Origin of the sequence: Escherichia sp. MOD1-EC6162 (genome assembly GCF_002965125.1) — a bacterium.
Classification (GTDB): domain Bacteria; phylum Pseudomonadota; class Gammaproteobacteria; order Enterobacterales; family Enterobacteriaceae; genus Escherichia; species Escherichia marmotae.
Window position 1 is genome coordinate 1 of sequence record NZ_PTSB01000001.1, and the last position, 57,671, is coordinate 57,671.

General features: G+C 51.5%; 54 protein-coding genes, 1 tRNA gene and 1 pseudogene (1 of these 56 running past the window's edge). 24 read left to right on the forward strand and 32 right to left on the reverse strand.

The genetic code is table 11. The features are described 5' to 3' along the window. The coding region (gene fghA / locus A9587_RS00005; protein ID WP_098756130.1) for an S-formylglutathione hydrolase at positions 1-705 on the forward strand (705 nt) is incomplete at its 5' end. A 31-nt stretch (positions 706-736) separates the two neighbouring features. Here the strand turns inward: fghA and cirA are convergent. The 3 genes from cirA to yieE all read right to left on the reverse strand — a co-directional run bounded on the left by cirA (position 737) and on the right by yieE (position 5,576). Continuing rightward, the gene (gene cirA, locus A9587_RS00010; RefSeq protein WP_105263641.1) at positions 737-2,728 is read right to left on the reverse strand and encodes a catecholate siderophore receptor CirA; all 1,992 of its coding nucleotides are present in this window, start codon (positions 2,726-2,728) and stop codon (positions 737-739) included. A 291-nt stretch (positions 2,729-3,019) separates the two neighbouring features. After that, positions 3,020-4,489, reverse strand: a complete 1,470-nt coding sequence (lysP, locus tag A9587_RS00020; RefSeq protein ID WP_000253267.1) for a lysine-specific permease — start codon at positions 4,487-4,489, stop codon at positions 3,020-3,022. Between the two features lie 205 nt (positions 4,490-4,694). Beyond that, the gene (gene yieE / locus A9587_RS00030; protein ID WP_000548304.1) at positions 4,695-5,576 is read right to left on the reverse strand and encodes a DNA-binding transcriptional regulator YeiE; all 882 of its coding nucleotides are present in this window, start codon (positions 5,574-5,576) and stop codon (positions 4,695-4,697) included. 98 nt (positions 5,577-5,674) lie between these two features. Between yieE and A9587_RS00035 the strand changes: the two genes are divergently transcribed. From A9587_RS00035 to A9587_RS00045, 3 genes are all read left to right on the forward strand, one after another. Beyond that, positions 5,675-6,724, forward strand: coding sequence for a YeiH family protein (locus A9587_RS00035; RefSeq protein WP_105281893.1), 1,050 nt, complete (start codon positions 5,675-5,677; stop codon positions 6,722-6,724). Positions 6,725-6,797: 73 nt separating this feature from the next. Next, positions 6,798-7,655: a deoxyribonuclease IV gene (nfo, locus tag A9587_RS00040; RefSeq protein ID WP_059271203.1), complete on the forward strand. Its 858-nt coding sequence runs from the start codon at positions 6,798-6,800 to the stop codon at positions 7,653-7,655. 2 nt (positions 7,656-7,657) lie between these two features. Next, positions 7,658-8,746: a sugar kinase gene (locus tag A9587_RS00045; RefSeq protein ID WP_105263640.1), complete on the forward strand. Its 1,089-nt coding sequence runs from the start codon at positions 7,658-7,660 to the stop codon at positions 8,744-8,746. Positions 8,747-8,852: 106 nt separating this feature from the next. Here the strand turns inward: A9587_RS00045 and A9587_RS00050 are convergent, their stop codons facing one another. Both A9587_RS00050 and rihB read right to left on the reverse strand, forming a co-directional pair. Further along, positions 8,853-10,103 carry a NupC/NupG family nucleoside CNT transporter gene (locus A9587_RS00050; protein ID WP_001516712.1) on the reverse strand — a complete coding sequence of 417 codons (1,251 nt, stop codon included), beginning with the start codon at positions 10,101-10,103 and terminating at the stop codon, positions 8,853-8,855. Between the two features lie 99 nt (positions 10,104-10,202). Next, the gene (rihB, locus tag A9587_RS00055) at positions 10,203-11,144 is read right to left on the reverse strand and encodes a ribosylpyrimidine nucleosidase (RefSeq protein WP_001516713.1); all 942 of its coding nucleotides are present in this window, start codon (positions 11,142-11,144) and stop codon (positions 10,203-10,205) included. A 129-nt stretch (positions 11,145-11,273) separates the two neighbouring features. On the opposite strand from rihB, the gene A9587_RS00060 reads away from it, so the two are divergent. After that, complete coding sequence (locus A9587_RS00060) at positions 11,274-11,972, forward strand: transcriptional regulator YeiL (RefSeq protein ID WP_001516714.1); 699 nt, start codon at positions 11,274-11,276, stop codon at positions 11,970-11,972. 71 nt (positions 11,973-12,043) lie between these two features. Here the strand turns inward: A9587_RS00060 and A9587_RS00065 are convergent, their stop codons facing one another. From A9587_RS00065 to fruB, 6 genes are all read right to left on the reverse strand, one after another. Beyond that, complete coding sequence (locus A9587_RS00065; protein WP_016248968.1) at positions 12,044-13,294, reverse strand: NupC/NupG family nucleoside CNT transporter; 1,251 nt, start codon at positions 13,292-13,294, stop codon at positions 12,044-12,046. A gap of 92 nt (positions 13,295-13,386) precedes the next feature. Further along, positions 13,387-14,325: a pseudouridine-5'-phosphate glycosidase gene (gene psuG / locus A9587_RS00070; protein WP_001516716.1), complete on the reverse strand. Its 939-nt coding sequence runs from the start codon at positions 14,323-14,325 to the stop codon at positions 13,387-13,389. After that, positions 14,313-15,254: a pseudouridine kinase gene (locus A9587_RS00075; RefSeq protein WP_061090409.1), complete on the reverse strand. Its 942-nt coding sequence runs from the start codon at positions 15,252-15,254 to the stop codon at positions 14,313-14,315. The genes psuG and A9587_RS00075 overlap by 13 nt, the downstream gene beginning before the upstream one ends. Positions 15,255-15,677: 423 nt before the next feature. Beyond that, on the reverse strand, positions 15,678-17,369 hold the full coding sequence (gene fruA / locus A9587_RS00080; RefSeq protein WP_001516718.1) for a PTS fructose transporter subunit IIBC: 1,692 nt from the start codon (positions 17,367-17,369) through the stop codon (positions 15,678-15,680). A gap of 16 nt (positions 17,370-17,385) precedes the next feature. Beyond that, complete coding sequence (fruK, locus tag A9587_RS00085; protein ID WP_001516719.1) at positions 17,386-18,324, reverse strand: 1-phosphofructokinase; 939 nt, start codon at positions 18,322-18,324, stop codon at positions 17,386-17,388. After that, positions 18,324-19,454: a fused PTS fructose transporter subunit IIA/HPr protein gene (gene fruB, locus A9587_RS00090; protein ID WP_000487268.1), complete on the reverse strand. Its 1,131-nt coding sequence runs from the start codon at positions 19,452-19,454 to the stop codon at positions 18,324-18,326. Before fruB ends, fruK begins: the two co-directional genes overlap by 1 nt. A 367-nt stretch (positions 19,455-19,821) precedes the next feature. Here fruB and setB point away from each other — a divergent pair, with 367 nt between their 5' ends. Next, positions 19,822-21,003 carry a sugar efflux transporter SetB gene (gene setB / locus A9587_RS00095; protein ID WP_000551958.1) on the forward strand — a complete coding sequence of 394 codons (1,182 nt, stop codon included), beginning with the start codon at positions 19,822-19,824 and terminating at the stop codon, positions 21,001-21,003. Here setB and A9587_RS00100 read toward each other — a convergent pair. Then, positions 21,000-21,254, reverse strand: a complete 255-nt coding sequence (locus A9587_RS00100; RefSeq protein WP_016262150.1) for a YkgJ family cysteine cluster protein — start codon at positions 21,252-21,254, stop codon at positions 21,000-21,002. The genes setB and A9587_RS00100 overlap by 4 nt on opposite strands. A gap of 154 nt (positions 21,255-21,408) precedes the next feature. On the opposite strand from A9587_RS00100, the gene yeiP reads away from it, so the two are divergent. The 10 genes from yeiP (at position 21,409) to yejF (ending at position 33,851) form a co-directional block, all read left to right on the forward strand. Further along, positions 21,409-21,981 (forward strand): elongation factor P-like protein YeiP, encoded by a 573-nt coding sequence (gene yeiP, locus A9587_RS00105; RefSeq protein ID WP_001136827.1) that lies wholly within the window; start codon positions 21,409-21,411, stop codon positions 21,979-21,981. Between the two features lie 221 nt (positions 21,982-22,202). Next, positions 22,203-23,669 (forward strand): mannitol dehydrogenase family protein, encoded by a 1,467-nt coding sequence (locus tag A9587_RS00110; RefSeq protein ID WP_105263639.1) that lies wholly within the window; start codon positions 22,203-22,205, stop codon positions 23,667-23,669. Between the two features lie 118 nt (positions 23,670-23,787). After that, positions 23,788-24,774, forward strand: a complete 987-nt coding sequence (gene yeiR, locus A9587_RS00115) for a zinc-binding GTPase YeiR (protein WP_000198840.1) — start codon at positions 23,788-23,790, stop codon at positions 24,772-24,774. A gap of 38 nt (positions 24,775-24,812) precedes the next feature. Further along, positions 24,813-25,517, forward strand: coding sequence for a Kdo(2)-lipid A phosphotransferase (gene lpxT / locus A9587_RS00120; protein WP_001516724.1), 705 nt, complete (start codon positions 24,813-24,815; stop codon positions 25,515-25,517). Between the two features lie 421 nt (positions 25,518-25,938). Further along, positions 25,939-26,505, forward strand: coding sequence for a bifunctional murein DD-endopeptidase/murein LD-carboxypeptidase (gene mepS, locus A9587_RS00125; protein ID WP_000241011.1), 567 nt, complete (start codon positions 25,939-25,941; stop codon positions 26,503-26,505). Positions 26,506-26,687: 182 nt separating this feature from the next. Further along, positions 26,688-28,244, forward strand: coding sequence for a cyclic di-GMP phosphodiesterase (locus A9587_RS00130; protein ID WP_000470617.1), 1,557 nt, complete (start codon positions 26,688-26,690; stop codon positions 28,242-28,244). 81 nt (positions 28,245-28,325) lie between these two features. Then, positions 28,326-30,140, forward strand: coding sequence for an extracellular solute-binding protein (locus A9587_RS00135; protein WP_105263638.1), 1,815 nt, complete (start codon positions 28,326-28,328; stop codon positions 30,138-30,140). Continuing rightward, a complete protein-coding gene (locus A9587_RS00140) occupies positions 30,141-31,235 on the forward strand; it encodes a microcin C ABC transporter permease YejB (protein ID WP_000501591.1) in 1,095 nt (364 codons plus the stop codon). Further along, on the forward strand, positions 31,235-32,260 hold the full coding sequence (locus tag A9587_RS00145) for an ABC transporter permease (protein WP_001516726.1): 1,026 nt from the start codon (positions 31,235-31,237) through the stop codon (positions 32,258-32,260). The genes A9587_RS00140 and A9587_RS00145 overlap by 1 nt, the downstream gene beginning before the upstream one ends. A 1-nt stretch (position 32,261) precedes the next feature. Continuing rightward, positions 32,262-33,851, forward strand: a complete 1,590-nt coding sequence (gene yejF / locus A9587_RS00150) for a microcin C ABC transporter ATP-binding protein YejF (RefSeq protein ID WP_105263637.1) — start codon at positions 32,262-32,264, stop codon at positions 33,849-33,851. A 3-nt stretch (positions 33,852-33,854) separates the two neighbouring features. Here yejF and A9587_RS00155 read toward each other — a convergent pair whose 3' ends face one another. The 3 genes from A9587_RS00155 to rsuA form a co-directional block, all read right to left on the reverse strand. Continuing rightward, a complete protein-coding gene (locus tag A9587_RS00155; protein ID WP_000202798.1) occupies positions 33,855-34,199 on the reverse strand; it encodes a YejG family protein in 345 nt (114 codons plus the stop codon). A gap of 332 nt (positions 34,200-34,531) precedes the next feature. Beyond that, positions 34,532-35,722 (reverse strand): multidrug efflux MFS transporter Bcr, encoded by a 1,191-nt coding sequence (gene bcr, locus A9587_RS00165; RefSeq protein ID WP_000213385.1) that lies wholly within the window; start codon positions 35,720-35,722, stop codon positions 34,532-34,534. A gap of 27 nt (positions 35,723-35,749) precedes the next feature. Continuing rightward, on the reverse strand, positions 35,750-36,445 hold the full coding sequence (rsuA, locus tag A9587_RS00170; RefSeq protein ID WP_001234858.1) for a 16S rRNA pseudouridine(516) synthase RsuA: 696 nt from the start codon (positions 36,443-36,445) through the stop codon (positions 35,750-35,752). A gap of 148 nt (positions 36,446-36,593) precedes the next feature. Between rsuA and A9587_RS00180 the strand changes: the two genes are divergently transcribed. Together A9587_RS00180 and rplY are read left to right on the forward strand one after the other, a co-directional pair. Further along, a complete protein-coding gene (locus A9587_RS00180; protein ID WP_000578097.1) occupies positions 36,594-38,354 on the forward strand; it encodes a DEAD/DEAH box helicase in 1,761 nt (586 codons plus the stop codon). 124 nt (positions 38,355-38,478) lie between these two features. Next, positions 38,479-38,763 carry a 50S ribosomal protein L25 gene (rplY, locus tag A9587_RS00185; RefSeq protein ID WP_000494188.1) on the forward strand — a complete coding sequence of 95 codons (285 nt, stop codon included), beginning with the start codon at positions 38,479-38,481 and terminating at the stop codon, positions 38,761-38,763. A 163-nt stretch (positions 38,764-38,926) separates the two neighbouring features. Here the strand turns inward: rplY and yejK are convergent, their stop codons facing one another. Beyond that, on the reverse strand, positions 38,927-39,934 hold the full coding sequence (gene yejK / locus A9587_RS00190; RefSeq protein ID WP_000050774.1) for a nucleoid-associated protein YejK: 1,008 nt from the start codon (positions 39,932-39,934) through the stop codon (positions 38,927-38,929). Between the two features lie 181 nt (positions 39,935-40,115). On the opposite strand from yejK, the gene A9587_RS00195 reads away from it, so the two are divergent. From A9587_RS00195 to narP, 4 genes are all read left to right on the forward strand, one after another. Next, entirely contained in the window at positions 40,116-40,343 is a 228-nt protein-coding gene (locus tag A9587_RS00195) for a YejL family protein (protein WP_001135667.1), read from the forward strand. A gap of 19 nt (positions 40,344-40,362) precedes the next feature. Beyond that, positions 40,363-42,123, forward strand: a complete 1,761-nt coding sequence (yejM, locus tag A9587_RS00200; protein WP_000256124.1) for an LPS biosynthesis-modulating metalloenzyme YejM — start codon at positions 40,363-40,365, stop codon at positions 42,121-42,123. A gap of 74 nt (positions 42,124-42,197) precedes the next feature. Continuing rightward, positions 42,198-42,274 (forward strand) — tRNA-Pro (locus A9587_RS00205). A 182-nt stretch (positions 42,275-42,456) separates the two neighbouring features. Further along, positions 42,457-43,104: a nitrate/nitrite response regulator protein NarP gene (gene narP, locus A9587_RS00210; RefSeq protein ID WP_001516729.1), complete on the forward strand. Its 648-nt coding sequence runs from the start codon at positions 42,457-42,459 to the stop codon at positions 43,102-43,104. A gap of 34 nt (positions 43,105-43,138) precedes the next feature. Here narP and ccmH read toward each other — a convergent pair whose 3' ends face one another. From ccmH to napF, 15 genes are read right to left on the reverse strand one after another with little or no spacing between them, the layout of a single operon-like run. Beyond that, positions 43,139-44,191, reverse strand: a complete 1,053-nt coding sequence (ccmH, locus tag A9587_RS00215) for a cytochrome c-type biogenesis thiol:disulfide oxidoreductase CcmH (protein ID WP_001211603.1) — start codon at positions 44,189-44,191, stop codon at positions 43,139-43,141. Further along, on the reverse strand, positions 44,188-44,745 hold the full coding sequence (gene dsbE / locus A9587_RS00220; protein ID WP_000824445.1) for a thiol:disulfide interchange protein DsbE: 558 nt from the start codon (positions 44,743-44,745) through the stop codon (positions 44,188-44,190). Before dsbE ends, ccmH begins: the two co-directional genes overlap by 4 nt. After that, a complete protein-coding gene (gene ccmF, locus A9587_RS00225; protein WP_085449084.1) occupies positions 44,742-46,685 on the reverse strand; it encodes a cytochrome c-type biogenesis heme lyase CcmF in 1,944 nt (647 codons plus the stop codon). Before ccmF ends, dsbE begins: the two co-directional genes overlap by 4 nt. Further along, positions 46,682-47,161, reverse strand: coding sequence for a cytochrome c maturation protein CcmE (gene ccmE, locus A9587_RS00230; protein ID WP_001026411.1), 480 nt, complete (start codon positions 47,159-47,161; stop codon positions 46,682-46,684). The genes ccmF and ccmE overlap by 4 nt, the downstream gene beginning before the upstream one ends. Then, on the reverse strand, positions 47,158-47,367 hold the full coding sequence (gene ccmD, locus A9587_RS00235; protein WP_000186540.1) for a heme exporter protein CcmD: 210 nt from the start codon (positions 47,365-47,367) through the stop codon (positions 47,158-47,160). The genes ccmE and ccmD overlap by 4 nt, the downstream gene beginning before the upstream one ends. Continuing rightward, a complete protein-coding gene (gene ccmC / locus A9587_RS00240) occupies positions 47,364-48,101 on the reverse strand; it encodes a heme exporter protein CcmC (RefSeq protein ID WP_001295447.1) in 738 nt (245 codons plus the stop codon). Before ccmC ends, ccmD begins: the two co-directional genes overlap by 4 nt. A gap of 41 nt (positions 48,102-48,142) precedes the next feature. Continuing rightward, positions 48,143-48,805 carry a heme exporter protein CcmB gene (gene ccmB / locus A9587_RS00245; protein ID WP_000971724.1) on the reverse strand — a complete coding sequence of 221 codons (663 nt, stop codon included), beginning with the start codon at positions 48,803-48,805 and terminating at the stop codon, positions 48,143-48,145. Further along, entirely contained in the window at positions 48,802-49,425 is a 624-nt protein-coding gene (gene ccmA, locus A9587_RS00250) for a cytochrome c biogenesis heme-transporting ATPase CcmA (protein ID WP_077633357.1), read from the reverse strand. The genes ccmB and ccmA overlap by 4 nt, the downstream gene beginning before the upstream one ends. 12 nt (positions 49,426-49,437) lie before the next feature. Next, positions 49,438-50,040 carry a cytochrome c-type protein NapC gene (gene napC / locus A9587_RS00255; protein ID WP_000528371.1) on the reverse strand — a complete coding sequence of 201 codons (603 nt, stop codon included), beginning with the start codon at positions 50,038-50,040 and terminating at the stop codon, positions 49,438-49,440. A 9-nt stretch (positions 50,041-50,049) separates the two neighbouring features. After that, entirely contained in the window at positions 50,050-50,499 is a 450-nt protein-coding gene (napB, locus tag A9587_RS00260) for a nitrate reductase cytochrome c-type subunit (RefSeq protein WP_000835174.1), read from the reverse strand. Further along, positions 50,496-51,359 (reverse strand): quinol dehydrogenase ferredoxin subunit NapH, encoded by an 864-nt coding sequence (gene napH / locus A9587_RS00265; RefSeq protein ID WP_000013486.1) that lies wholly within the window; start codon positions 51,357-51,359, stop codon positions 50,496-50,498. Before napH ends, napB begins: the two co-directional genes overlap by 4 nt. Further along, complete coding sequence (napG, locus tag A9587_RS00270) at positions 51,346-52,041, reverse strand: ferredoxin-type protein NapG (RefSeq protein WP_000091299.1); 696 nt, start codon at positions 52,039-52,041, stop codon at positions 51,346-51,348. Before napG ends, napH begins: the two co-directional genes overlap by 14 nt. A 6-nt stretch (positions 52,042-52,047) precedes the next feature. After that, positions 52,048-54,534 (reverse strand): periplasmic nitrate reductase subunit alpha, encoded by a 2,487-nt coding sequence (napA, locus tag A9587_RS00275; protein ID WP_001516733.1) that lies wholly within the window; start codon positions 54,532-54,534, stop codon positions 52,048-52,050. Next, the gene (napD, locus tag A9587_RS00280; protein ID WP_000557372.1) at positions 54,531-54,794 is read right to left on the reverse strand and encodes a chaperone NapD; all 264 of its coding nucleotides are present in this window, start codon (positions 54,792-54,794) and stop codon (positions 54,531-54,533) included. The genes napA and napD overlap by 4 nt, the downstream gene beginning before the upstream one ends. Then, positions 54,784-55,278: a ferredoxin-type protein NapF gene (napF, locus tag A9587_RS00285; protein ID WP_000687310.1), complete on the reverse strand. Its 495-nt coding sequence runs from the start codon at positions 55,276-55,278 to the stop codon at positions 54,784-54,786. The genes napD and napF overlap by 11 nt, the downstream gene beginning before the upstream one ends. A 108-nt stretch (positions 55,279-55,386) precedes the next feature. On the opposite strand from napF, the pseudogene A9587_RS25380 reads away from it, so the two are divergent. Next, positions 55,387-55,485 (forward strand): annotated as a pseudogene (locus A9587_RS25380) (hypothetical protein); the annotation flags it as partial. A gap of 199 nt (positions 55,486-55,684) precedes the next feature. After that, positions 55,685-56,173, forward strand: a complete 489-nt coding sequence (gene eco, locus A9587_RS00290; protein ID WP_016248975.1) for a serine protease inhibitor ecotin — start codon at positions 55,685-55,687, stop codon at positions 56,171-56,173. Positions 56,174-57,051: 878 nt separating this feature from the next. Here eco and mqo read toward each other — a convergent pair. Continuing rightward, positions 57,052-57,671: the 3' end of a malate dehydrogenase (quinone) gene (mqo, locus tag A9587_RS00295; protein ID WP_000758095.1), read on the reverse strand. The gene runs 1,027 nt beyond the window's last position; 620 of the gene's 1,647 nt are visible here — the last part of the coding sequence; its start codon lies beyond the right edge, outside the window; the stop codon is at positions 57,052-57,054.

The following is a 57,671-nucleotide window of genomic DNA, read 5'->3' on the forward strand; positions in this document are numbered from 1 at the left end:
GTGCTGTACTGGCTTTCAGGCTTAACCTGTAATGATGAAAACTTCGCCACCAAAGCAGGTGCCCAGCGCATGGCGGCAGAACTGGGGATTGTACTGGTAATGCCAGACACCAGCCCGCGTGGCGAACATGTTGCCAATGACGACGGCTATGATTTAGGCCAGGGTGCCGGGTTTTATCTTAACGCCACGCAACCGCCGTGGGCGGCACATTACCGGATGTATGATTATCTGCGTGATGAATTACCAGCACTGATTCAGTCGCAATTTAACGTCAGCAATCGCTGCGCCATCAGCGGCCATTCGATGGGAGGTCATGGTGCTCTGATTATGGCGCTGAAAAATCCGGGCAAATATACCAGCGTTTCCGCCTTTGCGCCGATTGTGAATCCGTGCAGCGTTCCGTGGGGAATCAAAGCATTTAGCACCTATCTGGGTGAGGATAAAAATGACTGGGTGGCATGGGACAGTTGTGCGCTGATGTACGCCAGCAATGCGCAGGATGCGATCCCGACGCTGATTGATCAGGGTGATAACGATCAGTTTCTTGCCGACCAGTTACAACCCGCCGTGTTGGCAGAAGCCGCGCGCCAGAAAGCGTGGCCGATGACGCTGCGTATTCAGCCGGGTTATGATCACAGCTATTACTTCATTGCTTCTTTTATAGAGGATCATCTGCGCTTCCATGCGCAGTATTTACTGAAGTGACAGTCCGCCCGGTTCGCCGGGCATCTTCTCATCAGAAGCGATAATCCACCGCCATAAAGTAACGACGTCCGTCTTCGTTATAGCTGTAGTCATCACGGCTGAGATCTTTATCTGTCAGGTTCAGCACGCCCGCGCGCAGTTTGACGTCTTTGGTCACCTGCCATGCCGCACCGGTATTCCAGATCGTATAGCCACCCGGCGTTTTAGCCGTATCGCTATCGGCACGTTTCTGCCCGGTATAATGAGCAGAAACATAGAATGACCAGTCTTCCAGCACCAGTGGTTTCCAGTCCAGCGTACCGTTGGCGGTATGGAACGGCAGATCGGAAAGCGGTTTGTTTTCACCATTGCTGACATCACGACCATCGTTATAGGTGTAGTTGAGTGACAGTTTCCATTCGTCACTGAACGGGATTTTCAACTCGGTTTCCACGCCCTGAATGCGCGCTTTGTTAACGTTGTAGTAGCTGAATACCGGTACACGTCGACCATTAGCCCCGGTTTCAAAACCTACAAAGTTCTGGTAGCCCGGTGCAGCGTTGACGTCGGACGTGCGGCTGATACTGATGCGATCTTTCACATCGTTACGGAAAACAGTCACGCTGGATTCAACGCCTTCCAGCCAGCCTTCTTCCCCCATGTAGTAAAGCCCCAGCTCCCAACTTTCGCTGGTTTCTGGCTTCAGATCCGGGCTACCAACAATCTTACATGCGCCACGGCAGGAATTAGTCGTCCAGTCAGGGCTAAGTTGCAGTAAAGAAGGTGCTTTAAAAGCCGTCGCCCAGCCGCCTTTCACCGTTACGGTATCGGTGGCGTTATAGACCAGATAGGCACGCGGGCTCCAGTGATCGCCGTAGGTTTCGTGATCGTCCATACGCACGCCGGTCGTCAGCGCCAGCGGCTCGAAGATCCGCCATTCGTCTTCCACAAACAGTGCATACTGGCTGGCAGATGTTTTGGTGCTGGTGCCGCCGGTCAGGTTTACCGCATCGCTAAGTTTGTCGTGACGCCATTCACCGCCGACCGTGACAAACTGATTAATCACCGTCAGCGGTAACGTGTATTTGCCATCAACAGTATTACTTTCTGAGGTAATCGGGCTGCTGTTACCAGGGTTTTTGTTTTCGACTTTCTCGCCATAGTATTTCAGCTCACTGGTGCCATAATCCCAGCGACCATTATGGCTGACAGAGTAGTTCTGGCGTTCCAGGCGGTTTTTGTCCAGCGAGTCGGAATCACGATCCTGACGGTCGAAACCGTAACCAGCGGTAAAATCGTGATTTTGATTCGGCGTCCAGGCAAATTCGACATTGCCATCGCGGCTGGAGAATCCTTCAATGCGCGGCGTTTCTCCGCTATCGGTGGTGGTTGAGTTCTGCGGGTCATCCTTTTCACGTTTCGCCAGGCTGCCGTAGGCTTTCATTCCCAGCACGCCGTCAATTAGTGGCCCACTGGTAAAAAACTGACCGTTGTAGGTGTCGCCGCGATCGCGATGCTCCTGAATGGTGGTATCGACCGTAACGGTTCCTGACCATTTCTGGCCAATTTTTTTGGTGATAATGTTGACCACCCCGCCGAGCGCATCAGAACCATATAACGAGGACATCGGGCCACGTACCACTTCAATACGTTCGATGGAATCAACCGGGATCCAATTCAGATCGAAGTCATTATGACGGAAGACAGCATTGCGGGAGTTCACGCGTTTACCATCGACAAGAATCAGGGTATAGCTGCTGTCCAGACCACGAATGCTGACGCCCTTGCGATTGTCCCCTTCGTTAGTCAGTTGTACGCCTGGCACTTCTTTGAGGACATCTTTCAGGTTCTGTACCGGTTTACGCTGCAAGTCTTCCTGGGTAATGACGCTGATACTGGCAGGTGCGTCTTTGAGGTTTTGTTCAACGGAAGAGGCGGTGACAACCATCGTTTCGCCATCATCATCAACCGCTAACACAGGCCATGCACAAGAAATCGCGGACAAACACAGCCCGACCCGTACGAAGGGGTTCAACCTAAACATTCCATATCTCCATGAGGTAACTACGAAAATAAAATGGGTTATCGCTCACATCTTCTTCACGTCCTCTTGCGCACGGCAGCATCGCAGTGGACTTTTTTTGTATGCAGGTGATCATCCCAGAGCGCCTGAACAGCCTCTGATTTGTCAGCCTTTTTCATTTCGCGTAACAATAATGCAAACGATAACAATTATCAATTCAATTGTTAAATTTTATATACGTATGATTTATATGGGAAATAGAATTGAAAAAGCCCTCTCAGGTGAGAGGGCTTAATAAGGAAGAGATAACGCTTATTTATTGTCGTTCTGTGGGAACTTCATTTCGCTGTAACGCACGAAGTGAGTTCCTTTAATCAACTTGTAACCAAACCAGATGGCCAGGAATAGCGGGATACCGATATACGTTGCCGCTACGCCGCCCCAGTCGATGGTATCTTTCAGGAACGCTTCGTAGTTCTGGCCCAGAGTGATAATCAGGCACAGCACAAAGGCGAAGATCGGTCCCAGCGGGAAGAAGCCCGAACGATACGGCAGGTCGTTAATATCGTGTCCCTGCAATACATAGCCGCGACGGAAACGATAGTGACTGATAGCAATCCCCAGCCAGGCGATAAAGCCGGTCATCCCGGAGGTATTCAGCAGCCACAGATACACCGTCTGGTTACCAAACATGGAGGTCAGGAAGCACAGACCGGCAATCACCGTCGTGGCATATAGCGCATTACGTGGTACACCGCCGCGCGACAGTTTAGAGAAAATACGCGGCGCTTTGCCATCGCACGCCAGGGTGTACAGCATACGGGTAGACGCGTACATACCGGAGTTACCCGCTGACAGTACTGCTGTCAGAATAACCGCGTTCATCACCGCCGCCGCAGAAAGCAGTCCTGCGTGCTGGAACACCAGCGTGAACGGGCTGACGCTGATGTCTTTCACATCATTGCGTAACAGACTTGGATCGGTGTACGGAATGATCAAGCTGATGATCAGGATCGCGAATACATAGAACAGCAGAATTCGCCAGAACACCTGACGTACCGCACGCGGAATATTTTTCCCCGGCTCTTCAGATTCACCCGCCGCAATACCAATCAGTTCGGTTCCCTGGAAGGAGAAGCCGACAATCATCGCCACACCGATCATCGCCGCAAAACCACCGGCAAACGGTGCCTCGCCTATCGTCCAGTTACTCCAGCCAGCAGGCTGTGCACCTTTGAAGATACCGAAAATCATCATCACGCCAACGGCGATAAAGATAATCACGGTCGTAACTTTGATCAGTGAGAACCAGTACTCCGCTTCACCAAAGCCTCTGACCGAAATGTAATTCAGCAGGAAGATAACGCCGAGGAACAGCGCACTCCAGATCCAACCAGGGACATCCGGGAACCACCAGCTCATTACCAACTGCGCGGCCACCAGATCAACAGCGATAGTTACCGCCCAGTTGTACCAGTAGTTCCAGCCCAGCGCGAAGCCAAAGCCCTCTTCTACATAGTTCTGACCGTAAGTCGCAAACGAACCAGAAACTGGCATATACGCCGCCAGTTCGCCAAGACTGGTCATCAGGAAGTAGACCATCAGGCCAATCAAAATATACGAGAGCAGCGCCCCGCCCGGACCTGCCTGAGAAATCGTTGCACCAGAGGCAACAAAAAGACCCGTACCGATGGAGCCACCAATGGCAATCATCGTCAGGTGACGCGCCTTTAATTCACGGCGTAAGCCCGGCGCTTCTGTGGTTTTAGTTTCGGAAACCATACGAAAATGCTATCCATCATTAAAAATGAGGCGCGATTGTAGCAGACGATTTGCAATCCTTCCGATAGAAATGCGCTTTTATAAGAGACCTTCATGATCGCCCAGGAATTATAAGTAAAGCAGCCAATCTCTTTTCTGGCGAATGCCTGACGCTGGCGCTGCGTCACGAAATCGACACAGCGCCAGCATGTTCCTGTACAGCAACTTAACGCGGTAAATTGGCAGGATTGCAGTAGTCCAGAAAGCGCATTAACGCGTTGGAAAGGTGTTTTTGCCGATGATGAATACGCCACAGCGTGCGCATCAGGCGCGGCAGCGGGACAGCAACTTCACGTAAAGAGCCAGCCTGTAATTGCTCTTCAATCACCCGTCGCGACAGGCAGCTAATCCCCAGTCCGTGACGCACAGCATGTTTGATGGCCTCGGAGTTTCCCAACTCCATCGCCATCTCAAACTTCGGCAGATGCGACAGTAACAGATAGTCGACAATCTCCCGCGTACCAGAACCGCGTTCACGCAGGATCCACGGTGCGGCAGCAAGCTGTTCTAAGGTGACCGGACCATGAGCAAGCGGCGAGGTTGGCGAGGCGAAAACCACCAGTTCGTCTTCCAGCCAAGGTTCAGAAATGATTTCAGTGCTGTGGCACGGCCCTTCAATAAAGCCAATATCAACGCGGAAATCCAGCACCGCCTGCATCACGTCCTGGCTGTTACCAACGCTAAGTTCAATCGGCAACTGCGGGTAATCATGGCGATAACGGGCGATAACAGCGGGTAAAATGTAATTGCCGATGGTGCTACTGGCATAGACACGAATCGCGCCGTTGTCTTCGCGAAACAGTTGTTCAATTTCAACAGCCTGTTCCAGCAGCGCCAGCGCGCGCGGATAAAGCAGCCGTCCGTGTTCATTAACAACCAGTCTTTTCCCCACGCGATCAAACAGTTGCACGCCAAGCTGCCCTTCCAGGTCGGTCAAGGCTGCGCTCACTGCTGATTGCGACAACGCCAGCATCACCGACGCCTGGGTGGTGGATCCACTTTTCAATACTTCTGCAAAAACTTCCAACTGTCGGAGGGTGATGTGCATAGTCGCTTACCACTTATAAAGATTAATTATAAATATATAATCAATTTTATTTTTAAACCAGTTGGTCGTAACCTTATGCCCGGTTAAAGGAGAGGGTTATGACGAATATCACCTTACAGAAACAACATCGTACACTGTGGCATTTTATTCCGGGGTTAGCCCTGAGTGCAGTTATCACCGGGGTCGCCCTGTGGGGTGGTTCCATTCCCGCCGTTGCGGGTGCCGGGTTTAGTGCCCTCACCCTCGCAATCTTGTTGGGGATGGTTTTAGGCAACACCATCTATCCGCACATCTGGAAAAGCTGTGACGGTGGCGTGCTGTTTGCCAAGCAATATTTATTACGTCTGGGTATCATTCTTTATGGCTTCCGTCTGACGTTCTCGCAAATTGCCGATGTCGGTATCAGTGGGATCATCATTGACGTGCTGACGCTGTCCAGTACCTTCCTGCTGGCTTGCTTCCTGGGGCAGAAAGTGTTTGGCCTGGATAAGCACACCAGTTGGTTGATTGGTGCCGGTAGCAGTATTTGTGGTGCCGCTGCGGTACTGGCAACTGAGCCGGTAGTGAAAGCGGAAGCCAGTAAAGTAACCGTGGCTGTTGCAACCGTTGTTATCTTCGGGATCGTCGCGATTTTCCTCTACCCGGCGATATATCCGCTGATGTCTCAATGGTTTAGCCCGGAAACTTTCGGTATCTACATTGGTTCTACTGTGCACGAAGTGGCGCAGGTGGTGGCGGCAGGTCATGCCATCAGCCCGGATGCAGAAAACGCAGCAGTTATTTCCAAAATGCTGCGCGTGATGATGCTGGCTCCGTTCCTTATTCTGCTGGCTGCACGTGTTAAACAGCTATCTGGGGCGAACAGCGGCGAGAAAAGCAAAATCACCATTCCGTGGTTTGCCATCTTGTTCATCGTAGTTGCCATCTTTAACTCGTTCCACCTGTTACCGCAGAGCGTGGTGAACATGCTGGTAACGCTGGATACCTTCCTGCTGGCAATGGCGATGGCGGCGCTGGGTCTGACCACTCACGTCAGCGCGCTGAAAAAAGCTGGGGCGAAACCTCTGCTGATGGCACTGGTACTGTTTGCCTGGTTGATTGTTGGTGGTGGTGCAATTAACTATGTGATTCAAAGCGTCATCGCATAAACCACTACATCTTGCTCCTGTTAACCCGCTATGATTACCGTTTTCCTCCAGCGGGTTTAACAGGAGTCCTCGCATGAAATACATTGGAGCGCACGTTAGTGCTGCTGGCGGTCTGGCAAATGCCGCAATTCGCGCCGCCGAAATCGACGCAACCGCGTTTGCCTTGTTCACCAAAAATCAACGTCAGTGGCGTGCTGCACCGCTCACGACGCAAACCATCGATGAATTCAAAGCCGCCTGCGAAAAGTATCACTACACGTCGGCGCAAATTCTTCCCCACGACAGTTATCTGATTAACCTTGGCCATCCGGTCGCAGAAGCCCTGGAAAAGTCGCGCGATGCGTTTATAGATGAAATGCAGCGTTGCGAACAACTGGGTCTCTCTTTGCTCAACTTCCACCCCGGTAGTCACCTGATGCAAATTTCAGAAGAGGATTGCCTGGCGCGCATTGCCGAATCCATCAACATTGCGCTGGATAAAACACAAGGTGTGACGGCGGTGATTGAAAATACTGCCGGTCAGGGCAGCAACTTAGGATTTAAGTTCGAACATCTCGCGGCGATTATCGACGGCGTGGAAGATAAATCCCGCGTCGGCGTTTGCATTGATACCTGCCATGCTTTTGCTGCCGGATATGATTTGCGTACCCCTGCCGAATGCGAGAAAACGTTCGCAGATTTTGCCCGTATTGTCGGCTTTAAGTATCTGCGCGGGATGCACCTCAACGATGCGAAAAGCGCCTTTGGCAGCCGCGTTGACCGCCATCACAGTCTTGGTGAAGGTAATATTGGCCATGATGCTTTCCGCTGGATCATGCAGGATGATCGCTTCGACGGTATTCCGCTGATCCTCGAAACCATTAACCCGGATATCTGGGCGGAAGAAATCGCCTGGCTGAAAGCGCAACAAACTGAAAAAGCGGTAGCCTGAAAATGAATAACCGGGAGAAGGAGATCCTTGCAATTTTGCGGCGTAACCCGCTGATCCAGCAGAATGAAATTGCTGATATGCTGCAAATCAGCCGTTCGCGCGTAGCGGCGCATATTATGGATTTAATGCGCAAAGGCCTGATTAAAGGCAAAGGTTACATTCTCACCGAGCAGGAATACTGTGTGGTGGTGGGGACAATCAATATGGATATTCGCGGGATGGCGGATATCCGTTATCCGCAAGCGGCCTCTAATCCCGGTACAATTCATTGCTCGGCTGGCGGCGTCGGGCGCAATATCGCCCACAATCTGGCACTACTGGGCCGTGACGTGCATTTACTCTCGGTGATTGGCGATGACTTTTATGGCGAAATGCTCTTAGAAGAGACGCGCCGTGCCGGAGTGAATGTCTCAGGCTGCGTTCGTTTACACGGTCAAAGTACGTCAACGTATCTCGCGATTGCCAATCAAGACGATGAAACCGTGCTGGCGATAAACGATACCCATCTTCTGGAGCAATTGACGCCGCAATTACTGAACGGGTCGCGTGATTTACTTCGCCATGCGGGCGTGGTGCTGGCTGATTGTAACCTGACTGCTGAGGCGCTGGAGTGGGTCTTTACCCTTGCCGATGAAATTCCGGTGTTTGTCGATACCGTTTCGGAATTTAAAGCAGGAAAAATCAAACACTGGCTGGCACATATTCACACCCTGAAACCGACTTTGCAGGAACTGGAAATTTTATGGGGACAGGCGATCACCAGCGATGCTGACCGTAATGCCGCAGTGAATGCGTTGCATCAGCAAGGTGTTCAGAAACTGTTTGTTTATTTGCCCGATGAGTCAGTTTATTGCAGCGAAAAGGATGGCGAGCAATTTTTACTGACTGCACCAAAACATACGACGGTAGACAGTTTTGGCGCCGACGATGGTTTTATGGCGGGACTGGTGTATAGCTTTCTGGAAGGAAGCAGTTTTCGCAATAGCGCCCGTTTTGCGATGGCCTGCGCGGCAATTTCGCGCGCCAGCGGCAACATAAACAACCCTACTCTGTCTGCCGATAACGCGCTTTCATTGGTGCCAATGGTGTAACAATGTTGCCGGATGCGACGCTTGACGCGTCTTATCCGGCCTACAAATCAGGCAATTTCAGCAAGTAAATGTAGGCCTGATAAGCTTGCGCATCAGGCAATGACACTCAAGCTAAACCAATAAAGAACCCGGCAATGGTCGCACTCATCAGGTTGGAGAGCGTCGCCGCCGCCAGCGCCCGTAAACCAAGTTGGGCGATTTCCGGCGCACGGTGCGGCGCAACCGCAGAAAATGCCCCAACCACCACGCCGATAGAACCAAAGTTAGCGAAACCGCACAGCGCAAAAGAAATAATCGCTACGGTTTTAGCATCCAGAGTGCCTGCGGTTTGCAAATACGGTGAGAAACTCAGGTAAGCGACAAATTCGTTAATCGCCAGTTTCTGCCCAATCAAACTTCCCGCAAGGTTGGCATCACTCCAGTCAACCCCCATCACCCACGCCAGCGGAGCCAGCAGGTAACCTAAAATGGACTCCAGCGAGGCATTTTCAAAACCAAACCAACCGCTAACACCGCCGATAATACCGTTAATCAACGCAATGATGGCGACAAATGCCATCACCACAGTCGCTACACCTGCGGCGATTTTCAGCCCGGTCATTGCCCCTGTAGCAGCGGCTTCAATAATGCTTTTTGGCGGTGTTTCGGTGAAAGAGAGGTTATTAAAGGAAACTTGCGAAGATTCCGTAGCCGGGCTTAACAAGCGAGCAAACAAGATCCCGCCGGGGATCGCCATTAACGATGCCGCCAGCAGATATTCCACTGGCACGCCCAGTGCAGCGTACCCAATCATCGTCGAACCGGCAATTGAGGCCATGCCACTACAAATCGCCGTAAATAATTCATTGCGATTCAGACGATCAATAAATGGCTTCACGATCGCCGGAATTTCGTTTTGCCCGAGGAAAATGGTGGTGACAGCAACAAATGACTCAATCTTGCTGATATGTAAAGCTTTCTGGAATATACCGCCAAGAATACGAATTAAGATCCCCATCACGCCAATGTAGTAAAGAATACTCACCAGTGCAGTAACGAAGATAATTGCCGGTAATACCCTGAAACCAAAGATAAATCCTGCGCCATCAAACAGGGTGTCCATTTTCGGCCCAACCAGAGAACCGAAGATGAAGGCACTACCCGCATCGCTGTACGCCATCACTTTATGGACACCAAAAGCGACCTTTTCTGCAACCCAACGTCCAGGCGGAAGCCAAAGCATAATACCGCCAATCACGACCTGTAATACCAGCGCCGCGCCGACGGTTCTCAGGCTGATCTTCTTCTTATTCACCGACAGCAAAAACGCAATCGTCAGCAATACCACCATTCCCAGAACACTTCTCATGACATCCATAGTTATTATCTCTTCATGTCATTTTGGGCGACGGCTTTCTGCCCATTATAAATAGCCGGGCTTGCACCTTGCGATACAGGCCCGACTTGCTATCAACACTTAATGGGTTTTGATGTAGCCGCGAACGCATTCTTCGACTAATCCCCAGAACCAGTCGGTATCAATTGTGATGCCGACTTTGGTATTAGCGGGCTTGCCGAGAACACCCAGTTCGTCGCAGACGGTACGCCCGTAACAAGGGCCGCTGTTGACGTCTACTTCGACATACATTTCCTGGGTTTTAATGCCATCAGGGTTAATCAGATAGCCAATGCAGGTGGCGTCATGCACCGGGCCACCAGCCAGACCATAATTTTCGAACTGAGTTTTGAGGGTGAAATTCATGATGTCACTGAACAGTTCACCGGCAGGGCCACCTGCCCTTTCCATCCGCGCAATCACATCCGGGGTGCAAACAGTCTGGTTAGTGAGATCGAGGCCCATCATCACCAACGGAACGCCGGAGGTGAACACTACGCGTGCGGCTTCCGGATCAGCAAAGATGTTGAACTCGGCAGACGGCGTAAAGTTACCTGTACCGTAAGCGCCGCCCATTAGCACAATTTCACGGATTTTCGACAGAATTGCAGGCTGCATCCGCATTGCCACCGCGATGTTTGAAAGTGGACCAACCGGCACCAGAGTGATATCGCCATCGCTTGCCATCAGGGTATCGATGATGTATTTCACCGCATGGGTGCTTTCAGCTTTACGGGTCAGCGGCTCGAATACCGGGCCATCCAGTCCGGTTTCACCGTGAATATTATCGGCAACGATTTGTTTGCGCATAATCGGCTGCGGCATCCCCGCATAAACCGGAACATTAATCTCCAGTTTCTGACAAACATTCAGACCATTAATTAATGTCTTATTGAGGGTTTGATTACCGGCCACAATGGTAATACCTAATAAATCAATCGCCGGATGTTTCGCTGCCATCATTATTGCAATAGCGTCATCATGACCCGGATCACAATCCAGGATAATTTTTCTTTTTTCCATTGTTTATTCCCTCTGTTTCAAGTTGCGTTATTTTTTCTACAGCAAAGAAAATTCAATCGGGCCGATAATTGAATCTTAACAACAGCGTACGTATGCTAAATATGAGAAATCTCATAGCGGGTAAACATCGTGAAAGAAATCCACAATAATGATCTTAAGCAGCAATTAATTGACGAATCCGCATTTAAGGTGTGCTTTGCAACGGATGTTTCAGTGGACACTCGGCTGTTTCATTTTTTAGCGCGTGACTACATTGTGCAGGAAGGACAACAGCCGTCATGGCTGTTTTACCTGACGCGAGGCCGCGCCAGACTCTACGCCACGCTTGCTAATGGTCGGGTGTCGCTGATCGATTTCTTTGCCGCACCCTGTTTTATTGGCGAGATTGAGTTAATCGATAAAGACCATAAACCGCGCGCGGTGCAGGCTATTGAAGAGTGTTGGTGTATTGCGCTTCCCATGAAAAATTACCGTCCGCTGTTATTAAACGACACACTATTTTTACGAAAACTCTGCGTCAGCTTAAGCCATAAAAATTATCGTAATATTGTTTCTTTAACGCAGAATCAATCATTTCCGTTAGTGAATCGCCTGGCCGCATTTATATTACTCTCGCAGGAAGGTGATCTTTATCACGAAAAGCATACCCAGGCGGCAGAGTATCTGGGTGTTTCTTATCGACACCTGTTATATGTTCTCGCACAATTCATTCACGATGGTTTATTAATTAAAAATAAGAAAGGATATTTAATTAAAAACAGAAAGCAGTTGTTAGAGCTGGCGCGGGAGATGGACCCGGAGAATAAACTCTCCGGGATGATGCAGTAAAAATTATTTGAATGCTGCGCGATTGCCGGATGCGACGCTTGATGCGTATTATCCGGCCTACGAATCGAGCATTACGCCAGACCAATAAAGAACCCGGCAATTGTCGCACTCATCAGGTTGGAGAGCGTCGCGGCTGCCAGCGCCCGTAAACCAAGCTGAGCGATTTCGGGCGCACGTTTTGGCGAAATAGCCGAGAACGCCCCAACGACAACACCGATAGAGCCGAAGTTAGCAAAACCACAAAGCGCAAAGGAGATAATCGCCACGGTCTTCACGTCCAGCGTGCCGCCCGTTTGCAGATAGGGCGAGAAACTCAGGTAAGCGACAAATTCATTAATCGCCAGTTTCTGCCCAATCAAACTCCCCGCAAGGTTGGCATCACTCCAGTCAACCCCCATGATCCACGCCAGCGGTGCCAGCACATAGCCAAAAATACTTTCCAGAGAGGCATTGGCAAAACCAAACCAGCCGCCAATACCGCCGATAATGCCATTGATCAGCGCAATAATTGCGACAAATGCCATTACTACCGTCGCCACACCTGCGGCGATTTTCAACCCGGTCATCGCACCATTCGCCGCCGCTTCGATAAAGCTTTTTGGCGGCGTCTCGCTGAATGACAGGTTTTCAAATGTCACCTGCGAAGATTCCGTCGCCGGGCTAAGAATACGCGCAAACAAGATCCCGCCAGGGATAGCCATCAGCGATGCTGCTAACAGATAGTCAATCGGCACGCCCATTCCGGCATAACCAATCATCATCGAACCGGCAATAGATGCCATGCCGCTACAAATTGCGGTAAACAACTCGTTGCGATTCATGCGATCAATAAACGGTTTAACGATCGCCGGGATCTCATTTTGCCCGAGGAAAATGGTGGTGACCGCAACAAATGATTCGATTTTGCTGATGTTAAGGGCTTTCTGAAAGATACTACCAAGAATACGGATCAGCAGTCCCATCACACCAATGTAGTACAGCAAACTGATGAGTGCGGTAACGAAAATAATCGCCGGAAGTACGCGAAAGGCGAAAATAAAGCCTGCGCCATCAAACAGGACATCCATTTTCGGCCCCACCAGCGAGCCAAAAATGAAGGCGCTGCCGGCATCACTGTAGGACATGACTTTATGTACGCCTAACGCCGCCTGCTCTACCGCCCATTTTCCCGGCGGAAAATAGAGCATAACGCCGCCAATGGCGATTTGCAGCAGCAGCGCGGCACCTACGGTGCGTAAACTGATGCTTTTTTTATTCACTGACAACAAAAACGCGATTGCCAGCAATACCACCATCCCCACAACACTTCTCATTATATCCATAATGATTTCCCTTCATGCCAGTAAACCCGGCGTCAACGCCAGGTTTCGGTATGTATGATAAGTACGGGCGACGGCTTTCTGCCCGTCAGAAATTAACCCACGAGACGTTGATATTCTTTGGCAATTTCGCTCGCCAGAATGGCATTGTTAAACACCAACTGGATGTTAGATTTCAGGCTATCGCCGCCGGTCAGTTCAGCAACTCGCGCCAGCAGGAACGGCGTACTCTCTTTACCGATTACACCTTGCTCTTCAGCTTCGGCAACGGCCTGATCAATTGCAGCGTTAATACTTTCTTCCGGCATCGCAAACTGTTCCGGGATCGGGTTCGCCACCACCAGGCCACCGTTCAGACCACTTTGCCATTTCACCGCCATCGCACGGGCAATTTCGCTGGCGCTGTCGAGACGGATGCTGACCTCAAACGGACTGGTGCGGCAGAAAAATGCCGGTAATGCTTTGGTCTGATAACCAATTAACGGCACACCGAAGGTTTCTAAATATTCGGTGGTTAAACCTAAATCGAGAATAGATTTCGCTCCGGCACAAACCACGGTAACATTGGTATGCGCCAATTCCTGTAAATCGGCAGAAATATCGAATGTCTGTTCCGCGCCACGATGTACCCCACCAATACCGCCGGTGGCAAATACCTTAATTCCGGCAAGCGCCGCAATAATCATGGTTGAAGCAACAGTAGTAGCGCCATTTTTTCCGGCCGCAACAACAAAAGGTAAATCGCGACGGCTAACTTTGGTTACGTTATGTCCTTCACGCCCCAGTAATTCAATTTCTTCTTTGCTTAAGCCTACTTTCATCACACCGCCAATAATAGCGATAGTGGCTGGTACGGCTCCCTGTTGACGAATAGTTTCTTCTACTTCAATTGCAGTCTGGGCATTTTGTGGAAACGGCATACCGTGAGAAATAATGGTCGACTCCAGCGCCACAACCGGTTTTTTGTTTTTTAAAGCATCCTGCACTTCCGGGGAAATCTGTAATAACTCCGGGGAAATTTTTAATTCAGACATTCTGCGTTCTCCACTAACGATATAACGTTGGCAACCGATAAATCAGGGTTATTGGTGTATTCACAGGAGAGCGCCATTGACGAACATCCCTGTGCAAAACGAACGGATTCGGCAAACGGCATCCCGTCTACCCAGCACGAAGCAAGTCCCGCCATCATGGCATCGCCCGCTCCGGTAACATTGACGACATTGGTTTTAATCGGCGCAGACCAGCCGCTTTCACCGCGGATTTCGCTGTAATAAACACCGTCACCGCCCATGCTCAGAACCAGTCGGTTCAGGCCATTTTGATGGAACCAGGCGGCAACTTTCGCCACATCTTCACGCCCCGAAAGGGCAATACCGCTCAGGGTTTCCGCTTCCAGACGGTTTGGCTTCAGTGTATGGATCTGCTTTAACCGTTCGCGTACTTTGACGCATTTCCATGCTGAAACAGGATCGACAAATACAGGTGCGTCGGCGGCGTTATCCAGGAGCCAGATCAGCGCCTCTTCACTGATATTACAGTCTGCGACAATGACCTTTGCCCCTTGAATAAAATCACGGTGCTGTGAGAGGAACTCCGCTGAAATACAGTTGCTAATATTCATATCATTTATAGCAACCAGCATTTCGCCGGTATTATCGAGTAGAGATAAATAACTTGAGGTATTTTCCCCTGGCACAATAAGGCATTTATCGACATAAACACCGGACTGATTAGTTTGTGTCAGGAGCGATTGACCATAAAAATCACTTCCTACGGCGCTCAGTAGCCAGGATTTTTTCCCCAGCAACGCCAGGTTTTGTGAAATATTGCGCCCTACGCCACCGGGGGTAAATTTTATTTTCCCAGGATTTGAATCCGCATAATTTAATGATCCATGTGAATATCCGGCGACATCAATATTAGCCGAACCTATAATTACGACATATTCCTTTTCGCGCATAGCACGTCCTCTGGTAAAAAATTACCAACCCTGTCAATCCACAAGAATATAGGTACTGCAAAGACCGTTTAAACATATGTTCATATTTAAACATGTGCTCATAGTATGCTTGTTTTACTTAAAGTAAATTACTGCCAGAGGGGCAAAATGAGCAGATTTGAGCAGGCTCACAAAACTCTATTATTGGCGGTTTTAGAAAAAGCGAAGAAATTGTGAAGTAATGCACAGAACTGAAACAATAAAAAAGGGCAGAAATTAATCTGCCCTTGAGAAAATGACGTTGCTGTTTGATGAGAGGTTCAGGTTTCTATTTGAAGTAAAAACCATTTAAATTCATAGAATTAATTTCAAACACTTTTCACTTATCTTGCGGTCATCAACGGATACAGGGCAGAAAATTCCTGCCCTGCAGTTCACGTTTTATTATGCTGTTTTCGCTACAGCGTCCACTTCCGGACGTTTCAGGAAAGCATAGGCCAAACCTGCCACCAGCGTACCGGCAATGATTGCCACCAGGTATCCCAGAACCGGCGTAATTGCGCCAGGGATCAGCAGAACAAACAGACCACCGTGCGGTGCCATCAGTTTCGCACCAATCGCCATAGAGATTGCACCAGTCAGCGCCCCACCAACGATACAGCACGGCAGTACTCGCATCGGATCGCGGGCGGCAAACGGAATTGCACCTTCAGAAATAAAGCACAGTCCCAGAACCAGAGCCGCTTTACCGCCTTCCTGCTGCGCTTTGTCGAATTTGCGACGTGCCACCATCGTAGCCAGCCCCATTGCCAGCGGTGGCACCATACCTGCCGCCATAATCGCCGCCATCGGGCCATAGGTTTGAGTACTCAGCAGACCCACACCAAACGCGTACGCCGCTTTGTTTACCGGACCGCCCATGTCAGTACACATCATTCCACCGAGGATCGCCCCCAGCAGAACCGCATTCGCAGTCCCCATAGTTTGCAGCCAGTGGGTCAGGCCTTCGAGGATGCCAGCAACCGGTTTACCAATCAGGTAGATCATCGCCAGACCCACCACCAGGCTGGAAACTAGCGGAATGATCAGAATCGGTTTTAGCGCCTCCATACTCTGTGGCAGTTTCAGTTGCGTACTGATTAACTTCGCAATGTAACCGGCCAGGAAACCCGCAATAATACCGCCAATGAAGCCAGAACCGGTGCTGACCGCCAGCATACCGCCAATCAGACCCGGAGTAAGCCCCGGACGATCGGCAATAGAGAAAGCAATATAACCCGCCAGTACCGGAACCATCAGCGCAAAAGCTGAACCGCCGCCAATCTGCATCAGCGCCGCAGCAAGCGTCCCTTGCTCTTTAAATGCTTCAATACCAAAAGCAAAAGAAAGCGCGATACACAGACCGCCAGCAACCACCATCGGCAACATGTAAGAAACGCCCGTCAACAGGTGACGATACGCGCCTGCACTCTCTTTCTTAGCTTCAGAGCTTGCCGTTTGGGCTTTACCTGCTGGCTCATAAGGCGTCGCTTCAGCAACCGCTTTATCCAGCTCCTGCGCCGTTTTCTTCAGCGCCAGTCCGGTAGAAGTGCGGTACATGGGTTTACCGGCAAATTTTGCCAGATCGACTTCAATGTCTGCCGCCACAATCACCAAATCCGCTGCCGCCACTTCTTCAGGCGTGATGGCATTCCCCGCACCAACAGAGCCACGGGTTTCAACTTTCACCCACCAACCGCGTTTTTTCGCTTCAGTTTCAATGGCTTCAGCCGCCATAAAGGTGTGTGCCACGCCGGTTGGGCAAGCAGTAACCGCAACCACGCGTTTCGGGCCGCTGGCTGCAACCGGTGCTGTAGCAGCTACCGGCGCAGTGTAAGGTTTCGCATGGCCTTTGGCTTCGCTCAGGAACAGCTCCGGATGCGCGACGGCCCGGGAAATATCGCCCAGCCAGACATTTTTACCGTTCAGCGCGCTATCGTTCGGGATGGAATCACCAAGAACAATCGCCATTTCAGCGTCGTTAGGATTATCGATGATTTCCAGTTTTGCTTTTCGCGCCGCCGCGCCCAGCAGGGTCTTCGCCATATAGGCGCGTGCCTGACCGAGATTAGCGTCAATAATCAGCAGCGTTTTCATTATGCCTCTCCTGCTGTCAGTTAAAAGGTTGTAAGTCGACGCGCGCCATCATTGCGGCCAACTGCGGACGATCGGTAATACCTACATTACTTTGACTTACCGCCAGGGCTGCAACAGCCGTCGCCAGACGCAGTGTGTGTTCACTGGATTCACGCATTAGCAAGCCATAAATCAGGCCACCAACCATAGAATCCCCTGCGCCAACGGTGCTTACGACATCGACTGCCGGTGGTTTGGCGATCCATTCGCCGGAGGCATTAACCCAAAGCGCGCCTTCGGCACCCAGTGAAATTACAACATGCGCGATACCTTGTTCACGTAGCGCATGTGCAGCTTCAATGACATCTTTCATTTCAGGCAGTTTACGACCCGCCCAGATTTCCAACTCACGGCGGTTAGGTTTCACCAGCCATGGTGCCGCTTTCAAACCAGCCACTAACGCTTCACGGCTACTATCAAAGATAATGCAAGGACACTGACTACGCAGGCGAGTCATCCAGTCGGTGAATGCTTCCGGGCTGACACCTGACGGTAAACTACCGCTGACACAGACCATATCGAACTGACCAAGCCAGCTTAAAGAATCCGTCACAAAGCGTTCCCAGTCGGCTGGAGTAACTTCGAAACCAGAGAAGTTGAGATCGGTGACTTCACCGTCTTTTTCTGTCAGCTTGACGTTAATGCGGGTACGCCCCTGGACAACCTGGAAACGGTTGGCAATGCCCAGCTCGCTGAACAGTTGCTGAAAACCGTCCTGATTGTCTTTGCCGAGGAAGCCGCCAACGGTGACATCAATCCCCAGGTCTTTTAAAACTTTGGCCACGTTGATGCCTTTACCCGCTGCATGCAGACCGGTGGTTTTCACCAGGTTCACTTCGCCGCGTTCAATTTCCGGGCAGAAACCGACAAGGTCATAGGCCGGATTGAGGGTGATCGTAGCAACACGTCTGCTCATTACGCGCCCTCCCCAAGACCGGCGGCGATGGCGTCGCCAATGGCTTTCAGCGCCTGTTCAGCATCTGCTCCCTGGGCGGTAAAGCGTAGGCGATGACCTTTCTTAACGCCAAGTGCTACAACTTTCATTAGACTACGTCCATTTGCCGGTTTGCCGGTGCCATCAAGGTTTGTCACGGTAATATCACTGTTAAATTGTTTAATGGTATTGACCAGCATGGTGCCTGGGCGGGCATGCAGGCCGTGTTCATTGCGCACCACAAACTCCGCGCTTAACACGTCGTCGGTCGGCACATCATCGCTGGTCAGCAGCGCCAGCAACGTTGCTGCATCAGCTTTCAACAGACGTTCAGCCTTATTGTCGATCAGCAGGTCGCTCAGACGCTTAAGTACCGCGACTGGCTGATCGTCATTCATCGCCACACTCACCAGCATGGCTGCCGTTTCGCCTTCAACATCAAAAGCATTTGCCGCACGGCTTACCGCAATGGCGCTGCGCAGGTTGCCTTCGGCACTATCGTTCAGCCAGATCCCCTGCCCGAGGTTCAACGGCTGTTCATTGATGGCTTTGGTAACAAAAGCGGTATCAACCGCGCCCGCTTCTTTCAGACGAGCAGCATTCAGCGCCTGAAGAGTCAGCAAATCGCTGGCGACGATATCCAGCGTCAGCATTTCGTTATCAAGCTTCAACTGTTCACTCTGCTTTTCGCCCATCAGCAGTGCGCGCAGTTCTTCTGCAGTGGTGGCTGATTTCAGTTGTTCAGCAACGGAATCATCGCTCAGGACGTGCGTCAGTTGACGCAACAGCCCCAGATGTTCATCCGAGCTGGCGGCAATACCGATAGCAACATACGCCACCTGACCTTCGCCCCATGTCACGCCTTCCGGGAACTGAAACACCTGAACGCCGGTTTTCAGTACCTGATCGCGGGTGTCGGTGGTGCCGTGTGGAATAGCAATACCATTGCCGAGGAACGTTGAGGTTTGCTGTTCGCGCGCCAGCATGCCATTGACGTAACCTTCAGCGACATTACCGGCCTGCACCAGCGCCGCAGCGACCTGGCGAATCGCCTCTTCTTTGTCTCCGGCCTTTTCGCCCGGATGGATGTCCTGTACGGATAACTGGAACATAGTTCTCCTCTCTTGCTGAATTGAAACGATTCAGCTTCTATGAGAAAAAAAGCGCTAACCTGGCTTAGGGTTAAAGACAAGATCGCGCTGAAACGTTTCAAGAAAGCATAATACTTCTGTTTCAGCACGCAAGGGATGGCGCTAAATTATGTACAAAAGTTTGATGTGCTGCACATTTTTTTGCCGATAATCTGAATCGCTGATGGCGAAATTTGTTATCAACATGATCATTTCAGCAGCGTCAGCAAAGGTTCAACAAGAGTGAAATAGCATTTTGATTATTCATGGCGAGTTTGATTTCACTGACTGTTTATTTTCTGACAAGCGGCGTAAACTCCGCGTCTTCATCTTTCAGTGATCGACCAGCATGCATAATTCCCCCGCAGTCTCCAGCGCGAAATCGTTTGACCTGACATCAACGGCATTCTTAATTGTTGCCTTTCTCACCGGCATTGCAGGCGCTCTGCAAACCCCAACGCTCAGTATTTTTCTTACCGATGAGGTACACGCCCGCCCGGCAATGGTGGGATTCTTCTTTACCGGCAGCGCCGTCATCGGGATTCTGGTCAGCCAGTTTCTCGCCGGGCGCTCCGATAAGCGCGGCGATCGTAAATCACTGATTGTCTTTTGCTGCCTGTTAGGCGTGCTGGCCTGCACCCTTTTCGCCTGGAATCGCAACTACTTCATCTTGTTGTTTGTCGGCGTTTTTCTTAGCAGCTTTGGCTCTACCGCCAACCCGCAGATGTTTGCTCTTGCCCGTGAACATGCCGATAAAACCGGGCGTGAAGCAGTGATGTTCAGCTCTTTTTTGCGCGCCCAGGTTTCACTGGCATGGGTCATCGGCCCGCCGCTGGCTTATGCCTTAGCGATGGGTTTCAGCTTTACGGTGATGTATCTCAGCGCGGCGGTAGCGTTTATTGTTTGCGGCGTGATGGTGTGGCTGTTTTTACCGTCGATGCAAAAAGAGGTTCCGCTGGCGACCGGCACGGTTGAAGCACCGCGGCGTAACCGTCGCGATACGCTATTGCTGTTTGTCATTTGTACGTTGATGTGGGGTTCAAATAGCCTGTACATCATCAACATGCCGCTATTTATTATTAACGAACTACATCTTCCAGAAAAACTGGCGGGTGTGATGATGGGGACCGCCGCCGGGCTGGAAATCCCGACGATGTTAATTGCCGGTTATTTTGCCAAACGTCTGGGTAAGCGGTTCTTGATGCGCGTAGCAGCCGTGGGTGGCATCTGTTTTTACGCAGGTATGCTGATGGCACATTCACCTGTCATTCTGTTGGGCTTACAGATGCTGAATGCTATTTTTATCGGTATTCTTGGCGGTATTGGGATGCTCTATTTTCAGGATCTGATGCCCGGCCAGGCGGGTTCAGCAACCACGCTCTATACCAATACATCACGTGTGGGCTGGATTATCGCCGGTTCAGTAGCCGGAATAGTCGCAGAGATCTGGAATTATCATGCAGTGTTCTGGTTTGCGATGGTGATGATTATCGCCACCCTGTTCTGCTTACTGCGGATTAAAGATGTTTAAGGCGCGGTCAGTATTTCCAGATCGATAAGCCAGGTCATTGCCTGCTGACGCGTGTCGCCGCACATTTCTGCACTGGCTTGTAAGCCTGCGCAGACTCTCGGGCGCAGTGGCGAGGTAAAAATTTTACAGCGTTGCTGTTCATCGAGCTGAATGCAGGGTGTATTGGCGGGCTTGCCATCTGGCATACCCGGAATAGGGCTGGAGATTGAGGGGGCGGTACAACACGCCCCGCAATCCGGACGGCATTCCATACATTGTTCTCTTCAGGTTAACCACCGGATTGATGAGCGCGCACAGTACCACCTTTTTTGCACCAGCAAAAGTGCGAATACCTCTTGCCTGAAATGGCCGTCGCGAGTAGTTTGTCGCGATATTTTTGACATTTTCGACTACAGGAATTTTTCGATGCCAAGAGCGAACGAAATTAAAAAAGGTATGGTTCTGAATTACAACGGCAAATTGCTGCTGGTTAAGGATATTGATATTCAGTCCCCCACTGCCCGCGGTGCCGCTACGCTGTACAAAATGCGCTTTTCTGATGTCCGTACCGGGCTGAAAGTAGAAGAGCGTTTCAAAGGTGATGATATCGTTGACACCGTGACGCTGACCCGCCGCTATGTTGACTTCTCCTACGTTGATGGCAACGAATATGTCTTTATGGATAAAGAAGACTATACGCCGTATACCTTCACGAAAGATCAGATTGAAGAAGAACTGCTGTTTATGCCGGAAGGCGGTATGCCTGACATGCAGGTTTTGACCTGGGACGGCCAACTGCTGGCACTTGAACTGCCGCAGACCGTTGATCTGGAAATCGTTGAAACCGCACCAGGCATTAAAGGTGCTTCTGCCAGCGCACGTAACAAACCGGCAACATTAAGCACCGGTCTGGTGATTCAGGTGCCAGAATACTTAAGCCCGGGCGAAAAAATCCGTATCCATATCGAAGAACGCCGTTACATGGGGCGTGCTGACTAACTTCAGCCACATTCAAAAAGGGACTGCTCAGGCTGTCCCTTTTTTAATTTATTATACCAATCTGCTATTTTGTGCTTACTGAACGCCTTCCGCCCGTAAAATTTACTCGTTGATTGATCGCCCTCACACTTCATTGCATTAACAATCCAGACCAATTTCAATTGCTGTCATATAACTTTACACTGCCATTGTTAATTAATCGTTACTGAGACGTGACCTCTATGAATACTATTGCCTCCGTTACGCTCCCCCATCACGTACACACTCCATGCTACGATCGCCAGCAATTGAAATCCCGTATCGTTCATTTTGGCTTTGGAGCCTTTCACCGCGCACATCAGGCATTATTAACCGATCGTGTGCTGAATGCGCAGGGTGGCGACTGGGGAATTTGTGAAATCAGCCTGTTCAGCGGTGAGCAATTGATGAGCCAGCTTCGCGCACAAGACCATTTATACACTGTGTTAGAGAAAGGTGCAGACGGCAATCAGGCGATTATTGTCGGTGCCGTTCACGAATGCCTGAATGCAAAACTGGATTCATTAGCAGCGATTATTGAGAAATTTTGCGAACCGCAGGTGGCGATAGTTTCCCTGACGATTACCGAAAAGGGGTATTGCATCGACCCGGCCACCGGCACGCTCGACACCAGCAATTCGCGCATTATTCACGATCTACAAACGCCGGAAGAACCTCATTCCGCACCAGGCATTCTTGTCGAAGCACTGAAACGCCGCCGTGAACGCGGCCTTGCGCCATTTACCGTGCTCTCCTGCGACAATATTCCCGACAATGGCCATGTGGTGAAAAATGCGGTGTTGGGAATGGCAGAAAAACGCTCACCAGAACTCACCGAATGGATAAAAGAACACGTCAGCTTTCCGGGAACGATGGTTGATCGCATTGTTCCGGCAGCAACCGACGAATCGCTGGCGGAAATTAGCCAGCATCTGGCCGTGAATGATCCCTGTGCGATTAGCTGCGAACCGTTTATCCAGTGGATAGTGGAAGATCACTTCGTTGCAGGACGTCCAGCCTGGGAAGTCGCAGGTGTACAACTGGTGGATGATGTTTTGCCCTGGGAGGAGATGAAACTGCGCATGCTTAATGGCAGCCACTCTTTTCTCGCTTATCTGGGTTATCTCGCAGGGTTTGCCCATATCAGTGATTGCATGCATGACCGCGCATTTCGCCATGCCGCCAGAACGTTAATGCTGGATGAGCAAGCGCCGACGCTACGGATTAAAAATGTCGATTTGACGCAATATGCGGATAAGTTAATTGAACGTTTTGCCAATCCCGCACTGAAACATAAAACCTGGCAAATCGCGATGGATGGCAGTCAGAAATTACCGCAACGCATGCTGGCGAGCATTCGCATTCATCTGGCGCGCGAAACAAACTGGCCGTTACTGGCGTTAGGAGTCGCAGGCTGGATGCGCTATGTGAGCGGCGTTGATGATGCCGGAAATGCCATTGATGTTCGCGATCCGCTCAGCGATAAAATTCGCGATCTGGTTGCGGAAAGTAGCAGTGAACAACGCGTTAGCGCCCTGCTTTCTCTGCGTGAAGTTTTCGGTGATGACCTGCCCAATAACCCGCATTTTGTGCAGACAATCAAAAATGCCTGGCAACAAATAGCGCAGTTTGGAGCGCATCAGGCACTGTTAAATACCCTCAAAATTTAACGATTTCTGCGGTTAAGGTGGACGGAGGCATGCTTCGTCCGCTCCTTCTCTTCTCTTTTCCAGCTTTTTTAGCCAGGATTAACGCACAGTTAACTAATCTGATTATTGCGGAGCCGTTGTGACCAGGACCAACCTCATCACCGGTTTTCTCGGCAGCGGGAAAACGACGTCAATTCTTCATCTATTAGCCCACAAAGATCCGCAAGAAAAATGGGCGGTGCTGGTTAATGAATTTGGTGAAGTCGGGATAGATGGTGCTTTGCTCGCTGACAGCGGTGCATTACTAAAAGAGATCCCCGGCGGCTGCATGTGCTGCGTTAATGGCTTACCGATGCAGGTGGGGCTGAATACCTTACTGCGCCAGGGAAAACCAGACCGCTTGCTGATAGAGCCTACAGGGCTGGGCCATCCAAAACAGATCCTCGATCTGTTAACCGCTCCGGTTTATGAACCGTGGATCGATCTGCGCGCCACGTTATGTATTCTCGATCCTCGCCTGCTGCTGGATGAAAAAAGCGTCAATAATGAAAATTTCCGTGACCAGTTGGCTGCCGCAGACATTATTGTCGCCAATAAATCCGACCGAGCGACGTCCGAAAGCGAGCAAGCGTTGCAACGCTGGTGGCAACAAAATGGTGGCGATCGGCAATTAATTCACAGCGAACATGGGCAAATTGATGGTCATCTTCTGGATTTACCCCGTCGCAATTTAATCAAATTACCCGCCAGCGCCGCCCATTCACATCAGCATACCGTGAAAAAAGGGTTAGCCGCGTTAAGCCTGCCAGAGCATCAACGCTGGCGTCGCAGTCTCAACAGCGGACAAGGGCATCAGGCCTGCGGTTGGATATTCGATGCTGATACGGTGTTCGACACCGTTGGCATTCTGGAATGGGCGCGGCTTGCACCAGTGGAACGCGTGAAAGGCGTGATGCGTATTCCTGAAGGACTGGTGCGAATCAACCGTCAGGGCGATGACTTGCACATTGAAACGCAAAACGTGGCACCACCGGACAGTCGCGTTGAGCTGATTTCCAGCAGCGAAACTGACTGGAATGCCTTACAGAGCGCGCTGTTGAAGCTTCGTTTAGTGACCAACGCGTAAGGTTGCTTGCGTTTTTCAGTAAGATGATTAGAGAAAATATGATTAAAAATTTGCCGCAAATAGCGTTGTTAAACGTTGTCGGCCTCGCGCTGTTTCTTTCCTGGTACATTCCCGTCAATCATGGATTCTGGTTGCCGATTGACGCGGATATTTTCTATTTTTTTAATCAGAAACTGGTCGAAAGCAAGGCTTTTTTATGGCTGGTCGCATTGACCAATAATCGCGCTTTTGACGGCTGTTCACTGCTGGCAATGGGACTGCTGATGCTGAGTTTCTGGCTGAAAGAAAACGCCTCCGGCAGACGCCATATCATGATTATCGGTCTGGTCATGCTGTTAACCGCAGTGGTATTAAACCAGTTGGGCCAGGCATTAATTCCGGTAAAGCGAGCCAGCCCGACATTAACATTTGCGAATATTAACCGCGTCAGCGAACTGTTATCTGTGCCAACAAAAGATGCCTCGCGAGATAGTTTTCCTGGCGATCATGGCATGATGTTGCTTATTTTTTCTGCATTCATGTGGCGTTATTTCGGAAAAGTCGCAGGCGTCATCGCCCTTATTATTTTTGTGGTATTTGCATTTCCCAGAGTGATGATTGGCGCACACTGGTTTACCGATATCATTGTCGGTTCCCTGACTGTGATATTGATTGGTTTGCCCTGGTGGTTGATGACGCCATTAAGTGATCGATTAATCACCTTCTTTGACAAATCATTGCCAGGAAAAAGAAAACATTCCTAAAACAAATAACTCACAGTAATTAACATCATCAGGTTTATTTTCATAGACCGGATAATCCTGATGATGCACTGCGTTGCTTTCGTTCATCGAGTAAAATAGTCATTCTCTAACTAAATGAATGGATTGCATGCTTTTTGCTCAATCGTTCTTTAATTGACCAATCCCGGTTATTAACTTTCTGTATCACTTTTTCTTATAAAAAATCATGTAAAACCCCTCGCCAAGACCGCGCCAATCGGGTAATCTCGAACTCGTTTTGCCTCGGCGGTAAATTATCCTCACAGCATATAATTTTGTGCGTTAGTCCACAGATTTGGCCTTAGGGAATTGTTTCAACATGCCCAGGTAATTAGTCTCGTCTCGCTTGGCATTTTTTTATAACGATATTTGTCGTTAAGGACTTCAAGGGAAAACAAACAACATGGTCAAATCTCAACCGATTTTGAGATATATCTTGCGCGGCATTCCCGCGATTGCAGTAGCGGTTCTGCTTTCTGCATGTAGTGCAAACAACACCGCAAAGAATATGCATCCTGAGACACGTGCAGTGGGTAGTGAAACATCATCACTGCAAGCTTCTCAGGATGAATTTGAAAACCTGGTTCGTAATGTCGACGTAAAATCGCGAATTATGGATCAGTATGCTGACTGGAAAGGCGTGCGTTATCGTCTGGGCGGCAGCACCAAAAAAGGTATCGATTGTTCTGGTTTCGTACAGCGTACATTCCGCGAACAATTTGGCTTAGAACTCCCTCGTTCAACTTATGAACAACAGGAAATGGGCAAGTCAGTTTCCCGCAGTAATTTGCGTACAGGTGACTTAGTTCTGTTCCGTGCCGGTTCAACGGGACGCCATGTCGGTATTTATATCGGCAATAATCAGTTCGTTCATGCTTCCACCAGCAGTGGTGTTATTATTTCCAGCATGAATGAGCCGTACTGGAAAAAGCGTTACAACGAAGCACGTCGGGTTCTTAGTCGCAGCTAATAAACCGTTTGGATGCAATCCCTTGGCTATCCTGACGAGTTAACTGAAGGCACTGCTTAAGCAGTGCTTTTTTATTTTCATCCATTATAGAAAATGATGTTTCCATGCCTTGATCCAGGCTATAGTCCCGTCATTCTCTTCTACTTCAGCGTTATCGTAATCTCAGGAATATTAACGGAACTATGTTCATACGCGCTCCCTCTTCCGGACGTAAGATCCTGCTTACCTGCATTATTGCGGGCGTGATGATCGCGATACTTGTCAGTTGCCTTCAGTTTTTAGTGGCCTGGCATAAACATGAAGTCAAATACGACACCTTGATTACCGACGTACAAAAATATCTTGACACCTATTTCACCGAGCTGAAGTCCACTACTGATCACCTCCAGCCACTCACCTTAGATACCTGTCAGCAAGCCAACCCTGAACTGACTGCACGTGCGGCATTCAGTATGAATGTACGAACGTTTGTGCTGGTAAAGGATAAAAAGAGTTTCTGTTCTTCTGCGACTGGTGAGATGGACATTCCGCTCAATGAACTGATTCCGGCGCTCGACATTAGTAAAAATATTGATATGGCAATGTTGCCTGGCACACCGATGGTGCCCAACAAACCCACGATCGTCATCTGGTATCGCAATCCTTTATTAAAAAATAGCGGCGTTTTTGCAGCATTGAACCTGAACCTGACGCCGTATCTTCTCTATAGCTCTCACCAGCAAGATTTCGATGGTATAGCACTCATTATTGGTAATACTGCGATATCGACCTTTACGCCGCATTTGATGAACGTCCGCGAGTTAACCGGCACGCCGGTACGTGAAACCAAAATCGCAGGCATTCCGCTGACTGTTCGACTTTATGCTAACGACTGGACATGGAGTGATGTGTGGTACGCGTTTTTACTGGGTGGAATGAGTGGAACTGTCGTTGGCCTGCTCTGCTATTACCTGATGAGCGTGCGTATGCGCCCTGGCAGAGAGATTATGATGGCCATCAAGCGTGAGCAGTTTTACGTGGTGTATCAACCGGTGGTTGATACACAAACGCTGCGGGTAACGGGCCTGGAAGTGTTACTGCGCTGGCGTCATCCGGTAGTGGGTGAAATCCCCCCGGATGCCTTCATTCATTATGCCGAATCGCAAAAGATGATTGTGCCACTGACCCAGCACCTGTTTGAGCTGATTGCTCGTGACGCGGCAGAATTACACAACGTACTGCCGGTGGGCGTAAAGTTTGGTATTAACATTGCGCCGGATCATTTGCACAACGAGAGCTTTAAAGCCGATATACATCGACTGCTTGCCTCCCTGCCCGCTCACCATTTCCAGATTGTGCTGGAAATTACCGAGCGCGATATGTTGAAAGAACATGAAGCGTCACAACTCTTCGCATGGCTGCATTCTGTCGGCGTGGAAATTGCCATTGATGACTTCGGCACCGGACACAGCGCGCTTATCTATTTGGAACGTTTCACGCTCGATTACCTGAAAATTGACCGCGGTTTCATCAATGCCATAGGTACGGAAACGGTCACCTCACCAGTGCTTGACGCGGTGCTGACGCTGGCGAAGCGTCTCAATATGCTGACAGTTGCTGAAGGGGTTGAAACGCCGGAACAGGCACGCTGGTTACGCGAACGTGGTGTTAATTTCCTGCAAGGTTACTGGATTAGTCGCCCTCTGCCGTTGGATGATTTTATCCGCTGGTTGGAGAAACCGCATACGCCGCAGTGGTAAGGAGTGCTTGTGTCCCTTATTATTCATAGAGAAAGCATGCCGGATTGCGGCTAATGATGAGTAAAAGGAAATCCATTGCAGATGATTGTGCGCATACTGCTGGTGTTTATCACCCTGTTCACCTTCGGTGTGCAGGCGCAGGCTATTAAGGAAAGCTATGCCTTTGCAGTACTGGGAGAACCCAGATATGCCTTTAATTTCAACAATTTTGATTATGTTAATCCTGCCGCGCCAAAAGGCGGGCAGATAACGTTATCCTCCATTGGCACCTTCGATAATTTCAACCGCTATGCACTACGCGGAAACCCCGGTGCACGTACCGAGCAGTTGTACGACACACTATTTACCACCTCCGATGACGAGCCGGGCAGTTATTACCCGCTAATTGCCGAAAGCGCGCGCTATGCCGACGATTATTCCTGGGTTGAAGTTGCTATTAATCCGCGCGCCCGTTTTCATGATGGTTCGCCCATTACTGCCCGCGATGTTGAGTTCACTTTTCAAAAGTTTATGACTGAAGGCGTGCCGCAATTTCGCCTGGTATACAAAGGCACCACAGTTAAAGCCATTGCGCCGTTAACCGTGCGCATCGAATTAGCTAAACCCGGCAAAGAAGATATGCTTAGCCTGTTTTCACTGCCGGTATTTCCAGAAAAATACTGGAAGGGTCACAAACTGAGCGACCCGCTCGCTACGCCTCCACTTGCCAGTGGTCCGTATCGCATTACGGCCTGGAAAATGGGGCAAAATATTGTCTATTCCCGCGTGAAAGATTACTGGGCGGCAAACTTACCGGTAAACCGTGGACGCTGGAATTTCGACACCATTCGCTACGATTATTACCTTGACGATAACGTCGCTTTTGAAGCATTTAAAGCTGGTGCCTTTGATTTGCGCATGGAAAACGACGCCAAAAACTGGGCCACGCGCTATACCGGTAAAAATTTCGACAAAAAATACATTATCAAAGATGAGCAAAAGAACGAATCAGCCCAGGATACACGCTGGCTGGCGTTTAATATTCAGCGCCCGGTATTCAACGATCGCCGGGTTAGGGAAGCCATCACCCTCGCCTTCGACTTTGAATGGATGAACAAGGCCTTGTTTTACAATGCCTGGAGTCGCACTAACAGCTATTTTCAGAATACCGAATACGCTGCCAGAAATTACCCCGACGCTGCGGAACTGGTGCTGTTGGCACCAATGAAAAAAGATCTACCGCCAGAGGTGTTCACACAAATCTACCAGCCGCCAGAATCCAAAGGCGATGGCTACGACCGTGATAATCTGTTAAAAGCCGACAAACTTCTCAACGAAGCAGGCTGGGTACTGAAGGGTCAGCAACGCGTTAACGCTACGACGGGTCAGCTTCTCAGCTTTGAATTATTGCTTCCAGCCAGCAGTAATAGCCAGTGGGTATTGCCGTTCCAGCACAGCCTGCAACGGCTTGGTATCAACATGGACATTCGCAAGGTGGATAACTCACAAATCACCAACCGAATGCGCAGCCGCGACTATGACATGATGCCACGCGTGTGGCGGGCGATGCCGTGGCCCAGCTCCGATTTACAGATTTCCTGGTCATCGGAATATATCAACTCTACTTATAATGCTCCCGGCGTACAAAGTCCGGTCATCGACTCGCTGATCAACCAAATTATTGCCGCCCAGGGAAATAAAGAAAAATTACTGCCGTTGGGGCGCGCCCTGGATCGCGTATTAACGTGGAATTATTACATGTTGCCGATGTGGTACATGGCGGAAGACCGTCTCGCCTGGTGGGATAAATTCTCCCGCCCGGCAGTGCGTCCCGTTTATAGTCTCGGTATTGATACCTGGTGGTATGACGTCAATAAAGCGGCCAAACTGCCGTCAGCCAGACAACTGGGAGAGTAGATGGGCGCTTACCTGATTCGCCGTCTGTTGCTGGTGATCCCAACGTTATGGGCGATTATCACCATCAACTTTTTTATCGTGCAAATTGCGCCTGGCGGTCCGGTCGACCAGGCCATCGCCGCCATTGAGTTTGGTAATGCCGGAGTATTACCAGGTGCAGGCGGCGAAGGCGTGCGTGCCAGCCATGCACAAACGGGCGTCGGCAACATCAGCGACAGCAACTACCGCGGTGGACGCGGATTGGATCCAGAAGTGATCGCAGAGATCACCCATCGCTACGGTTTCGATAAACCGATCCACGAACGTTACTTCAAAATGCTCCGGGACTACATTTGTTTTGATTTTGGCGACAGCCTGTTTCGTAGCGCCTCAGTGCTGACATTGATTAAAGACAGTCTGCCGGTTTCCATCACCCTCGGATTGTGGAGCACGCTGATTATCTACCTGGTGTCAATTCCGCTGGGTATTCGCAAAGCCGTTTATAACGGTAGTCGCTTTGATGTCTGGAGTAGCGCATTTATTATCATCGGCTACGCTATCCCGGCCTTTTTGTTTGCAATCCTGCTGATTGTCTTCTTCGCGGGCGGCAGTTATTTCGACCTGTTCCCTCTGCGCGGCCTGGTTTCCGCTAATTTTGATTCACTACCGTGGTATCAGAAAATCACCGATTATCTGTGGCACATCACGCTACCCGTGCTGGCGACAGTGATTGGCGGCTTTGCGGCGCTCACCATGCTGACAAAAAACGCCTTTCTTGATGAAGTGCGCAAGCAATATGTGGTTACCGCGCGCGCGAAAGGAGTGAGTGAGAAAAACATTCTCTGGAAACATGTGTTCCGCAACGCCATGCTGCTGGTGATTGCCGGTTTTCCAGCGACTTTCATCAGCATGTTTTTCACCGGTTCGCTGTTGATTGAGGTGATGTTTTCACTCAATGGCCTCGGTTTGCTGGGCTATGAAGCGACCGTCTCGCGCGATTATCCGGTGATGTTTGGCACCTTGTATATTTTCACCCTGATTGGCCTGCTCCTGAATATCGTCAGTGATATCAGCTATACACTGGTCGATCCTCGTATTGATTTTGAGGGACGCTAATGCCGCAACTCAGCCCCGTCAATCAGGCCCGTTGGGCGCGTTTTCGTCATAATCGTCGCGGCTACTGGTCGTTATGGATTTTCCTCTTCTTATTCAGTTTGAGTTTGTGTTCTGAACTGATCGCCAACGATAAACCGTTGCTGGTACGTTATGACGGTAGCTGGTATTTCCCGTTGCTGAAAAACTACAGTGAAAGTGATTTTGGCGGCCCGCTGGCAAGCCAGGCGGATTATCAGGATCCGTGGCTAAAACAACGACTGGAGGATAAAGGCTGGGTACTGTGGGCACCGATTCGCTTTGGTGCTACCAGTATCAATTTTGCGACCGATAAGCCCTTCCCCTCCCCACCCTCACCACAAAACTGGCTGGGGACGGATGCCAACGGCGGCGATGTGCTGGCGCGTATTCTGTATGGCACACGGATCTCGGTTCTGTTTGGTCTGATGCTGACACTCTGTTCCAGTGTGATGGGCGTGCTGGCGGGGGCGCTGCAAGGTTATTACGGCGGAAAAGTGGATCTCTGGGGGCAGCGCTTCATTGAAGTGTGGTCGGGGATGCCGACGCTGTTTCTGATAATTCTGCTTTCCAGTGTCGTTCAACCTAACTTCTGGTGGCTGCTGGCGATTACCGTCTTGTTTGGCTGGATGGGTCTGGTGGGCGTAGTGCGTGCGGAATTTTTGCGTACCCGTAATTTCGACTACATCCGCGCGGCGCAGGCGCTTGGCGTCAGCGATCGCAGTATTATCCTGCGTCATATGTTGCCAAATGCAATGGTCGCTACCCTCACCTTTTTACCGTTTATTTTATGTAGCTCGATCACCACCCTGACCTCGCTCGATTTCCTCGGCTTCGGCTTGCCACTCGGTTCACCATCGCTCGGAGAACTGCTGTTACAAGGGAAAAATAACCTTCAGGCACCGTGGCTTGGGATCACCGCCTTCTTGTCGGTGGCGATATTATTGTCATTGCTGATCTTTATTGGTGAAGCAGTCCGCGACGCATTTGATCCTAATAAGGCGGTGTAGCATGACGCAAACTCTGTTAGCGATTGAAAATTTGTCGGTGGGTTTTCGCCATCAGCAAACCGTTCGCACCGTAGTGAATGATGTTTCGCTACGCATTGAAGCTGGCGAAACGCTGGCGCTGGTGGGTGAGTCTGGCTCCGGCAAGAGCGTTACTGCGCTGTCGATTTTACGTCTTCTCCCTTCCCCGCCTGTTGAATATCTCTCTGGCGATATTCGTTTTCATGGCGAATCGCTGCTTCATGCCAGCGAGCAAACGTTGCGTGGTGTGCGGGGAAATAAGATTGCCATGATTTTCCAGGAGCCGATGGTATCGTTAAACCCATTGCATACTCTGGAAAAACAGCTTTATGAAGTGCTTTCACTGCATCGCGGGATGCGTCGGGAAGCGGCGCGTGGTGAAATCCTTAATTGCCTCGATCGCGTCGGTATCCGCCAGGCAGCAAAACGGCTGACAGACTACCCGCATCAGCTCTCCGGCGGCGAACGTCAGCGGGTGATGATTGCAATGGCGCTACTCACTCGACCGGAATTATTGATTGCTGATGAACCGACTACCGCACTGGACGTCTCTGTCCAGGCGCAGATTTTGCAATTATTACGCGAACTGCAACATGAACTGAATATGGGCATGTTATTTATTACTCATAACCTCAGCATTGTCAGAAAACTGGCCCACCGCGTGGCAGTGATGCAAAACGGTCGCTGTGTGGAGGAAAATCGCGCCACTGCGCTCTTTGCCTCCCCCGTTCATCCTTACACGCAAAAACTACTCAACAGCGAACCGTCAGGCAATCCAGTGCCGTTGCCAGAGCCAGCCTCAACGTTGCTTGATGTTGAACAGCTTCGGGTCGCTTTCCCCATTCGTAAGGGACTCCTGAAACGCGTCGTCGATCATAACGTGGTGGTGAAAAGCGTCAGTTTTACGCTTCGGGCGGGTGAAACGCTGGGTTTAGTGGGCGAGTCCGGCTCCGGCAAAAGCACCACAGGACTGGCGTTGCTACGATTAATTGACTCTCAGGGCAGCATCGTTTTTGACGGTCAGCCATTGCAAAATCTAACTCGTCGCCAGCTATTGCCCATTCGCCATCGCATTCAGGTGGTATTTCAGGATCCAAACTCCTCACTCAACCCACGACTCAACGTGTTGCAGATTATTGAGGAGGGGTTACGTGTGCATCAACCCACCCTTTCAGCCACGCAACGCGAAGAGCAAGTGAAAGCCGTAATGCAGGAAGTGGGGTTAGATCCTGAAACGCGCCACCGTTATCCGGCGGAGTTCTCGGGAGGTCAACGACAACGTATTGCGATTGCCCGAGCATTGATTCTGAAACCTTCGCTGATCATTCTTGATGAACCAACATCATCGCTCGACAAAACGGTACAGGCGCAAATATTGGCGCTATTGAAATCATTGCAACAAAAGCACCAACTAGCCTATTTGTTTATCAGCCATGATTTGCATGTTGTTCGCGCATTATGTCATCAGGTTATCGTGCTGCGACAGGGAGAAGTAGTGGAGCAAGGACCGTGCGCGCGCGTGTTTGCCGCACCGCAACAGGAGTATACGCGTCAGCTACTGGCGTTGAGCTGATGCTTAAAAAGGATTGTAGTTTGAGAAAGGCTCGGCAATTGCCACACCAAAATTTTTCAGTCGACAGGTGGCGGCGAACTCATCCTGCCGATTAACAAACAGACATGGCTCACCTTCACACTCCAGTACCGAGCACGGAACTTCAATATCGCTTAATGCCTGGCTAAGTTTGTACATCACCGACCATGCGTTATCGCCATCCGGGCTAAGCAATTTAAGCGCCACCAGGCTGTTGTCACCGCACGGTCCATTTTGCGGAATCGGTTCAACTTTTGAACCTGCGAAACCAGCAGACCAACGATAGTTCTGCGGCAGTCGATGGACGATTGAGAGTTGTAATGAAGTCACTTATTTTCCCCGGAAGCACATTTAATTCACAATTTATTTACATTAATTTTAACACATCATCAACAACCCGTCTTTAAACAGATCGTAAAGATTGATGCCTCGCCTGCGTGGCCTCTATGGCTCTGATTTAAATAATATCTGCGGGCGTGGTCACGTTTGCGGGGCTATATGTACCCGTTTCTGAGATCTAACTCAACCTTTTTAACTACAATGATGTGACTTTTTACATAAATTGATTTTACATAAAACAAACAAATGACGGGGGATTGATAGATTTGTGGTTGATATGCATCAACAAAGGAAGCCTTTTAGCTTCCCTGTTGAGCAATAGTTCACCGTTTTTTGGGTCTGCTGGCGTACAAACAGAAGAGAATTGAACTGGTTGCACAGAATGCGATTGACCAAATCATCGGCCATGCGGAATTAAAGGTCGCCAGCGAAAGCAGCGCTCCAACAATTGCGCCAATGCCAAAACGAAAAGTTCCTGCAAGCGACGACGCGGTTCCCGCCATATGAGGGAACTCATCCAGAATTACCGCCATCGCGTTAGAAGACACCATCGATACGCAGCCAACAAACGCCGCCACACCCACTACCAGCGACCAGAATCCTAGCCCCAGTAATGCGCTGATGACCATCCACGCCGCCATAATAAATTGAATCCACAGCCCCGAGCGGAACATATTCAGCGCGCCAATGCGGCGAACAAAGCGACTGTTAAAAATGGTCATCACAAACAGGAAAACAATGTTTAACGCAAAGTAATAACCGAAGTTTTCCGGTGCGACATGGTTAATTTCAATGTAGACAAACGGTCCGGCGCTTAAGAACGAGAACATCCCGGCAAAGCTAAAACCGCTGGCCAACATATAACTCAGGACACGCTTATGGCGGAACAACGCGGCAAAGTTACCAATGGTGGTACGGATGTGAAACGGCTGGCGACGCTCCGGCGGCAAGGTTTCTTTGATCAGGAAGAAGATCATTGCCGAAGCCAGAATCGCCGCTACAGCGAGGATCCAGAAAATATAATGCCAGCTCAACCACACCAGCACCCAGCCGCCAACAATCGGTGCCATCAGCGGCGCGATGGTGGTCACCAGCATAACGAACGACATCATCCGCGAGAACTCTTCTTTCGGGTAAATATCGCGCATCAGGGCATTGATAACCACGCTGGCCGCTGCCGCCGCCAGACCGTGAAAGAAACGCATCACAATCAACTGATCGATGGTTTGCGCCAGCGCGCACGCCACCGCCGCCGCGGCAAACACCAATGTACCACCGAGGACAACCGGCTTGCGCCCGAAGCTATCCGCCATCGGCCCGTAGATTAACTGCCCCAACGCAAACCCCAGAATATAAGTACTCAGAGTCATCTGCGTACTGCCCGCAGGCACACCAAACTGGGCAGAAATCACCGGCAGCGCAGGCAGATACATATCAATCGACAGCGGCATCAACATGGCCAGCAGGCCAAGGATAAAGACAATAGCAAACGACGAATGCTGTCGGGTGGTCACAACTGGCTCCTGAAAGTCATTAAAGTGTTAAACGACGCTGGCAATTTCTTCTTCAGTTAACGGACGATATTCACCGGGTGCTAAATCTGCATCCAGCGTAATGCCGCCAATACGTTCACGGTGCAGTTCAACCACGTGGTTACCCACAGCGGCAAACATACGTTTCACCTGATGATAACGCCCTTCACTAATGGTCAAACGAACCTGCGTTGGGGTAATCACTTCCAGCACCGCAGGCTTAGTGAGATCTTTTTCGTTATGCAGTTGTACACCTTTAGCAAATTGCTCTGCCGTGTCGTCCGCTACGGGTGATTCCAGCGTCACCAGGTACGTTTTCTCGCAATGATGACGTGGAGAAGTAATGCGGTGCGACCACTGACCATCGTCGGTCATCAGCACCAGACCGGTAGTATCGATATCCAGCCGCCCTGCCGCATGCAGTTTCCATGCTACAGGTTCATCAAGAAAATAGAGCACCGTTGGGTGATCCGGGTCATCCGTGGAACAAACATAGCCCTGAGGCTTATTGAGCATGAAGTAACGTGGGCCATGTTGCTGTACCAACGGGTTACCATCGTAAGCCACACTGTGTTCAGGAAGCAGTTTAAACGCTGCATTGCGGACGATTTCGCCATCGACGGTGACACGAGTGCCGCGGATTTCACGCCCGGCAATAGCACGGCTAACGCCGAGTTGCTGTGCGATAAATTTATCAAGTCGCATGTGTGTGATTTTGCCTGTAAAAACGGAGGTCGGGCATTGACCCGAAAATCTGAACTGTTGTCTGCCCAGTATAGCGGTCTAATAACTTCCCTCAAGGGAAAAAGATCCGTGGCATACTATTAGCAGAATAATCTACCTACGCGAGACCATGATTTTTACACTCCGTCCATATCAGCAAGAAGCCGTGGATGCCACGCTCAACCATTTTCGTCGTCATAAAACTCCTGCCGTTATCGTACTCCCTACCGGTGCGGGTAAAAGTCTGGTGATAGCGGAACTGGCACGGCTGGCGCGTGGTCGCGTGCTGGTGCTGGCACACGTCAAAGAACTGGTAGCGCAAAACCATGCAAAATATCAGGCGCTGGGGCTGGAAGCGGATATTTTTGCTGCCGGACTAAAGCGCAAAGAGAGCCACGGTAAAGTAGTATTTGGCAGCGTACAGTCGGTCGCCCGCAATCTCGACGCCTTTCAGAGTGAATTTTCACTGTTGATTGTCGATGAATGCCATCGTATTGGCGACGACGAAGAGAGCCAGTATCAGCAAATCCTTACTCACCTGACAAAAGTGAATCCCCACTTACGCCTGCTGGGGCTGACTGCCACGCCCTTTCGGCTGGGGAAAGGCTGGATCTATCAGTTTCATTATCACGGCATGGTGCGCGGCGACGAGAAAGCCCTTTTCCGGGACTGCATTTATGAGTTACCGCTGCGCTATATGATTAAACACGGTTATCTGACACCACCGGAACGGCTGGATATGCCGGTAGTGCAATATGATTTCAGCCGCTTACAGGCACAGAGCAACGGGCTGTTCAGCGAAGCGGATCTCAACCGCGAGCTGAAAAAACAGCAACGCATTACGCCACACATTATTAGCCAGATTATGGAGTTCGCCGCAACGCGCAAAGGGGTGATGATTTTCGCCGCGACGGTCGAACACGCAAAAGAGATCGTTGGTCTACTGCCCGCCGAAGATGCCGCGCTTATTACCGGCGACACGCCCGGCGCTGAACGTGATGTATTAATTGAAGATTTTAAAGCCCAGCGTTTTCGCTACCTGGTCAACGTTGCGGTACTGACCACCGGATTTGACGCGCCACATGTCGATCTTATCGCCATTCTGCGCCCTACCGAATCGGTAAGTCTTTACCAACAAATTGTCGGGCGTGGTCTGCGTCTGGCTCCGGGTAAGACCGATTGCTTAATTCTTGATTATGCAGGTAACCCTCACGATCTCTACGCCCCGGAAGTAGGTACGCCGAAAGGCAAAAGTGACAACGTCCCGGTGCAGGTTTTCTGCCCTGCCTGCGGCTTTGCCAACACGTTTTGGGGCAAAACAACCGCCGACGGCACATTGATTGAACACTTTGGTCGCCGTTGTCAGGGATGGTTCGAAGATGACGACGGGCATCGCGAACAGTGTGATTTTCGCTTCCGCTTTAAAAACTGCCCCCAGTGCAATGCAGAAAATGACATTGCCGCGCGCCGCTGCCGCGAGTGCGACACCATTCTGGTTGATCCGGATGATATGTTAAAAGCGGCGCTACGGTTGAAAGATGCTCTGGTGCTACGCTGTAGCGGCATGTCTTTACAGCATGGGCACGATGAAAAAGGCGAATGGCTGAAAATCACCTATTACGATGAAGATGGTGCTGATGTGAGTGAGCGCTTCCGTCTGCAAACACCCGCCCAGCGAACCGCCTTCGAGCAGCTTTTTATCCGCCCGCATACGCGCACACCGGGCATCCCTCTGCGCTGGATAACCGCCGCCGATATCCTCGCCCAGCAAGCGTTGCTGCGCCACCCGGATTTTGTCGTTGCACGAATGAAAGGCCAGTACTGGCAGGTTCGTGAAAAAGTGTTCGATTACGAAGGCCGTTTTCGTCGGGCGCACGAATTACGCGGTTAATGGTAGTTTTGATTGATGTGAAAGGCGTTTGAGTATAGAATCTCGCCCGCTTTTGCATACGCAAAGCAGATCACTTACCTGTTGCTGGGTCGCCTGTAGCAGGAATCAATTAAGAGAGAAAGAAATGTTTACTATCAACGCAGAAGTACGTAAAGAGCAGGGTAAGGGTGCGAGCCGCCGCCTGCGTGCCGCTAACAAATTCCCGGCAATCATCTACGGTGGCAACGAAGCGCCGCTGGCAATTGAGCTGGATCACGACAAAGTCATGAACATGCAAGTTAAAGCTGAATTTTACAGCGAAGTTCTGACCATCGTTGTTGACGGTAAAGAAATCAAAGTTAAAGCTCAGGATGTACAGCGTCACCCGTACAAACCGAAGCTGCAGCACATCGACTTCGTTCGCGCTTAATTGCTGAATAAGTTGTAAGAAACCCCGCTCCGGCGGGGTTTTTTGTATCTGCAGATTATGCCTGATGCGACGCTGCTCGTCTTATAAGGCCTACGGTATGGTTGTTTTTTGTCGGCCAGATAAAGCGTTCACACCGTATCTGGCATTCATAACACCAAACCGATTAATTGCTGCCAGAAGTCCGGCGCTGCAATTGATCGCGCAGATTCGGCGGTGTGCCCTTAATGGTCAGTGTATCGGTCGCCGGATCCCAAAAAATCCGTTCACCTAACAGCATCGCATCAAAGTTAATGGTCAAGCCACCGCCGCTACCGGCAAACTTCGTCAACTGACGCAGTGTGCTGCGGTCTGCCGGGAAGCTCTCTTCCAGTTCATACCCTTTTTCAGCCGCAAATTCCGTGAAGCTCACTTCGCTGACGCCCGCCAGCTCTTTTGACAGCGATTCCAGCTCGATTTCTTCGCCCGCCTGCAATTGCTCATTACAGTAGCTATAAACCTGCTGGCGAACATTTTGCCGTTCTGCTTTATCCAGTTGCGCTTCGGCAGTGAAATCATCAACCGCCTGCAACAAACCGCGGTTTTGCGCTTTCGCATTCAACCCTTCGCTGGCACCGAGGAAGTCCATAAAGAAATCAGCCACTTTGCGCCCTACTCGTCCTTTCAGGAAAGTCAGATAACGGGTCGATTCTGGGTTAGTTTCCCACTCGGTCAAATCGATACGCGCCACAATATCCGCATGATTGATATCAAGATAATGGGTCGGGTTGATGTCGAGGTTTTCGTTAACGCGCATACTGCTTAAATTGTTCAGCACGCAAATCAGCAGATACTCCACAGCCAGATAACGGTAGTGGCAAAACAGCACAAAACCGCCGTCAGCAAAGGGGTATTTCGCCAGCTCGTCACGCAGGCGACCTGTTGCCGCGCGGCTAAATGCCAGAAAATCTTCTTCGCCCTGGCGCTGCAAACGTAACGCCTGCGCCAGTTCACTCTCTTCGTTGAACAAGCCGTAGGCTTTATTTTTAGCGCTATAGACCCGATGCAGTTCTGCCACCATCTCAACGACGGTTTCCGTCGGCTCCAGCAATGAATCGCGCAACACCAGCTCAAGGTTCTGCTCATCACGCTTGATAAGCTGGTGCAGAGCAATCTGGTTGATATCCAGACTCATGATAAACTCTCCTTTAAGACCGGGCGGTATTCAATCACCGCCGGTAAAGCGACGCAATAAAAGATGGCAGCCATTTTACAGAAGGCAGCGTAACGCGAATGATTTAAAGTATAAAAAAGCAGAAAAAAAACCGTTGCTACGGTAATATGTTGCCCTTTCATCAACTAACTGATTTCGATTTATGCCACAAATTTCCCGCTACAGTGATGAACAGGTTGAACAATTGCTCGCAGAGCTGCTCAACGTACTGGAAAAACATAAGGCTCCGACCGACCTTTCCCTGATGGTGTTAGGCAACATGGTCACTAACCTTATCAATACCAGCATTGCCCCGGCTCAACGCCAGGCGATTGCCAACTCTTTTGCCCGCGCCTTGCAGTCCTCGATCAACGAAGACAAAGCGCACTAAGGGAAACAGATAACAGGTTATGGTAACTCATCATCAGCGCTACCGTGAAAAAGTCTCCCAAATGGTCAGTTGGGGGCACTGGTTTGCACTGTTCAATATTCTGCTTTCACTCGTCATAGGCAGCCGTTACCTGTTTATCGCTGACTGGCCGACAACACTTGCTGGTCGTATTTATTCCTACGTAAGCATTATCGGCCATTTCAGCTTCCTGGTGTTCGCCACCTACTTGCTGATCCTCTTCCCGCTGACCTTTATCATCGGCTCCCAGAGGCTGATGAGGTTTTTATCCGTCATTCTGGCAACGGCGGGAATGACGCTGTTACTGATCGACAGCGAAGTCTTTACTCGTTTCCATCTCCATCTTAATCCCATCGTCTGGCAGTTGGTTATCAACCCGGACGAGAATGAGATGGCGCGCGACTGGCAACTGATGTTCATCAGCGTGCCGGTTATTTTATTGCTTGAACTGGTGTTTGCGACGTGGAGTTGGCAAAAGCTGCGCAGCCTGACACGTCGTCGGCGCTTCGCCCGTCCGCTGGCCGCATTCTTATTTATCGCCTTTATCGCCTCGCACGTGGTGTATATCTGGGCCGATGCCAATTTCTATCGCCCAATCACCATGCAGCGCGCCAATCTGCCGCTTTCATATCCGATGACGGCGCGACGTTTTCTTGAGAAGCATGGCCTGCTTGATGCACAGGAGTATCAACGCCGTCTTATTGAGCAAGGCAATCCGGACGCCGTTTCCGTACAGTATCCGTTAAGCGAACTGCGCTACCGCGATATGGGCACCGGACAGAACGTCTTGCTGATTACTGTCGATGGCCTGAACTATTCACGCTATGAGAAACAGATGCCTGCACTGGCGGGTTTTGCCGAGCAAAATATTTCATTCACACGCCATATGAGTTCGGGCAACACCACCGACAACGGCATCTTTGGCCTGTTCTATGGCATCTCGCCAAGTTATATGGATGGCATTCTGTCGACCCGCACGCCTGCGGCGTTAATTACCGCGCTTAACCAGCAAGGCTATCAGCTTGGGCTATTCTCATCCGATGGCTTTACCAGCCCGTTGTATCGCCAGGCATTGTTGTCAGACTTCTCAATGCCAAGCGTTCGCACGCAATCCGATGCTCAGACCGCCACACAGTGGATCAACTGGCTGAGCCGCTACGCGCAAGAAGATAATCGCTGGTTCTCATGGGTATCTTTCAATGGCACCAACATTGACGATAGCAACCAGCAAGCATTTACCCATAAATATAGCCGGGCAGCAGGCAATGTTGATGAGCAGATCAACCGCGTGTTAAATGCGCTGCGTGATTCTGGCAAGCTGGACAATACGGTGGTGATTATTACTGCCGGTCGGGGTATTCCACTGAGCGAAGAGGAAGAAACCTTTGACTGGTCCCACGGTCATCTTCAGGTGCCGTTAGTGATCCACTGGCCGGGCACACCGGCGCAGCGTATTAATACCCTGACCGATCATACCGATCTAATGACCACGTTGATGCAACGCCTGCTGCACGTCAGTACGCCTGCCAGCGAATATTCGCAAGGTCAGGATTTGTTCAATCCTGAACGCCGTCATTATTGGGTTACCGCAGCGGATAACGATACGCTGGCAATCACCACGCCAAAAATGACGCTGGTGCTGAACAATAATGGTAAATACCGCACTTACAACTTACATGGTGAAAGAGTGAAAGACGAAAAACCACAGTTAAGTTTGTTATTGCAGGTGCTGACAGACGAGAAGCGTTTCATCGCTAACTGATTAATTATAAATCAGTTAGCAAAATATCTTACTTGCAATCGGTGTGGAAAACGGTAGTATTAGCAGCCACGAGTCGGCACGTAGCGCAGCCTGGTAGCGCACCGTCATGGGGTGTCGGGGGTCGGAGGTTCAAATCCTCTCGTGCCGACCAAAAATCCCTTAAGAACCAGCCTGTTATGGCTGGTTTTTTTATATCTACACGTTGTCCCGCAACCCACACTTGCAGTTTTACTACATGCCCATACATAAAATGGGGTAACATTCACGCGCCTGGTAGCGTTTCCAACGCTACGCTCAAACATAATGATTCTAATAAAACCTCAGGAGACTACTATGCCTGAAGCAACGCCTTTTCAGGTGCTGATTGTGGATGATCATCCACTTATGCGACGCGGTGTTCGTCAGTTACTGGAACTTGATCCTGGCTTTGAAGTGGTCGCTGAAGCGGGCGACGGCGCAAGTGCTATCGATCTGGCGAATCGACTGGATATCGACGTGATCTTGTTGGATCTGAATATGAAAGGCATGAGTGGCCTGGATACCCTCAATGCCTTGCGCAGGGATGGCGTTACCGCGCAAATTATTATTCTGACCGTTTCAGATGCCTCCAGTGATGTGTTTGCGTTGATAGACGCAGGCGCTGACGGTTATCTGTTGAAAGATAGCGACCCGGAAGTACTGCTGGAAGCGATTCGCGCCGGGGCAAAAGGCAGCAAAGTCTTTAGCGAACGCGTCAATCAGTACTTACGCGAACGTGAAATGTTTGGCGCAGAGGAAGATCCCTTCAGTGTGTTGACGGAGCGTGAACTGGATGTTCTGCACGAACTGGCGCAGGGGCTGTCCAATAAGCAGATTGCCTCAGTGTTGAATATTTCCGAGCAAACAGTGAAAGTACACATTCGCAATCTGCTGCGTAAACTCAATGTCCGCTCACGCGTGGCAGCAACTATTTTGTTCCTGCAACAACGCGGGGCACAATAAAAAAAGCCCGATGGCGTCACCATCGGGCCTCTTCTTATTTACTTTGTTGCGGCGACAAATGCTGCATCGCCTGCGCGATACTGCGTTCAATCACCGCTCGACGGGTATCGTTGGCGGGTAAGAGCTTCAACATCATCTCCCACGCAGCAACGGCTTCGCCAAATCGCTGCTGTTCAAAGGCGTTAAACGCATACATGCTTAACACACGAATATTGCTGTGGTCGCTTCTCACCAGTTGGCGTAGCAACTCTCCACCCAGGCGGTTGTCGTTGGGATCAGAAGAACGCGTCAGTGCTTCAGCATAACCCAGCGCCGCATCACTATTTTTCGGGTCGAGGCGATACGCGTTAGCATACGCATCGGTCGCAATACTGGCATTACCCAGCGCCATCCCAATGCGACCCAGCATAATCCAGCCTTCAATATCTCCCGGATTTTTTTGCAGTTGAGTACGCATCCCCAGCGCGAGGCGCGACATCTCTTCTTCATTCAACGGTTCAGCTTTCGGATCCAGCGCCCTGTCCAGCAGTGCCGGAGCCTGCACCATGGCCTGCTGCCAGGCTTTTACCTGCTGATAATTGCCGGTCTGGTAGTAACTGACGCCAGCCACAACTAACGCCACCACAATACCCGGCAGATAAACAACATATCCGGCACGCTTACCTTCCGGCATGCTTTGTTCGGGAAACTCCTCCTGCGCCACATGCACCCGACGCCGCGAACGGGAGTAAATCACCCAACCGCCAATGCCAATAGCCACCACCGGTAGCACCCACAGCAGCACGGTCAGCGGCGTTAACGGCGGATCGTAAGTAACGAAGTTGCCGTAACGCGCCACCATATAATCAACAATCTCTTTCTTACTCTTGCCTTCCTGCATCAGTTCGTACACTTTCTGTCGCAGGTCGGTGGCAATCATCGAGTTGGAATCGGCAATGCTGTTGTTCTGGCATTTCGGGCAGCGCAGTTCTTCAGTGAGCTGACGGAACTGTTGTTCCTGTGCTTCATCCTTAAACTGCAACACGTCGATGGTCGCCAGTGCCGAGCTGGAGATCATCAGCATCAGCACGCCCAATAAAAACCTCATTGTGCGGCCTCCTTACTGTATTTCTCCCATAGCGGCTTGATCTCTTCTTGCCAGACGCGGGGATTGAGATCGCCCGCATGGCGATAGCGAATGATGCCGTTGCCGTCGATGAGGAACGTTTCTGGCGCGCCATAGACACCGAGATCCAGCCCTAACATGCCGTCGCCGTCAAACAGACTTAACGCGTAAGGATTACCCAACTCTTTCAGCCAGCTAATCGCTTTCTGCCTGTCGTCTTTATAGTTCATACCGACCACGCGGATACCCTGCGCAGAAAGCTGATTCAGGTATTGATGTTCCGCACGGCAGGTCGGGCACCAGGTCGCCCAGACGTTCAGCAGCACCGGCTTGCCCTGAGTCAGCACGTCCGCCTGATAAAACTGACCTGGATTATCCAGTGATTCAAGGCGAAACTTCGGCACTGGCTTGCCAATAAGCGCCGATTCCAGATTGGTCGGATCATCTCCTTCAGCATTACGTGCCAATTGCCACAGCAACGCTGCAGCAATCGCCAGGAAGATAATCAAAGGAATTAACAATACTTTGCGCTTCATACAGCCTCCGGCGCAGTTTTTTGCGGGTTCACGCGCTTGCGATAACGAGGATCAAACAGGCACAGTAGCCCCCCCAACGCCATCATCAGTCCGCCCGCCCAGATCCAGCGAACAAACGGTTTGTAGTAAAGACGTACAGCCCACGCACCGTTTTCCAGCTCTTCACCGAGCGCCGCGTACAGGTCACGGGTGATGCCGCCGTCAATTGCCGCTTCGGTCATCATCGAACCAGCGGTGTTGTAATAACGTTTTTCTGCATACAACACCGTTTCCGGTTTGCCGTCACGCGTCACGCCGATTGTCGCCACGCCGCCACGCCAGTTCGGACCGCTAACGTCTTTTACGTCGCGGAATGTGAAACGATACTCATGAATATCGACGCTATCGCCAGACTTCATGCGTACGTCACGCTCAACGCTATAGTTCTGACTGAAGGCGATACCAACAATTGTCACTGCAAGCCCCAGGTGGGCCGCCACCATTCCCCAGTAGCTGAAGGTTGTTTTGGTGCCACGCGAAATACGCAGCGCCGCTTCGGCAATCGCCAGCACACCAATCCAGCAGGCCATTGCCAGACCGAGTACCGTCATCGCCACGACTTTGCTTTCGAACAGCCACGGCAACAGCAACGACAACGCCAGCGTGCTAATAAAGGCGATAATCAACAAATTGCGGATTTTACGCGGACGATCGCGCCCCCAGCGCACCAGCGGGCCAACGCCAAGCAACAACGCAAACGGCACCATCAGCCAGGTAAACATGGTGTTGAAGAACGGTTCGCCAATCGAAATGCTGCCCAGCCCGAGCTGCTTATGCACCAGCGGCAGCAGCGTCCCCAGCAGTACCACCAGCATCGCGGCGACCAGCAAAACGTTGTTCGCTAACAACAGAGATTCCCGCGACCACAGCGCATTGTTTACGCGTGAGCGAACTTTGTGTCCACGCGCGGCAAACAGCAGCAGCGAACCGCCAATCACCAGCACCATAAAGGCGAGGATAAACATGCCGCGCGCCGGGTCAGACGCAAATGCATGTACCGATACCAGCACGCCGGAGCGCACAAGGAAAGTTCCCAGCAGACACAACGAGAAGGCACTGATTGCCAGCAATAATGTCCACGCTTTGAAGCTGGCACGTTGTTCAGTCACCGCCAGCGAGTGCATCAGCGCAGTACCCACCAGCCACGGCATAAACGAGGCGTTTTCTACTGGATCCCAGAACCACCAGCCGCCCCAACCAAGTTCGTAATAAGCCCACGCAGAACCAAGTACGATGCCAAGCGTCAGGAAGATCCACGCCGCCAGCGTCCAGGGACGGGTAAAACGTGCGTAGGTGCTGTCCAGACGTCCGCTCAATAAAGATGCAATGGCAAAAGCAAACGCCACCGAGAAACCGACGTAACCCATATAGAGCAGAGGCGGATGGAAGATCAGCCCTGGATCCTGCAACAGCGGGTTAAGATCACGCCCTTCAATCGGGAAGTTCGGCAGCGTGCGGGAGAACGGGTTAGAGGTAAAGAGAATGAACAGCAAAAAGCCGACGCAGACCATTCCCATTATCGCCAGTACGCGGGCAACGATATCCAGCGGAATACGCTGGCTAAAAATCGCTACCGCAAAGGTCCAGCCGCTCATCAGCAGCACCCACAGCAGCAGCGAGCCTTCATGCGCGCCCCAGGTGGCCGCCACGCGATACCACACCGGAAGCTGGGTATTAGAGTTGCTGGCCACGTAGGTGACGGTGAAGTCGTTCACCACGAACGCATTGACCAGCACCAGAAATGCGCCAGCCACAGACATAAACAGCAACCAGGCAAACAAGCGAGAAGAGGCCATCATGCGCGCATCTCCACGCGCCACGCCCCACAAAGGATAGACGGACAGCAGCAGCGCAATCCCTAATGCCAGGCACAGCAGTCCGTTACCAATTTCCGGCATCATGATGCTGGATCCTTATAAACACTGGCCGGGCGACGGTGATTAGCTTCCATCGCTTTCTCGACTTCTGGCGGTGTGTAGTTTTCATCGTGTTTCGCCAGTACTTCTTTCGCGAGGATATGATTGCCTTTTTCCAGTTCGCCCTGCACCACAACGCCCTGCCCTTCACGGAACAGGTCCGGCAGAATGCCTTCGTAAGAGACATCCACTGAGCCTTCAGCATCGTAAATGGTGAAGGTCACTTTCAGCGAGTCAGGATCGCGCTGCACGCTACCCGGCATCACCATCCCGCCGACGCGCAGACGCTGACCGACTTCCGGCATCTGCTGGGTTTCACGCTTGCCGTAGAGAATTTCCCCCGGCGTATAGAAAAGATCGATATTCGAGCGCAGCGCATACAGCACCAGACCGATAGTCAGCGCCAGCCCCGCCAGCACGGCACAGGCAATCCACAAGCGGTTTTTACGGCGAATATTCATGCAGCCTCCTGCTGTTGCGCAGCACGTAAACGCGCCTCACGCGCCCGTTGTTGCGCCACGCCACGCAGAATTGCGCGATGCTGCATCACCGAGTGCACGACCAACACCACCAGCGGAATAACAGTCATCACTACCGCCAGCCAGACAAAAAAGGCGTAACCGCCCATTGCGAAAAATTCATTCCAGGAAGCAAATGCAGGGGTCATTTACGGCCTCTTTTCAGTATCAGTTCACTCACCCACGGACGGCGTTTTTCCATCAGCAAAATCAAATTACGCATCCGCATTAGCGTCAGCGTGGCAGACAGCAGCAGGAAACCAAAAATCGACCAGCGCAGCGGCGAACGCATCGCCGGATCGATACTTTGCTGCATCCGCGTTGATCCCTGATGCAGGGTGTTCCACCACTCCACGGAGTAATGAATAATCGGCAGGTTTACTACACCAATCAGCACCAGGATCCCCGCCGCACGCCCCGCCAGACGGCGATCGTCGAAAGCGTGCCACAGCGCAATCACACCAACATACAGAAACAGCAACACCAGTTCAGAGGTCAGACGTGCGTCCCATACCCACCAGGTCCCCCACATCGGTTTTCCCCATGCGGAACCGGTAACCAGGGCAATAAAGGTAAACACGGCACCAATGGGAGCCATCGCCGCCACCGCCAGATTGGCCATTTTCATCTGCCAGACAAGGCCGATAAACGCCGCCACCGCCATTGAGGCATAAATGCCCATCGACCAGATCGCCGCAGGCACATGCAGATAGATAATGCGGTAGCTATTTCCCTGCTGATAATCAGCCGGAGCGAAGCCGAATCCCCAGATCCAGCCAACGGTAAGCACGACCACACTGGCGATTGCCAGCCACGGTATAAACCAGCCACAGATTTGGTACAGCCGTGGTGGGATCGCCAGTTGATGCAGTGTTTTCCACATAGTTTCGATACCAGACTCGAACAAAAATCAGTAATCCAGCGTTATTGAATGCTGATTCGTAACGCTGCCGCCGTCGCAAAAGGACTTAATGTCGCGGTGCCTGCCAGCAACGCGCCTAAAATTGCCAGATACCCGTCAACGGGCAAATGCATCGAAGCCGCGTCCATCGCGGCGGTAGCAAAGATGAGTAATGGGATGGTCAGCGGTAACACCAGTATGCTGAGCAGCACGCCACCGCGTTTAAGTCCCACTGTCAGCGCCACGCCCGGAGCACCGAGAAATCCCAGCGTTGGAGTTCCCAACAGCAGCGTCAGCGCCATCACTTGCCAGCCATAAACGTCCATTCCCAGTAGCAATGCCACCAGTGGCGAGAGGATAAGTAACGGTAAACCGGTTACCATCCAGTGCGCCATCACCTTCGCCAGCACAACGGCGGGCAAGGGTAACGGCAACAACATCAGTTGTTCAAGACTGCCGTCCTGCAAATCGTCACGGAACAGTCGCTCCAGCGCCAGTAAGGAAGAAAGCAGCGCTGCCACCCAAATAATGCCCGGTGCAATACGTGCCAGCAGTTGCGGCTCCGGACCGATACTGAGCGGAAAAAGGGTAATAACAATCAGGAAAAACCACAGCGGGTTGGCGATTTCGGCGCTATGGCGAAACGCTACGCGCAGCTCAAGACGGAAAATGCGCCAGAACATCATACGCCCCTCGTTTTCGTCAGAGATATGCGGCGGATTTTACTTTCGGCAACGTTGAGCGGTTGGTGAGTAGTAAGAATCACAATCCCCCCCTGCTCCGTATGCTGTGCCATACGCTGGGTCAGATGATCGACGCCGTTAACGTCAATCGCGGTAAACGGTTCGTCGAGGATCCACAAGGTGGCACGGGTCAGCCACAGACGCGCCAGCGCAACGCGGCGTTGTTGCCCGGCAGAGAGTTGATTCACGGGAATATCTTCGAATCCGGCAAGCCCGGCCTGCGCCAGAGCGTCCAGACAGTGTGCGGTATCACCATCGCGATGATAAAAGTGCAGATTTTCTAACGCCGTCAGCCGGGTTTTGATCCCCGGCTGATGGCCTATCCATAACAGGTTTTGATGGTAGCTATCGCGTACCTGATGCAAGGGCTGCCCTTGCCAGAGAACTTCACCCGCATCAGGGCGAGACAACCCCGTCAGCAAACGGAGAAGCGTTGTCTTCCCCGCGCCGTTGCTGCCGGTGATTTGTACCCACTCTCCTGCATTCAGCGTAAATGACAAACCACTAAATAAAGTGCGTTCATCCCGCTCGCAGAGTAATTCTCTGGCTTCAAGCATACCCACGCAATAACCCTGTTAAAAACCTGGTTCGACTTCACGCATATCAGGCAGCTTGTGCGCTATCCCTTTATGGCAGTCAATACAGGTTTGCCCGTCTTTCACCGCCTGAGCGTGCATCTTCGCGGCAACACCTTTCTGGGCGGTTGTATCCATATACTCGAAGTTGTGACAGTTACGACACTCCTGCGAGTTATTGTCCTTCATCCGCCGCCACTCATTCTGTGCCATAGTCAGGCGATGAGCTTCAAACTTTTGCGGCGTGTCAATAACGCCAAAAATTTTACCATACAGCTCTTTACTTGCTTTGAGCTTGCGTATCATTTTCGGCACAAACTCGTGCGGAACGTGACAATCCGGACAGGTCGCACGCACGCCACTACGGTTGTTGTAATGCACGGAATCCATGTATTCCTGATACACCGTATTGCGCATTTCGTGGCAGCTAATGCAGAACTCTTCGGTATTGGCTTTTTCCATTCCGGTGTTAAAGCCGCCCCAGAAGACAATACCGCCAACAAAACCGATCAACAGCAGCGTACCCAGCGCCAGACGACTGGGAGTACGCCACCATTTCCACAGGCGCTTAATCAGGCCAGGCTTACGGTCAGAATTTCCCATAATAACCTCTTATTTCCCGTAACCTTTTGATGGGGTGAAGGTATTCCCCACGATTGGCGCGGTATCGGCCTGCGGCACGTGACATTGCAGACAGAAGTAACGACGCGGAGCCACTTCCGCACCTACCTTGCCATCGCTGTCCATAAAGTGAGTTGGACTGATGCGCGGCGCGCCAGTGGTGCGATAGCTCTCGACACCGTGGCACTGTAAGCAGCGGTTGGTATTGGTCGTTACCTGATAACCTTCAACGCTATGCGGGATCATCGGCGGCTGATTCACATAGTTCAGCGGCATCCGATCCTGCTCTTTTGGCATCCGAATGGCCCCTTCCTGCGTCCCGGATACTTCCGGCGACTGGCTAAAATCGACGCCATTAGCCGCCCAAACCGCGCCGCTCACCACCAGGGCCAGCATCGCCGTCCATTGACACAGCGCTTTCTTCAGGTCATGGCTTTTCATGATTTCGCTCCCGAACTCCATCGTGTAGTTATTGTAAATACATCCTCAGAACAGACATCCACGCAGCGACCGCACGTCATGCAATCGCGGCTGGTGACCTGCACCGGGCTTTGTTCATCCAGCACCGGGGCACGTAGTACATGCGGTTCCGGGCAAACATGAAAACAATCCATACAGCGGTTACATTTCTGCCGATCGGTAGCCGCAACGGTAACAATACCTTTGCTACCCAACACGCCATACAGCGCACCGACCGGGCAAATGTGACCGCACCAGCCGTGTTCAACGACCAGTAGATCAAATAAAAACAGCGCGAGAATAAGCAGCGCGCCGCTGCCGAATCCCATTACCAGGCTGCGCCCCATCAGGGAAACAGGGTTAATCCATTCCCAGATGAGTGTGCCGGTTAAGGCCGATCCCACCAGTATGACGACCAGCAGCACGTAGCGAATGTGCCGCGGGATCGTCGCAGACTGATTGAGGTCAAATCGCCTGCGTAACCAGTTTGCTAAATCGGTAATCGGGTTCAGCGGACAGACCCAACTGCAAAATAATCGCTTTCCTGCCAGGGCGTAGAGCACAGTGATAATTACTGCGCCGGTCAACGCCACTGTGGCAGGTAGATGACCGCTGGCAAGGCTTTGCAGCGTCATCAGCGGATCGGTCAGCGGAATGGTGTCGAGTAACAAGCTACTGCTATAGTTGCCGTGCAAGATCCACACACCAAACCACGGGCCGCTCAAAAACATTCCCAGTACGAAGAACTGACAAAGGCGACGCAACACCAGCCAACGGTGACTACGCCACCAGCCTTTTTTCGCCAGCGCCTCGCGCCCGGCGTCACGTTTACGATTTGCCATCGTTCCCCTCCAGCCAGCCGAAGCGGTAATGGTGACCTAACTCCCCTTTCGCCAGTGACAGCGGTAACACCTTGATTGCCGGTTGCTCCAGTACGCACACTTTTTCGCACTTACCGCAGCCGGTGCAGGCATCGCTGTGAACCGTTGGCAGAAAACGGGCGTGTTTACCGGTACGCGTGTTGCGCTCCAGTTCCAGGGTAATCGCCTCATCAATTTTCGGGCATTCGCGATAACAGACATCGCAGCGCAGCCCCTGAAAGTTGAGGCAGTTCTCCTGATCCACCAGCACTGCCAGTCCCATCCGCGCGTCGTCGATCGATTCGATTTCACGATCCAGCGCACCACTCGGGCACACTTTGGCACACGGTACGTCCTCACACATTTCGCAAGGAATATCGCGCGCCACAAAGTACGGCGTGCCCGCCGACAGGCCAGAGGCCAACGTCGCCAGCTTTAAGGTGTCGTAAGGGCAAGCCTGAACACACTGCCCGCAACGCACACAGGCACTGGCAAAGGCGTTCTCGTTTATGGCTCCGGGCGGGCGCAACCGCACGCCAGATGCACGTGCGGTTTGCTGTTGTAACCCCAGCGCCACACCCACGGCAGCCAGCCCGCCTGCTGTGCGAACGACATCGCGCAGAAAGCGGCGGCGACCATTTTGAGGTTTCGCTGACCGGGACATAATGGCTTACACCTTCTCCAGTTTGACCGCGCACTTCTTAAAGTCCGTCTCTTTCGAGAGCGGATCGGTCGCGTCCAGCGTCAGTTTGTTAACCAACTGTGCGGCGTCGAAGAACGGCATATACACCAGGCCCTGCGGCGGACGGTTACGACCGCGCGTTTCGACAATCGAGATCACTTCGCCACGACGAGAAACCACTTTCACTTTGTCACCACGACGCAGGTCACGCGCTTTCGCATCCAGCGGGTGAATAAACAGGACCGCTTCCGGGAAGGCACGGTGCAGTTCTGGTACACGGCGAGTCATACTGCCGGTATGCCAGTGCTCCAGTACGCGCCCGGTAGAGAGCCACAGATCGTATTCTTCATCCGGAGCTTCCGCCGCCGGTTCAAACGGCAGTGCGAAGATCACCGCTTTGCCATCCGGTTTACCGTAGAACTTGTAGCCTTCGCCCGCTTTCACATACGGGTCGTTGCCTTCACTGTAACGCCACTGCGTTTCTTTACCGTTAACTACCGGCCAGCGCAGGCCGCGTGCTTTGTGGTAGTCATCGAACGGAGCCAGATCGTGACCGTGACCGCGGCCAAACCATGCGTACTCTTCGAACAGCCCTTTTTGCAGATAGAAGCCCAGCTCGCGGGATTCATCATTAAGTTGATCTTCTGCCAGTTCGGATACCGGGAATTTGCTCACTTCCGGGGTGGCATACAGTACCTCGTACAGCGTTTTGCCACGCAGCTCCGGTTTCTTCGCCAGCAGCTCTTCCGGCCACACTTCTTCAGTTTTGAAGCGGCGGGAGAACTGGACTAACTGCCAGAGATCCGATTTTGCTTCGCCCGGTGCCTGTACCTGTTGACGCCAGAACTGAGTACGGCGTTCTGCGTTACCGTAAGCCCCCTCTTTCTCTACCCACATTGCTGTCGGCAGAATCAAGTCCGCGGCCAGCGCACTGACTGTCGGATATGGATCGGAAACGATGATAAAGTTGCGCGGATCGCGCCAGCCCGGCATACGCTCTTCATTAATGTTCGGCCCGGCCTGCATGTTATTGGTACACATGGTCCAGTAAACATTCAGCGTGCCGTCTTTCAGCGCACGGTCTTGTGCTACCGCGTGCAGACCGATTTTTGCCGGAATGGTGCCGCTCGGGATATTCCACTTCTTCTCGCAGATATCACGGTGTTTCTCGTTGGTCACCACCATGTCCGCTGGCAGACGGTGAGCAAAGGTGCCCACTTCACGCGCAGTACCACACGCGGAAGGCTGACCCGTGAGGGAGAACGGACCGCAACCCGGCTGGGAAATTTTGCCGGTCAGCAGATGCAGGTTGTAGACCAGGTTGTTGGCCCACACGCCGCGGGTATGCTGGTTGAAACCCATCGTCCAGTAGGAGATGACTTTCTTGTTCGGATCGGCATACAGTTGCGCCAGTTGTTCCAACTGATCTTTTGGCACGCCGGTCATTTCAGCGGTTTTTTCCAGCGTATATTCGGCAACAAAGGCTTTGTAATCTTCAAAGCTCATCGGCTCGGAAGCATCGGAACCCGGATTTTTCGCCGCTTTTTCCAGCGGATGGGTTGGACGTAAACCGTAGCCGATGTCCGTCGCCCCTTTACGCAGATTGACGTGTTTGCTGAAGAAGTCCTGATTTATCGCATTGTTTTGAATGATATAGTTGGCGATATAGTTCAGGATCACCAGGTCAGACTGCGGCGTAAAGATGATGCCGTTATCCGCCAGTTCAAAGCTACGATGCTGGTAAGTAGAAAGCACCGCCACGGTGACGTTCTGGTTAGAGAGACGACGGTTGGTAATGCGCGACCAGAGGATCGGGTGCATCTCCGCCATGTTCGCGCCCCACAGCACAAACGCGTCAGCCTGTTCGATGTCGTCATAGCAGCCCATCGGCTCATCCATACCAAAGGTACGCATAAAGCCAACGACCGCCGACGCCATACAGTGGCGTGCGTTCGGGTCGATGTTGTTAGAACGGAAGCCCGCTTTGAACAACTTGGACGCGGCATAACCTTCCCAGATAGTCCACTGACCAGAACCGAACATACCGATCGACTCCGGCCCTTTTTCTTTCAGGGCGGTTTTGAATTTCTCTTCCATCACATCAAAGGCTTGATCCCAGGTGATTGGGGTGAACTCGCCTTCTTTGTCATATTTACCGTTTTTCATACGCAGAAGCGGCTGCGTCAAACGGTCTTTACCGTACATAATTTTGGGCAGGAAATAGCCCTTAATGCAGTTCAGACCACGGTTAACCGGTGCGTCCGGGTCGCCCTGACAGGCCACCACACGCCCCTGTTGCGTTCCGACCAGAACGCCACAACCAGTACCGCAAAAACGGCATGGCGCTTTATCCCATTTAATGGCTTCCTGCTGACCAACAACGGCGCGGGCAACGCCCGGCACGCTGAGACCGGCAGCCGCCGCAGCGGCCGCAACGGCGTTAGCTTTCATAAAGCTACGACGACTGAGTTTCATGGTGTTTCCTCACCTTGCTCTTCCTGCTGGTGATAAACCAGCGACACCGCCAGCACGCCTTCTACGTTGCGTACTGACTCAATGGTTTGAATTAGCGTTTCGCTGTCTTCTGCTTCCACCACCACTATCAACTGACCACTCGGCGCGTCGCTGACAGCGACTTCACAGCCATCAAAGGCGTTCAGTTGGGTGCTGATGTCTGAAATTCGTTCGCTTTTGGCCTGAACGACCAGGCTGCAAACTTGCCAGTTAGTGTGCATGGAGATACTCCGCAGTAATGGCTGATACCGGACAACTAGCTGCACATGCTCCACATCCGTTGCAAAGTTGGCTATTAAGTTGCGGCTGGTAGATCCCGGAAAGCGTCGGGCGAAAGATAATGGCCATTGGTTCACAGCTATCCTGACAGCGACGGCATTCGACTGCCTGATACGCCAGGCACGTCTCCCCGATGGTGAACAGCAAATCCCAGGCCCTGGTGTGGCGCGGAGAAAATAGTGATTCGGGGCAAGCCTGCGCACAGGCATAACAGAAACTGCACTCGTTGTTTTTGAAATTAACGCTCGGATAGCCGCCCGCACCACGTTGCAGAATGTTGTTTTCACAAGCATTAATACAGGCGTCGCAGCGGGTACAATGGGTCAGAAAATGAGATTCATCACCAGACCAGGGCGGACGGATACCGTTACTGGCTTTGCGCCAGCGACCAGTGAGTATGCCCCGACGGGATACATCAATCTTCACATTGACCTTCCATCATTAACGCGCTCTGAAAACGGAGAGCGACCAAATAAACCGCATAATTAATAAGCCATTTTTATAGCCGCTAAGATATTAAAGGATGTGTCAAAGATGCATACCCCGATCGGGGTAAAACCTGTAGTAGGATCAAAAGAGTGGTGGGAAGACTGGCAAAAACGGTCTTTTGCTCACATTTCAAATGGTTATAAATAAATTTATATAGCGATAAATTCACCAAATATATTTCTTCAGGCTTAACCATTCATCAGCATATAACACCAAAAGAGAAGGTAAAGTTGTCTGAATATTCCTTAAGTTATTCATAAAGCAAATTAATAAATTTGATGAATATGTTAACCTTCAGCGACATCATCGGTGAAAAACCTATAAATGAAGAAAGGAAAACAAAATGAAGACCATTCTACCTGCAGTGTTGTTTGCCGCTTTTGCCACGACCTCTGCCTGGGCGGCAGAAAGCATCCAGCCGCTGGAAAAAATTGCCCCTTATCCGCAAGCCGAAAAAGGGATGAAGCGTCAGGTGATTCAGTTAACCCCGCAAGAAGATGAATCTACCCTGAAAGTAGAACTGTTGATCGGTCAGACGCTAGAGGTCGATTGCAATCTGCATCGTCTTGGCGGAAAACTGGAAAGCAAAACGCTGGAAGGCTGGGGCTATGATTATTATGTCTTTGATAAAGTTAGCTCCCCGGTTTCGACGATGATGGCCTGTCCGGATGGCAAGAAAGAGAAGAAATTTGTTACCGCGTATCTGGGTGATGCCGGAATGCTGCGTTACAACAGCAAGCTGCCGATCGTGGTGTATACACCAGACAATGTGGATGTGAAATACCGCGTCTGGAAGGCGGAAGAGAAGATTGAGAACGCGGTAGTTCGCTAAACGAATGTGAAGTGCTGCACTCCGCAGGTCGGATAAGGCGGTTACGCCGCATTCGACATCTAACGCCCTGGCCGGTTGCCTGATGCGACGCTGCGCGTCTTATCAGGCCTACGCCGCTGTGAAGTGCTGCCCCCCGTAGGTCGGATAAGGCGGTTACGCCGCATCCGACATCTAACGCCCTGGCCGGTTGTCTGATGCGACGCTGCGCGTCTTATCAGGCCTACGCCGCTGCGAAGTGCTGCACCCCGCAGGTCGGATAAGGCGGTTACGCCGCATTCGACATCTAACGTCCTGGCCGGTTGCCTGATGCGACGCTGCGCGTCTTATCAGGCCTACGCCGCTGTGAAGTGCTGCCCCCCGTAGATCGGATAAGACGGTTATGCCGCATCCGGCATCTAACGCCCGAGCCGGTTGCCTGATGCGACGCTGCGCGTCTTATCAGGCCTACGCCGCTGTGAAGTGCTGCACTCCGCAGGTCGGATAAGGCGGTTACGCCGCATCCGACATCTAACGCCCGAGCCAGTTGTCTGATGCGACGCTGCGCGTCTTATCAGGCCTACGCCGCTGTGAAGTGCTGCCCCCCGTAGGTCGGATAAGGCGGTTACGCCGCATCCGACATCTAACGCCCTGGCCGGTTGCCTGATGCGACGCTGCGCGTCTTATCAGGCCTACGCCGCTGTGAAGTGCTGCCCCCCGTAGGTCGGATAAGGCGGTTACGCCGCATCCGACATCTAACGCCGGAGCCAGTTGTCTGATGCGACGCTGCGCGTCTTATCAGGCCTACGCCGCTGCGAAGTGCTGCCCCCGTAGGTCGGATAAGGCGGTTACGCCGCATCCGGCATCTAACGCCCGAGCCAGTTGCCGGATGCGGCGCACCATTACAACGCAATATCCGCCACTTCTTTTTGTACTGGTTGCGGTTTCAACTGCGCTTTCGGCGTGCTATCTGCCGCCTGCGGCTTATCATATTTCAGGCTCAGAACTTCGCTGGTGTACTGCAATTCACGTTCTGTTGCCGCCGCATCACCGTTCAGCTTGCTGCCATAAGACGGAACAATCGCTTTCAGCGTGGCCTGCCATTGTGGGCTGGAAACACGATCACCAAACACTTTTTCCAACAGACTCAACATAATCGGCGCAGCGGTAGATGCCCCCGGCGATGCGCCGAGCAGCGCAGCAATGGTTCCTTGCTGGTCGCTGACCACTTCTGTACCCAGACGCAGCACGCCGCCTTTATCGGCATCACGTTTGATAATCTGCACGCGCTGTCCCGCTTGCCACAAACGCCAGTCCTCTTTTTTCGCTTGTGGGTAGTACTCTTTCAACGCTTCAAAACGATCCTCTTCACTCAACATCACCTGACTCACCAGATATTTCACCAGATCGAAATTATCCAGCCCGACGTGCATCATCGGCATCACGTTAGAGGTGGTGGTGGAACTCATCAGATCCCACAGCGAACCATTTTTGAGAAATTTGGTTGAGAAGGTAGCAAATG

Bases quoted from the DNA above. Each gene is read 5' to 3' on its own strand.
- cirA (WP_105263641.1), bottom strand. From the start codon at position 2,728: ATGTTTAGGTTGAACCCCTTCGTACGGGTCGGGCTGTGTTTGTCCGCG.
- lysP (WP_000253267.1), bottom strand. From the start codon at position 4,489: ATGGTTTCCGAAACTAAAACCACAGAAGCGCCGGGCTTACGCCGTGAA.
- yieE (WP_000548304.1), bottom strand. From the start codon at position 5,576: ATGCACATCACCCTCCGACAGTTGGAAGTTTTTGCAGAAGTATTGAAA.
- A9587_RS00035 (WP_105281893.1), top strand. From the start codon at position 5,675: ATGACGAATATCACCTTACAGAAACAACATCGTACACTGTGGCATTTT.
- nfo (WP_059271203.1), top strand. From the start codon at position 6,798: ATGAAATACATTGGAGCGCACGTTAGTGCTGCTGGCGGTCTGGCAAAT.
- A9587_RS00045 (WP_105263640.1), top strand. From the start codon at position 7,658: ATGAATAACCGGGAGAAGGAGATCCTTGCAATTTTGCGGCGTAACCCG.
- A9587_RS00050 (WP_001516712.1), bottom strand. From the start codon at position 10,103: ATGGATGTCATGAGAAGTGTTCTGGGAATGGTGGTATTGCTGACGATT.
- rihB (WP_001516713.1), bottom strand. From the start codon at position 11,144: ATGGAAAAAAGAAAAATTATCCTGGATTGTGATCCGGGTCATGATGAC.
- A9587_RS00065 (WP_016248968.1), bottom strand. From the start codon at position 13,294: ATGGATATAATGAGAAGTGTTGTGGGGATGGTGGTATTGCTGGCAATC.
- psuG (WP_001516716.1), bottom strand. From the start codon at position 14,325: ATGTCTGAATTAAAAATTTCCCCGGAGTTATTACAGATTTCCCCGGAA.
- A9587_RS00075 (WP_061090409.1), bottom strand. From the start codon at position 15,254: ATGCGCGAAAAGGAATATGTCGTAATTATAGGTTCGGCTAATATTGAT.
- fruA (WP_001516718.1), bottom strand. From the start codon at position 17,369: ATGAAAACGCTGCTGATTATTGACGCTAATCTCGGTCAGGCACGCGCC.
- fruK (WP_001516719.1), bottom strand. From the start codon at position 18,324: ATGAGCAGACGTGTTGCTACGATCACCCTCAATCCGGCCTATGACCTT.
- fruB (WP_000487268.1), bottom strand. From the start codon at position 19,454: ATGTTCCAGTTATCCGTACAGGACATCCATCCGGGCGAAAAGGCCGGA.
- setB (WP_000551958.1), top strand. From the start codon at position 19,822: ATGCATAATTCCCCCGCAGTCTCCAGCGCGAAATCGTTTGACCTGACA.
- A9587_RS00100 (WP_016262150.1), bottom strand. From the start codon at position 21,254: ATGGAATGCCGTCCGGATTGCGGGGCGTGTTGTACCGCCCCCTCAATC.
- yeiP (WP_001136827.1), top strand. From the start codon at position 21,409: ATGCCAAGAGCGAACGAAATTAAAAAAGGTATGGTTCTGAATTACAAC.
- A9587_RS00110 (WP_105263639.1), top strand. From the start codon at position 22,203: ATGAATACTATTGCCTCCGTTACGCTCCCCCATCACGTACACACTCCA.
- lpxT (WP_001516724.1), top strand. From the start codon at position 24,813: ATGATTAAAAATTTGCCGCAAATAGCGTTGTTAAACGTTGTCGGCCTC.
- mepS (WP_000241011.1), top strand. From the start codon at position 25,939: ATGGTCAAATCTCAACCGATTTTGAGATATATCTTGCGCGGCATTCCC.
- A9587_RS00130 (WP_000470617.1), top strand. From the start codon at position 26,688: ATGTTCATACGCGCTCCCTCTTCCGGACGTAAGATCCTGCTTACCTGC.
- A9587_RS00135 (WP_105263638.1), top strand. From the start codon at position 28,326: ATGATTGTGCGCATACTGCTGGTGTTTATCACCCTGTTCACCTTCGGT.
- A9587_RS00140 (WP_000501591.1), top strand. From the start codon at position 30,141: ATGGGCGCTTACCTGATTCGCCGTCTGTTGCTGGTGATCCCAACGTTA.
- A9587_RS00145 (WP_001516726.1), top strand. From the start codon at position 31,235: ATGCCGCAACTCAGCCCCGTCAATCAGGCCCGTTGGGCGCGTTTTCGT.
- yejF (WP_105263637.1), top strand. From the start codon at position 32,262: ATGACGCAAACTCTGTTAGCGATTGAAAATTTGTCGGTGGGTTTTCGC.
- rsuA (WP_001234858.1), bottom strand. From the start codon at position 36,445: ATGCGACTTGATAAATTTATCGCACAGCAACTCGGCGTTAGCCGTGCT.
- A9587_RS00180 (WP_000578097.1), top strand. From the start codon at position 36,594: ATGATTTTTACACTCCGTCCATATCAGCAAGAAGCCGTGGATGCCACG.
- rplY (WP_000494188.1), top strand. From the start codon at position 38,479: ATGTTTACTATCAACGCAGAAGTACGTAAAGAGCAGGGTAAGGGTGCG.
- yejK (WP_000050774.1), bottom strand. From the start codon at position 39,934: ATGAGTCTGGATATCAACCAGATTGCTCTGCACCAGCTTATCAAGCGT.
- A9587_RS00195 (WP_001135667.1), top strand. From the start codon at position 40,116: ATGCCACAAATTTCCCGCTACAGTGATGAACAGGTTGAACAATTGCTC.
- yejM (WP_000256124.1), top strand. From the start codon at position 40,363: ATGGTAACTCATCATCAGCGCTACCGTGAAAAAGTCTCCCAAATGGTC.
- narP (WP_001516729.1), top strand. From the start codon at position 42,457: ATGCCTGAAGCAACGCCTTTTCAGGTGCTGATTGTGGATGATCATCCA.
- ccmH (WP_001211603.1), bottom strand. From the start codon at position 44,191: ATGAGGTTTTTATTGGGCGTGCTGATGCTGATGATCTCCAGCTCGGCA.
- dsbE (WP_000824445.1), bottom strand. From the start codon at position 44,745: ATGAAGCGCAAAGTATTGTTAATTCCTTTGATTATCTTCCTGGCGATT.
- ccmF (WP_085449084.1), bottom strand. From the start codon at position 46,685: ATGATGCCGGAAATTGGTAACGGACTGCTGTGCCTGGCATTAGGGATT.
- ccmE (WP_001026411.1), bottom strand. From the start codon at position 47,161: ATGAATATTCGCCGTAAAAACCGCTTGTGGATTGCCTGTGCCGTGCTG.
- ccmD (WP_000186540.1), bottom strand. From the start codon at position 47,367: ATGACCCCTGCATTTGCTTCCTGGAATGAATTTTTCGCAATGGGCGGT.
- ccmC (WP_001295447.1), bottom strand. From the start codon at position 48,101: ATGTGGAAAACACTGCATCAACTGGCGATCCCACCACGGCTGTACCAA.
- ccmB (WP_000971724.1), bottom strand. From the start codon at position 48,805: ATGATGTTCTGGCGCATTTTCCGTCTTGAGCTGCGCGTAGCGTTTCGC.
- napC (WP_000528371.1), bottom strand. From the start codon at position 50,040: ATGGGAAATTCTGACCGTAAGCCTGGCCTGATTAAGCGCCTGTGGAAA.
- napB (WP_000835174.1), bottom strand. From the start codon at position 50,499: ATGAAAAGCCATGACCTGAAGAAAGCGCTGTGTCAATGGACGGCGATG.
- napH (WP_000013486.1), bottom strand. From the start codon at position 51,359: ATGGCAAATCGTAAACGTGACGCCGGGCGCGAGGCGCTGGCGAAAAAA.
- napG (WP_000091299.1), bottom strand. From the start codon at position 52,041: ATGTCCCGGTCAGCGAAACCTCAAAATGGTCGCCGCCGCTTTCTGCGC.
- napA (WP_001516733.1), bottom strand. From the start codon at position 54,534: ATGAAACTCAGTCGTCGTAGCTTTATGAAAGCTAACGCCGTTGCGGCC.
- napD (WP_000557372.1), bottom strand. From the start codon at position 54,794: ATGCACACTAACTGGCAAGTTTGCAGCCTGGTCGTTCAGGCCAAAAGC.
- eco (WP_016248975.1), top strand. From the start codon at position 55,685: ATGAAGACCATTCTACCTGCAGTGTTGTTTGCCGCTTTTGCCACGACC.